The organism is Roseibium sp. MMSF_3247 (genome assembly GCF_030733765.1).
In the GTDB taxonomy this organism is placed as follows: Bacteria; Pseudomonadota; Alphaproteobacteria; order Rhizobiales; family Stappiaceae; genus Roseibium.
In genome coordinates this window covers 57,672-115,342 of sequence record NZ_JASHII010000001.1, presented here as the reverse complement: position 1 = coordinate 115,342, position 57,671 = coordinate 57,672, and the positions used below count along the sequence as shown (strand labels likewise).

Here is a 57,671-nt window from a genome sequence, read left to right as displayed (position 1 = left end):
TGAAGCAGAGGGTTTCAGCGCTAGGGCTGGAAGACCAAATCGAATTGCCGGGGTTTTCATCTGATCGTGAGGCCATACTCGCAGAAATGCGAGATGCCGATCTTTTCGTCTATTGCCATAAGACACAGGAGTCGCCCCGATGCCTGATTGAGGCGCTCGTCTCCGGGTGCCCGATCGTCGGTTATCAATCGTCTTATTCGGATCACCTTGTGAGCCAGAACGGCGGCGGCGTCGGTACGCCGCTCAATGATCCGGCTGCATTGAGTGCGACAATCCAAGATCTACATGAAAACCGAAGCAAGCTGGCGCAGCTGATCAAGGCAGCCGCAGCCGACGGATCACGGTTTGATGAACAAACCCTCTATGCCCACAGGGCAGACCTCATTCGAGAGTATGCTTAATGACACGCTTCCAGTTGGTCCTTGCTATCGCCTGCGGTCTATTCGTGATTGCGATTGCTGCCGTTGCGATCATGTTCCTCTCCAGAGGACAAGAACTCACGACAACCGGCTTTTCATCCCTGCCTGAAGACGGTGAGACACCAGCCGTGCAAAAGATCTTCATTTCCGGTCACAGCCTGACCGATCGCCCTATGCCGGAAATGCTGGCGGCAATTGCCGAGAGTTCCGGGCAACCGATCACTTGGAACATGCAGCATATCGGCGGATCCTCGATCAAACAGCGCAGCCATGGACCAGACGGCCAGTCGCCCTGGTCCGGATACGGTGACGGCACGGATAAGGACGGTGCCCCTATCAATGTCCGGGACGAGCTTTCGCCCAGTTCTGCAAATGAAATCGAGCCCTATGATGTACTCCTGATCACCGAACAACACCGTCTGCTCGATTCTCTTTTGTGGCAGGAAACCCCTAGGTTTCTCCGCGCCTACCAGGATGTGTTTCATGCTCACAATCCGAACGGGCAAAGCTATTTCTACGCGCCCTGGCTTGATGTTGCGAACCTTGAAAACCCATCTTCATGGATCGCTTATGAACGCGAGGCCTGGCCAATCTGGCAGTGCGCAATTGCAACCGTAAACGTAGGGCTCGCAAAGGACGGCCGAGACGACAGGATCATGCTGGTCCCGGCTTCGCTGGCATTGGCCGACCTGGTGGACCAGCTGGTCTCTACACCAGGTGGACTAGCGGGTTTCAAGGACATGTCCGGGCAGGAAGTCCTTGCCGCATTGTTCAGTGACAGTGTCCACCTGACACCTTTGGGCAACTCGTTCATGGCTGCGGTTGTTTACGGCACACTTTCGGGAAATCCCATACCGCAGACAGAATTTGCAAACCTGCCCGGTGACCAGGCTGCAACCCTTCAGGACGTTGCCGATCGCTTCTTAACGGAATATCGCGCCCAGATGCCGACCTTCGGCGAGAACTGCACGGAGAAGGTGCCGGCCTCCTTCAAGATCGCCTATCCGGCTTATACCGAAGAAATGTCGAGACAAGGTGGAACCGGCTTTTTAAGTGCCCGGCTCCAGCGTCTTAAAGAAACTCTGAGCTACTTCCGGAAGCTATAGACCGAGCCTATGCAAACCAGGAAACGTCAGTCCGCAACGACTTCCTGCCGCTGGGAGCCGAGGCCCTCGATGCCGAGTTCCACAACGTCACCGGCTTTCAGATAGCGCGGCGGTTTCATGCCCATGCCGACACCCGGAGGGGTCCCTGTGGAAATGATGTCGCCCGGATGCAGCGTCATGAACCGGCTGAGATAGGAGACGAGATACGCCACGGAATAGACCATCGTCCGGGTCGACCCGTCCTGAAGCTTCTCGCCATTCACCGTCAGCCACATGTTCAAATCTTGCGGGTCAGCGACCTCGTCACGGGTGACCAGCCACGGCCCGACCGGACCAAAACTGTCGCAGGACTTGCCCTTCGTCCATTGGCCTGACCGCTCAATCTGATAGCTGCGTTCCGAGATATCATTGGCCACCGTATACCCGGCCACATGGTACATGGCGTCCGCGTCATTGACATATTTCGCGGTCTTTCCGATCACGACAGCCAGTTCAGCTTCCCAGTCCGTCTTTTCGCTTCCGCGCGGCAATAGTGTCGGGTCGTTCGGACCACAGATCGCACTCGTTGCCTTCATGAAGATGATCGGTTCCGGCGGCACATCCATACCGGCTTCTTCCGCGTGGTCTGCATAATTCAAACCGATACAGATGAACTTGCCTATTCCGGCAACACAGGGGCCAAGTCGCGTTCCAGGCGTGACTTCCGGAAGCTTTTCAACGTCAATGCCGCGAAGGGCCGAAAAACCGGCATCGGACAAAACCGCACCCGCGATATCCGGAACAATGCCCGTGAGATCGCGGATCTTGCCGTCCTTATCCAGAAGACCGGGTTTTTCGGCGCCTGGGGACCCATGCCGCAACAACTTCATTCCTATAACTCCCGTCGCCCAACAGCCTATTTAGTTTGCCCAAGTGATTGCACGTTCAAGCGCAGCCGAAAAGTGCAGTAGTGCCAAAAAGGATCTGCATCCGGCACACAAAAAAGGCTCCAGGTTTCCCTGAAGCCTCATTGAGTTTAAGCGCATTAGGAACTCAAGCGCCAGGAACCTTCATGGCGGAAAAGTCGATCATGATGTTCTCCTGATAGGCTTTCCGCTCGCAAAGCCGATCATAATAGGCTTTTAGTTGCGGCAGATCCGCACGATCGAAATCCAGCTCGTAGTACCGGTACAAAAGGCCGCCAACCTGGTAGTCGACGAGATTGAGTGCATCACCGCCGAAAAACGGACCTTTGATGTTTGCCTCGAAGATAGCCATCGCCTGCTTCAGAGCCGCTTCTGCCTGAGCAACCGCAGCCCCGTTGCGGTCTTCCGCAGTCACCCGGACCATCTGGATAAAGATCGTTGGGATCAACGGCACATAGATGTGCTGACGGGACATGTCGGCCCATTTTTCGATCTGCGCGGCCGCCATCGGGTCGCTCGGATGTCCGCCAAAGCGTCTCATCAGATAACGCAGGATGGTGACGGCTTCCGAAATCGCCTGACCATCTTCTTCCAGAACCGGCACAAGACCCAACGGGTTCATCCCCAAGAACTCTGGGGTGTCCGTGCCGCCAAACGGGCCCCCGACATCAAGGCGTTCATACTCGACACCCAGCTCGTCCAGGCACCAGATCACGGGCTGCACATTGGCCGAGGTCTTGCGGCCATGGATCTTGATCATTTTCAACTGTCTCCCAAACTGGATGTCGCTTTTTGTTGCGGCTGGATAATGCCCGGTCATGCGCATTGAGCCAATGGCTTCAAAATTCGAATTGCAGCACAATTCGTCCTGCATGGCCGCCGCTGGAACCCACGTTGTCCCAGCGGCTACCGCAACTATCGTTTCGGGATGATGTTATGCTCCGGACCAAACGGGAAGCCGGTGATGTTCTCCGCACCATCTTCCGTCACGATCAGGATGTTATGCTCACGATATCCACCCGCACCCGGCTCTCCTTCCGGGATCATGATCATAGGCTCCATGGAGACAACCATTCCGGGTTCCAAGACGGTATCGACGTCTTCCCGCAACTCAACCGAAGCCTCACGGCCATAGTAGTGGCTCAAGACCCCGAATGAGTGGCCATATCCAAAACTACGATATTTCAGAAGATCGTGACTGCGGTAGATGTCATTCAGCTCCGCCGCGATGTCGCGGCAGCGCGCACCCGGTTTGATGAGCTTCAGGCCTTCACGGTGAACGTGACAGTTCACTTCCCAAAGCTTCAAATGGTCATCAGAGGCATGCTCGCAGAACAGCGTGCGCTCCAAAGCCGTGTAGTAGCCGAAAATCATCGGGAAACAGTTCAGGCTCAAGATGTCGCCGGCTTCCACCACCTTGTTGGTCACCGGGTTATGTGCGCCGTCCGTGTTGATACCGGACTGGAACCAGGTCCACGTGTCCATCAGCTCGACAAACGGGAAGGATTTTGCGATTTCGCGGATCATGGCATTTGTGGATGCGATCGCGACCTCGTGCTCGGTAACGCCCGCTTGAACGGCATCGACGAGCGCCGCGCCGCCCACGTCACAGATTCGGGCACCTTCGCGGATCAATACATGCTCTTCCGCGCTTTTGATAGTTCGCTGGGTCATTGCATCCACTGCAATGTCGACCAGCTCGACCCCCGGCAAAGCCGCCTCAAGTTGCTTCAATAAATCCAGAGAGACGTGATCGAACTCGATGCCGACACGCTTCACAGAGGCATTGGGCAAGCAAAGCAACGACTGGATGGCGTAGAAATAATTGTCCCGGCACCAGTCTGTGTAAATCACGGTGTCACCATGGGTCCGGCGCCATGGCTGGCCGCCGTCGATCCCGGCAGCAATCGTGGTTGCCTTGTCCTGAGTGACCAGGAATCCGTATTTCCGGCCGAAGTAGCAATACAGGAAGCCCGAGTAATAGCAGATGTTGTGATATGAGGTGAACAGACAGGCGTCGATCCCCCGGTCTACCATCAAGGTCCTGAGCTGAGCCTGCCGGCGGTCCATCTCCTGCGGCGAAAATGGCGAGAATGCCTTTTCGCCATTGTTCATTTCATAAATCCGGATCATGTCGTCGCTCATAGCGTCCTCCTGTGCGTCACCACCAAAAAGAGCCTTTCAAAAAGAAAACGGGCCGGCTTCTGAAAAGAAGCCGGCCCGCCAGGCCCAAACCCAAATTGTCTTGCTGCCGGGACGGTTTTCCGTCCACCCGGTGACTGGCGTTCCGCCACCGGTCTTTTAGAAACAGCTCGGTTATTTCCTACTGCGCAAACGTGCGCATGTCATGTTCAAAACCGTCACAGGCTGCGCAAATCCGGACAGATGGCGCATGGTCTCTTAGCCCGGAGTTAGGCCTCTCAAGCGTTCCGACCGGCGCCGCAACAGTTCCAGAACTGTCAGAAGCGCAATTGAAATCGCCACCATGAGCGAAGCGACCGCCAAAATCGTTGGTGAGATCTGTTCGCGCAAACCGGTGAACATTTGCCAGGGTAAAGTCTGCTGGCTGGCAGATCCGAGAAACAAGACCACCACCACTTCATCAAAGGACGTGATGAACGCAAACAAGGCTCCAGACACGACACCTGGAATGATCAGCGGCATCTGTACCTTGAAGAAGGTCGTAACCGGATCTGCTCCCATGCTTGCCGCTGCGCGGACGAGGCTTTTGTCGAACCCGACCAGTGTTGCCGTCACCGTGATGATCACGAAAGGGGTGCCAAGAGCCGCGTGTGCCAGCACGACCCCCCAGTAGGTGCCTTGCAGACCAATACGGGAATAGAAGAAGTACATGCCTGCGGCCGAGATGATCAACGGCACGATCATCGGCGAGATAAGGACCGCCATAATTGCCGACTTATACGGTACATGACTTTGAGACAGACCGATCGCTGCAAGCGTCCCCAGGAACGTCGCAAGGATTGTTGCGGCCGGAGCAATCATCACCGAGTTGCGCAGGGCCTGCTGCCAGTCCGGGTTGGTGAAGAAGTCGTGGTAGTGCTTCAAAGAATACCCGGCCGGATCAAGAGCCAGCATCTCTGGCGTGAACGTGAAAAAGTCCTGTGCGTTGAAGCTCAAAGGCACGATCACCATGATCGGAAAGATCAGGAAGAAAAAGATCAATCCGCAAATGACCCGGAAGCTGTAATGCCAGGTCCTTTGAAGCGGGGAGGCGTATGGAGGTAAAGCGCTCATATTCGTCACCCCAGCTTCACGTTGTCGATGCCTACGATACGATCATAGACCATAAAGAGGAGCAGCACCGCGACGAGCAACAAAGTGCCGAGTGCTGCGGCAAGACCCCAGTTCAACGAACTGGAAATGTGGAACGCAATCCGGTTGGAGATAAAGATACCGGATGTGCCGCCGACCAATTCTGGCGTGATGTAGTAACCGATCGACAGAATGAACACGAGAATCGCGCCAGCTCCGATGCCTGGGATCGATTGCGGGAAATAGACCCGCCAGAAAGCAGTCCAGTCATTCGCACCAAGGCTCTTGGCCGCGCGCACATAGGATGGCGAAATCGTCTTCATCACCGAATAAAGCGGCAGGATCATAAAGGGCAGCAGGATATGCGTCATGGCGATGATTGTGCCCGTCTGGTTGTTGATCATCACCAATCTGTTTGCATCCCCTATTATCCCTATCCAGACAAGGAAATCGTTGATCACCCCTTGCTGCTGTAGAAGCACTTTCCAGGCAGACGTCCGAACGAGAAGCGATGTCCAGAACGGCAACAAGACCAGAATTAGAAGCAGGTTGGAGTACCTGAGTGGCAAGGCTGCCAGCAAGAACGCGATCGGATACCCCAATAGCAGGCACGACACCGTAATCATGATCGAAAGCAGCAACGTACGATAGAACAGATAGAGGTAAATCCGTTCATCTTCCGGCTTCAACTCAACACCGGTTGGTGTCAACTGCGCATCAGCCGCAGACAGGAAATAGCCGGATGTAAATTTGGGGGCGAATGTCTTGATGACGGCCCAGTTTTCAGCGCTTCCCCAGTCATCATCCGCGTCGATGAACAACTCTTTGATGCTGACTGTTTCAAAGTTTGGCGCGGCAGCTGCCGCTTGGCCAACGAGTGTCGCCGTTTCTCCGGAAAACGCAGATGCAGCACCCGGGTTTGCGATCAGGTCCTGATATAGTGCCTTATAGACAGGGACCCAGGGATCTTCCGCCATCGGGCTGTCGCTGTCTTCTGTCTGGATGAAGCGGGCGAATGCGCCGTAAAGATCTGCTGTTACCGGCAAGGCATTGCGGGCCGCGTCCGACACCACAAAAGCAGGTTCCGGGCCAGATGGATTTGCTGCCCAGGTTTCTTGCGCTGAAATCCACTCAGGCGTTCCAAACATGGTCGCCCAGGTCACTGGCTCTTTCCAGGCTGCATTCAGGTCGATCAGCTGATCGGCGTAAACTTCTCCGAAATCGTCGACCCGCCGTCCAGTCCGCCTGAACATGGACGAAAGACCCGTCTGTTCATAGTTGAGGCGGGTTCCAAGCTGCGTATGACGCTTGTTTTCTACGGCAATAATCAGATCGTACAGGAGCGCATTGTAGACGTCTTCGCCGGGTGCTTGTCCCGATGCCTCATCCCACTCCTCCAGCGCGACCACTGTCCGCGGCAGTGTCTCGGAAACGATCTCGTTTTCGACAGACCGGAACAACATATCGATGATCGGCGCGACGAAGGTGATCAGGACAAAGATCAAGAGGGGCGCGATCAATAGAAATGACCGCAGCTTTTCCCGCCGAAGCGCGCGCGCAAGCGCGGCTTTTAACGGTTTTCCGTCTTGCGTCGTCAACACCTGGTCAGAGGTGGTATCGCTCATGCAAACTGACTTCCGTGAAAAGAAAAGAAGAACGGACGGGGCGTACCCCGTCCGCAGGCCTCAAAAGGCCAATTATTGTGCGAGCCAGGCCTGGAACTTTGCGTCCAGGTCATCGCGGTAATCCGCCCACCACTCATAGTTATAGAGGAAGGTGTTTTTGGCGTTTTCCGGATCGGTCGGCATGTGCGGAGCCATGTCGATACCCAGCGATGCGTGCTGACCAACCAGCGGTGCGGACGACTTACGTGCCGGACCGTAGGAGATGTATTTTGCCTGGTCGGCGAGACGCTGCGTATCGGTCGCGAACTTGACGAAGTCCTTGACACGCGCCAGGCGCTCTTCAGACAGACCGGTCGGGATGATCCAACCGTCAAGGTCGAACACCTGAGCGTCCCAGAGCATTTTCACCGGCTGCTTCTGCTCTTCGATCAGAGCAAAGAGACGGCCGTTGTAGGTAGAACCGATGACGACTTCGCTGTCAGCCAGAAGCTGCGGGGTTTCCGCACCAGCAGACCACCAGACAACGTTGTCCTTGATGGAATCAAGCTTGGCGAATGCACGGTCCTGACCTTCTTCTGTCTCCAGAACGTCATAGACGTCTTCCTTGGCAACACCGTCACACAGGAGTGCCCACTCCATGTTGTTGATCGGGCGCTTTTCGAGCGACCGCTTGCCCGGGAAAGCTTCGAGATCGAACACATCACAGATGTCATCCGGCTCCTTACCACCCCAGTCGGCTACGTCAGAGCGATAGCCAAAGGTCGTTGAGTAAACGATCTGCGGGATGAAGCACTCGGAGACGAGAAGGTCGCCGAAGTCATCAGATGCAGAGGTGCCGTCCGGTGCCGCCGCAAGGTCGGTGTCCGGATCGATTTCCATTGCAAGGCCTTCGTCGCACAGACGGATGGCGTCAGATGCAACAACGTCTACGAGGTCCCAGGTGATGTTCCCGGCTTCGTTCATCGCGCGCAGCTTGGCAACAGCTTCTGCAGACGACTCGTCCCAAATGACATTCACTTCCGGATGCATTGCTACATAAGGATCAGCATAAGCAGCCTTTTGGGATGCTTGATAAGCACCGCCCCAGGATACCAGCGTCATGTCTTCCGCAGTTGCTGCGCCACCGGCCATAGCCAGGGCAGTTCCTGCAAGAACCAAAGTCTTGAGCTTCATGTTTGGTAGCTCCCTCTTTTAGGATTGAACGGTTTTCTTCCGTCGATCTCGCTAGCGGCCGAACACCGGCCGCCCTGCGACTTTAGACAACAGCGTCGAGCGCTTTACAGTCATTCAACGCCCAGCCCACAGGGACTGTTTCGCCGACATGCAGCTTGCGCTTCTCTCCGCGGTTGCGAACTTTTACAATGAACTCATCATTGCCAGCCACGTTCATGCGAACGCGGATGTGGTCACCGAGATAAATGAGTTCTTCGATCCGGCCATTGACAATATTGTCCATGCTGTCGTGGGTGTCGAACTCGACACGCTCAGGACGAAGCGACAATGTGGTCTTGTCGCCAACAGAGCTTACATTCACTCGGTCGGCTTTAAGTTGCGTTCCGTCACCAAGCTCCACACGGCACTCTTCGCCCTGAATATCGATGACCTTGCCATTGAGTTTGTTGTTCTCGCCAATGAACTGCGCCACGAAAGAGTTTTGCGGATCTTCGTAAAGATCATCCGGCGTGGATAGTTGCTGAATGACGCCATCATTGAACACGGCGACGCGGTCCGACATGGTCAACGCTTCCGTCTGATCATGCGTCACATAAACAACAGTCACGCCGAGATTTTCATGGATGTGCTTGATCTCGTACTGCATCTGCTCGCGCAACTGCTTATCGAGCGCGCCGAGCGGCTCATCCATCAAAACGAGTTCCGGGTCGAACACCAATGCACGGGCAACGGCCACACGCTGCTGCTGACCACCGGAAAGTTGTGCTGGGCGCCGGTTTCCGAAGCTGCCAAGCTCCACCATATCGAGAGCGCGCTGAACCTTTTCTTCCTGCTCCGCTTTGCTGACCTTGCGGACCTGAAGCGGAAAGGCAAGGTTTTCAGACACTGTCATGTGCGGGAACAAGGCGTAGTTCTGAAAGACCATACCGATCCCGCGCTTGTGCGGCGGGACATTGTTGATCGGCCGATCGTTAAGATAGATTTCGCCGTGCGTTGCCGGTTCGAATCCTGCCAGCATCATCAGGCAGGTGGTTTTGCCAGACCCGGACGGACCAAGCATGGTCAGAAATTCGCCCGGCGGGATATCCAGATTGAGATTTTTTACGACAAGGCTTTCGCCGTCATAGCTTTTTTGAACGCTGTCATACTTAACAGCAGCGCCCCGATTATTCGCCATTTTGTCCCCAAGTCTGGTTTGTTTGTTTTTATCAGCCTCAGCGATTTCCGACCGCACCCCTCCGTGCCGCCTACCTTCGTTTCAGCTGCGAGCGGTAGCAAAACAAAAATCAAAGCCCTTTGAAAGGGGGGGGCATCAAAAAAAACTAATATTTTTTAATCACATGCTGATTGAATATTTTGCAGCGCGAAACAACTTCGGCAGAATTGCTGAGCCAAGCAATGATCAAAAAACACCTATTGTCCAACTGCATTTCCAGCGATCTAGAACGCTCTAAGGATCCATTAGCGGCAGAAAGACCAAACGTTTATGTGCGCATTCAAAACATACTAGATCGATTTAAATTTGCGGCAATGCACAACAACATTGCCTGCCCCTGTTCCGGCTGTGTGATCGTCTTTATTCAGGTGAACTGATGTTCAGCACGGTCAACCCAGCTGATCTCCAGCCTAGCTCTTTCGGCCGCTGACACCCCTGTGCAAGTCTTTGAAACTCCGCTAAGTTCAGCTTCCATACATGGGGATTGAAGTGCCACAAAGCGCCGGACAGCAACCTGACTATTTGACGACCCGCGAGGTCGCCGACCTGTTGCGGGTCAAAGAGCGCAAGGTCTATGACCTTGCAGCTGCCGATGAGATCCCGCACCGGCGCATCACGGGCAAACTCCTGTTTCCGGCTTCCGAAATCCGCGCCTGGATCGAAGGTTCTGGATCACTTGCACCGGAAGATCGGCCTGCGGTGATCACAGGGTCTCATGATCCGTTGCTCGACTGGGCCATCAGAGATTCCGGCTGCGGTCTTGCCACGCTGTTCAATGGCAGCCGGGAGGGTCTTGCCTGTTTTGGCGATCACCGCGCTGCCCTGTCCGGCCTGCATATACCTGAAGAAACAGGTTGGAACATCGGCTCCGCCTCCAAACTCGGCGTTACAGATGCTGTACTCATCGGCTGGGCCATCCGCAAACGCGGGCTTTTGGTCTCAAGCGACGCGGCTTATGACATTCATTCGGTTGCCGATCTCAAAGGCAAGCGCGTTGTGCGCCGTCAACCGGGCGCCGGTGCAGCGGCCCTTTTTTCAAGGCTTCTGGAAGCGGCCGGATTGAGCGAAGAGGATCTTCGGGCTTTTAGCGGATATGCCTACACCGAGAGTGAGGCGGCCGGGGCTGTTGCCAGCGGGGATGCGGACGCAGCACTTGGCGTTGAAGCCATGGCCAAACAGTACAAACTCGGATTTGTCCCGCTAACCGATGAACACTTTGATCTTTTGATCGACCGGAAGTCCTACTTCACTGATCCCGTTCAGCGGCTTTTGAACTTCACCCGGACGCAGCAGTTTCAGGACAAAGCCGCCAATATGGGCGGCTATGACCTCTCTCCGCTGGGCCGCGTCCGCTGGCTTTCTCTTTGAACGCAACAGACAGATTTTTATGACCGATATTCGCCCTCATGAAGTGTTCGTCCCGACCACGCCGCCCGAAGATGCCCAGCTGCGCTATATCGGGCGGATCCACACGCCCTGGGTGGAGCGCAAGGAGTGTCCGCGGCGCGGCGATCCAGAAAACGGGCCGGATTGCCGGATCGAGGTGTTTGAACCCTGGGTCCCGGCCCTGAAAAACATCGAGACCTTCGACAGCATCGAGGTGCTGTACTGGCTCGACCGTGCGCGGCGGGATCTGGTCATCCAGAATCCGGCACATTCCGGGGATGTTCGTGGGACCTTTGCGCTGCGTTCGCCCAACCGGCCCAACCCCATTGGCACCTCTCTGGTCAAACTGATCTCCGTCAACGGTCCGTTGCTGACCGTGCGCGGGCTCGACTGCCTCAACGGCACTCCTCTGATCGATCTGAAACCCGATCGGTGCGCCTTCACGGACAAACCGCGGTCCGGCGCGTAGTTCAAACGCGCTTACCCCGTTGGGTGGCTTGACAGACGTTCGTCAAGATTGCCAATGCTTGTCGCAACAATCATACGGGAGAAGCTCAATGGATACGCCGGTGCAATCCGCAGCCAGCAAAGTGAACGACGTGGTTTCCGTCGAAAAACTCGGCAATGTTGCGCTTGTCGCGCTCAACAATCCTCCGGTCAACGCTGCTTCCCATGCCTTGCGTCAGGGCATCCATCAAGCTGTTTCAGACTTGCAGAAAGATCCCGGGATCGAGGCCATTGGCCTCTACGGCGAAGGCCGCACCTTCATTGCAGGCGCGGATATCCGTGAGTTCGGCAAGCCCCCGCAGGACCCTTGGTTGCCGGACCTGTGTAACTTTCTTGAAAACTCGGAAACACCCATCGCTTGCATCATTCATGGCACGGCTCTCGGCGGCGGCCTGGAAGTTGCCATGAGCTGCCATGCGCGCATTGCAGTCCCCAGCGCCAAGGTCGGGCTCCCGGAAGTGACACTTGGCATTCTGCCGGGCGCGGGCGGCACTCAGCGCGCACCACGCCTTGCCGGAGTTGCTGCTTCTTTGGACATGATTACCAGCGGCAAGCCGATTTCGGCGCAAAAGGCTCTGGAGACCGGGCTGGTCGACACCATAGAAGACGGCGCGCCTCGCGATCTTGCGCTCAAAGCGGCGCAGGCCCTTGCAGACGGCACGTTGAGCCATCGCAAGACCGGCGAATTGGCGACGGTTGCCGATCCGGACGCCATTGAGGCCTACCGGCAGAAACTGCAAAAAACCCAACCGCTTTTGTTCTCACCGCACAAGTGCGTGGATGCGGTCGAGGCCAGCACACTGCCGTTGACTGAAGGGCTTCTAAAAGAGCGCAGCCTATTCCAGGACTGCATGGAAAGCCCGCAGCGCGCTGGTCTGATTCACGCCTTCTTTGCCGAGCGGGCCGTCTCGAAAATCCCGGAAGCCAACGAACCGCCCCGCCAGGTCTCAAAGATCGGCGTGATCGGCGGTGGCACGATGGGCTCCGGCATTGCGACCGCGTGCCTCCTGGCCGGGTTCAATGTTACCCTGACCGAACGCGACCAGGGCGGACTCGACCGGGGCCTGGCGACAATTGCCAAGAACCTCGAAGGCGCCGTTAAACGCGGCAAACTCGCGGCCGACAGACGCGATCAGATCCTCTCCGGCAATCTGTCCTCCGCGGTCGAATTGGGTGCCTTGTCAGAAGCCGATCTCATCATTGAGGCCGTGTTCGAAGAGATGGATGTGAAGCGCAGCATCTTCACCGAGCTCGACAAGGTGGCAAAGCCCGGCGCGGTGCTTGCCTCCAACACCTCCTACCTCGACATCAACGAAATCGCTTCCGTGACGAGCCGTCCGCAGGATGTGATTGGCCTGCATTTCTTCTCGCCGGCCCATGTCATGCGGCTTCTGGAAGTGGTCGTCGCCGACAAGACCGCGCCAGACGCGGTGGCGACCGGCTTTGCCCTTGCCAAAAAACTGAAAAAAGTCGCTGTCCGGGCCGGGGTCTGCGATGGCTTCATCGGCAACCGTATTCTCTCCTTCTACAAGAAGGCTGCGGATTACATGATGATGGACGGTGCTTCTCCAGAAGAAGTCGATACGGCCATGACCGATTTCGGGTTCGCTATGGGCCCTTATCAGGTTTACGACCTCGCCGGTCTCGATATCAGCTGGGCGACCAACAAGCGCCGCGCGGCCACCCGGCCAGCGGAAGAGCGCTACATCCCGATCCTCGACCGGATCTGCGAACAGGGCTGGTTTGGCCGCAAGACCGGCAAGGGCTTTTACATCTACGACGAGACTGGTGCCCGCCCGAACCCGGATGCCCTCAAAATCATTGATGAAGAACGGGCCAAGGCCGGGATCACACCGCGCAAGTTCACGGCAGAAGAGATCGTCAGCCGGTTCATGACCGCGATGATTTCCGAGGCAATCCGCGTTCTTGAAGACGGCATCGCGCTCCGGCCAATCGACATTGATGCGGTGTATCTCTTCGGCTACGGCTTCCCACGGTTCCGTGGCGGGCCAATGCACACGGCGGACCAGATCGGCGCAGCGGAACTCGTCAAACGCATCGAAGCCTTTGCTGAGGAAGACAGCTACTACTGGCAGGTTCCGGCTCTCCTGCGCCAAATGGCCGAGACCGGCGGCACATTTGCTGAAAGGAACAACGGCTAGTCCTAAACAGCGGTCAAGCCGCCGTCGACCGGAATGGCCTGACCGTGGACGGCCGTGTTGTTCGGGTCCGCGAGCCACAGCACCGCCGAGATGACTTCGTCAGACCGGATGACACGGCCCATCGGGCTGCGTTTGGTAAAAGCCGCATCGATCTCGCTGGCCGGCCTGTTCTGGCTTTCCGCCAAGGCTTCGGAAAAGTTCTGGTACATCGCGGTTTGCGCAAAGGACGGGCAGACCGCGTTGATCCTGACACCACTGCGCCCCGTCTCGTCCGCGGCCGAGCGGGTCAGGCCGACAACAGCATGTTTTGAAGCCGCATAGGCCGACAACATTCCGGCCCCAACAAGCCCGGCGGCTGAGGCCATGTTGATGATGGCACCGCGCCCGGCCTTGGCCATGACCGGGATCTGGTACTTCATGCCCAAAAAGACACCGCGCACATTCACCGCAAACATCCGGTCGAGATCCTCGACTGCGAGCTGGGTCAACGGTTTGAGATCGTGACAAACACCGGCGTTGTTGAGAGCAATATCAAGGGAGCCGAAACGCTTCAGGATTTGGTCAATATGCGCTTTGGTCTGGTCTTCATTGCCGACATCATAGGCTTCAATCAGAACATCTGCGCCCGTATCCTGAAGCTCGGCACGGATGCGTTCCAGCCCGCTCTCATCCCGGTCCGACAGAGCCAACCGCGCACCGAGCGCTGCAAATCTGCGGGCAGCTTCGGCACCAAAGCCACCAGCGGCCCCGGTGATCATGACCGTTTGGCCTGAAAAACGCTGATCAGCCATGCTGGATGGCCTCCAGGCCGCCCTTGGCAAAACCCGGTACCGCCTTGCCGAGTCTCAACCCCTGCTCCGGATTTGAGGCATTGCCGTCAAGCGCACGTTTTTTGACGCCTTGCAGGATCGCGCCCATCCGGAAGAAGCAGAACGCCAGATAAAACCCGAAATCCGGAATGCCGGAGATCCCCATACGCTTACAATAGGCCCCCACAAAAGCCTGATCCTCGGGAATGCCCAGCTCCTTGCGGTCAACGCCTGCAAGACCCCGGCCCTCGGCTCCCGGCGGACAGCGCCATTGCATGATGAGGGCTGCGAGATCCGCAAACGGATGGCCGAGTGTCGACAGCTCCCAGTCGAGCACCGCGACACACTCCGGACTATCTTTCGCGAACAGCATGTTGTCGATCCGGTAATCGCCGTGCACCAGCGTGCGCCGGCCATCGTCTTCCGGAATGTTCTGGTCAAGCCATGCAATCAGCTCGTCCATGTCCGCAATCGTCCCGGTTTCGCTCGCCCGGTACTGTTTAGTCCAGCGATCGATTTGGCGGCGGTAGTAGTTCCCGGCCGGGCCATAATCGGCCAGGCCAGCCGCCTCCAAATCAACGGAGTGGATGGCGGCGAGCACCCGGTTCATTTCGTCGTAGATTGCCGACCGGGTGACGGTATCGACGTCCAGGATCCGAGGATCATCAAAGTTCCGCCCTTCGACCAGATCCATGATGTAAAAGGCCGAGCCAATCACATCGTCGTCCTCACACAGAACATGCATCCGGGCGACCGGAACATCAGTTGCTGCGAGGGCCTTTTGAACCCGGAACTCCCGGTCAACGGCGTGTGCGGATTTCAAAAGCACACCCGGCGGTTTGCGCCGCAACACGTAAGCGCCGGAGGGTGCAGAAAGCCGGAACGTCGGGTTCGATTGACCGCGGTTGAACTTTTCTGCCGTCAACGGCCCTTCGAACCCCGTCAGGTTTTGCTCCAGCCAGGATGCCAGTCGCTCAAGATCCAGTGCCGCAGTGGTCATCAAACGAACCTCACCCGGCGTTGGTGTATTTGCGAAGCTCAACACGGGCGACCTGGCGCCGATGGACCGCGTCCGGCCCGTCGGCAAAGCGCAGGGTCCTCAAATGCGCCCACATGCTGGCCAGCGGGAAGTCCTGACTGATCCCGGCGGCCCCATGGACCTGCATCGCTTCGTCGACCACTTTCAGCGCCATCAGCGGTGCGATGACCTTGATCTTGCTGATCCAGGGCTGCGCTGCACGGGTGCCTTGCGTATCCATCATCCACGCAGCCTTTAGACAGAGCAGGCGCGCCATTTCAATTTCCATGCGCGCATTGGCGATGATGTCGTGGTTGGCCCCGAGATCCGCGAGTTTTTTGCCAAACGCTTCCCGGCTCAGCGCCCGCTTGCACAGGAGTTCGAGCGCCCGCTCCGCCTGGCCGATCGCCCGCATGCAGTGGTGGATCCGGCCCGGGCCGAGACGTCCTTGCGCCACTTCAAAGCCCCGCCCCTGACCCAGAACGAGATCAGCTTCCGGAACGCGCACATTGGTGAAGCGGATGTGCATATGGCCGTGCGGTGCATCATCAGTATTAAAGACATGCATCGGCCGCAGGACTTCCAGTCCATCAGCATCAGCCGGGATCAGGAACATGGAATGGCGGCTGTGCTTATGTGCGTCCGGGTCGGTGCGCGCCATTACAATATAAAGCTTGCAGCGGCTATCTCCTGCCCCGCTTGCCCACCATTTCTCACCGTTGAGCACCCATTCATCGCCGTCTTTCACGGCAGACAAAGCAATGTTGGTGGCATCCGAAGATGCTTCGTCCGGCTCCGTCATGAGGTACGCAGAGCGGATATCGCCGTTCAGAAGCGGTTTCAGCCAAAGATCTTTGTGTGCCTGCGTGCCATAGCGCTCCAGAACCTCCATGTTGCCGGTGTCCGGGGCATTGCAGTTGAAGACTTCGGCGGCAATGCCGACCTTGCCCATTTCCTCGGCAAGATAGGCGTATTCAACGGTGGTCAGGCCAAAGCCGCGCTCGCTGTCGGTCAACCAGAAATTCCAGAGCCCGCGTTCCTTGGCCTTGGCCTTCAACCCTTCCAGAATTTCGATCTGCCGGTCGGTGTGCAAGAACCGATCGCCGGAGGGGTGTTTTCCGACTTCCTCATGGTATTCGGCATCCAGCGGCGCGATTTCGGTTTCCACCATGCGACGCACCTGCTCAATCAGCGGGCGCACCCGGTCCGTTACTCCAAGATCCATAACCTATCCCTCAACAAATCTCGGCGCGCATCCGGGAGATGGCCGCCTTGTATTCCTGTTCCAAACGATTGACGACCTCGGCAGCCGGACCAACCGATTTCACCGCATTGATCCCTTGGCCGGCGCCCCAAATGTCGCGCCAGGCTTTCGGTAAATCATCGCCATCCGGCAGGATTGACGGCTTCCAGTCCGTCGGCAGATTGTCCGGGTCGAGGCCTTCCTTGGTGATTGATGACCTAAGGTATGTGGCTGGATGGCCGGTAAAAACAGCTGTTGTGATGACATCTTCCGCACCGCCTGCGACCATCATGTCCTTGTAGACATCGGCTGCATCCGCCTCATGCGTTGCAACGAACGGTGAGCCGACATAGCCGAAGTCTGCGCCGAGAACTCGCGCGGCCAGCAGCGCCTCACCGGTTGAAACCGCACCACCGGCAAGGACCGGGCCGTCGAACCACTCCCGGATTTCACGGATCAAGGCAAATGGCGATTGCGGTCCGCCATGGCCACCAGCGCCAGCGCACACGGCAATAAGACCGTCGGCCCCCTTTTCGATCGCCTTTTTGGCGTAGGTGTTGTTGATCACGTCATGAAGTGCGATGCCGCCACAGGAATGCGCAGCTTCATTGACATCCACCCGCGCGCCCATCGAGGTGATCCAGATCGGCACTTTCCAGCGGACACAGATTTCCATGTCACGTTCCAGGCGCTCATTGGTCTTGCGCACGATCTGGTTGACCGCAAAGGGCGCTGCAGGATTGTCCGGATTGGCCTGATTATGGCGGTCGAGTTCCTCGGTGATTTCCTGAAGCCAAGCTTCAAGCATGACCGGCCCGCCGTCTTCATCTCGTGCGTTGAGCGCCGGGAAACTCCCAATTACACCCGCTTTGCACTGGGCAATCACCAGCTTCGGGCAGGACACGATAAAGAGCGGCGCCGCGACGACCGGCAGCCGCAAATTCTGCAGAGCCTTTGGCAGCTTGCGTTTTTTAAGCATTTCGCCTCCCAACAAATGCCTCCCCAACTCGCACGGCTTAAAGTGCGCCAGTCTCCAGATAGAACCGGTTGAGCCAATCCGCCGACAGGGCCGGACGGCTCTCGCCCTCGATCTCCACGGTCGAGGCCCAGGTGATATCCAGTTCGCCAGGCTTTACCGCTCTGACGTCTTTCAAGACAAACCGGCCCCGGATGCGGGATCCGGACTTCACTGGGCTCAAGAACCGGACCCGGTCAAATCCATAATTGATCCCCATGGTCATACCCCTGATTTTGGGCTGCGCCTCGAGGCCCATGGCGGACAAAAGAGACAGGGTTAGAAAGCCATGCGCGATCGTTCCGCCAAAGGGTGTCCTGGCAGCAGCCGCCGGGTCGACATGAATGTATTGATGATCCCTGGTGACATCCGCGAAGGCATCGATCATGGCCTGATCGATGAGATGCCACGATGACACGCCGACGTCCTTGCCGACGAGACCGCTCAAGGCCTCGACAGGCAGGTCAGTGTCATCCAGATCCGGGATCAACTATAGGCCTCCTGAAACAGGTCCGGACCGGTTTCCACATTGATGCCGCCGCTGACCGGAATGATCGCTCCGGTGATGTAGCCGCCGCCTGCCCCGCAGAGAAACTGCAGGATCGCTGCGATGTCTTCAGGTTTGCCAACACGGCCAAGTGGCACTTGCGCCCCCACCCGGCTGCGGGTGTCTTCGTCTGCAGTTGCAAAAGCCGTCATCTTGCTGACAAACGGTCCGGGAGCCAGAGCGTTGACGGTGATCCGCTTGTCCGCAAGTTCCTTAGCCAGGATCCGGGTCAAGTGATGAACAGCTGCCTTAGATGCGGCATAGCTGTAGGCCCGGTCGCCATGCGGGGTTTCGCCCATCACCGAGCCGACATTAACCACCCGCGCGGGATCATCATCTGAGGCTGACGCTTCCAGCATCGGCAGCAGGCTTTGGGTCAGATGGAAGAGGCCGGTCACGTTCAGGCGCATTACCCGGTCCCAGGCTTCATAGGGGAATTGGCCGAGCGACATGCCCCAACTGGTCCCGGCATTGTTCATCAGAATGTCGAGTTTTTCCGTGCGCTTACCAATTTCAGACGTGAGTGCCGCAATACCGTCCTCGGTCGCGACATCCCCGCCGAACCCTTCCACCTTGCCGGAATAGCCCAGCGCATTGAGATCCTCGGCTGCCCGAAGGCAAGCCTCCTCCTTGCGACTGGCAATGAGGACGCGTGCGCCAGCCGCGCAGAGGCCCTCAGCGGCCATGCGGCCGATGCCGGTTGCCCCACCTGTGACAAGGGCTGTCTTGCCAGCGAGAGCGAACAGTTTTTCCGGGGTCATGCTGCGCCTTCTGCGAAGTTTTTGCGGAGGGTGAGTTTGGATACTTTGCCGGTCGCCGTCAGCGGGAGCGCATCGACATAAACGACGTCATCCGGCAACTGCCATTTGGCAAAATGCTCGCCCAGCATCTCAAGAAGTTCGTCCTTTGGCGGCGGCGCATCGTCGTCTTTCGATTGAATGATTAGGAGCGGGCGCTCGTCCCACTTTGGATGCGGCACGGCAATCACGGCGCAATTGGCAACGCCGGAATGGGACATGACGATGTTTTCCAGATCGAGCGAGCTGATCCATTCCCCGCCGGACTTGATAAGGTCCTTCGACCGGTCGGTGATAACCAGAAAACCGTCGGATGTAATCGCAGCGATATCCCCGGTGCAGAACCAGCCTTCTTCGTCAAACACCAGTTTTGAGGCTTCCGGGTTCTCAAAATAGCCCGACGTAATCGAGTTCCCGCGCACATAGAGATGACCCGGCGTCTTGCCGTCATGCGGCAGGCGGTTGCCCTCATCGTCGACAATTTTGAGATCGACACCAAAAACCCGGCGTCCCTGGGATTGTTTTCGGTCAATCCGGTCCTTCATGTTCCAGTCGTCCATGCGCGGCGGCAGATTGCCTTGCGTACCGAGCGGGCTCATTTCGGTCATGCCCCAAGCGTGGCAGACATTGACACCCTGCTTTTCAAACCCCTCGATCAGGGAGCGCGGCGCGGCAGACCCGCCGACGACGATATCGCCAAGGCCATCAGGCAGCCGGCCACGCTGGTTGATTTCATTCATGAGACCGAGCCAGACCGTCGGAACGCCCCAAGCGGAAAACACCTTCTCGCGCTCCATCAGATCGTAGAGGGATTTGCCGTCCAGCGCGCCGCCCGGGAAGATCATGCTGGCGCCGGACAGCGGCGCAGAATAGGGCAGCCCCCAGGCATTGACATGAAACAGTGGGACAACCGGCAGAATACGGCTGCCTTCCTGTAGAACCTTCGGGAGAGTTACGCACAAACTGTAGGCGTGCAGGACCGTGGACCGGTGGGAATACGAAGTCCCTTTTGGATTGCCCGTTGTGCCGGAGGTGTAGCAAAGGCCAGCGGCCGTCTCTTCCGGGAAGTCCGGCCAATTCATGTGATCCGGCTGACCATCCAGGATCTCTTCATAGCAGAGAACACCCTCCAGTGATGTTTCCGGCATATGCGCCCGGTCGGTCATGATGACGACACGCAGATCGGCAGGCAGGTGTTCGCGCAGCTTCTCTATGATCGGGACAAAGGTGAGATCAACAAAAAGCAAACGGTCCTTCGCGTGATTGATGATGTAGATCATCTGCTCTGCGGAGAGCCGCGGGTTGATCGTATGGCAGACCGCCCCAATCCCGGAGATACCGTAATACAGCTCAAAATGGCGGTATCCGTTCCAGGCAAGGGTCGCGATGCGATCCCCGACTTCGATCCCCAGCCCCTGCAGGCCATGCGCCAGTTGGGCAATACGTTTAGCCGTTTCACCGTATGTGGTCCGGTGAATATCACCTTCGGTTCGTACGGAAACGATTTCGCTGTCCGGAAAGGTATCAGCAGCAAAAGTGATGAGGTCCGCAATTTTCAGCGGACGATGCATCATCTGTCCCTTCATGTGTTTCCTCCCAAAAACACCAAAGTTGATTTCATGCGATCATAGGCAGGTTTTTCAGACCAAGACAAACTTCTCATTGAGAAAAATGACCTTCCGCAACTGCAGCTTAGCTCTTTGCCGTATGTCCTCTTATCTGGAGCACGCCCTCTTGAACTCTTGGCCTGACTTGCGCCGAATATCTGCCCGAACGGCTGTCAATTGCATCGGTGCTTGATCGCCTCACATCCATCATTAAGGCCGATCATTCCGCACCGCACTTCTACTAAGGACCGTATTGATTTTCACAAAAAGCCCGCTAACGGTTCGCTAGCGTATCATCTCAATTCGCGCCGGATGGGTCTCGATTTCCAGTTTGGAAGCGTGCAGCGGCTCACCATCGAGGTTCACCTGGACCTGGTTATCTGCCTCGATCCTCAGCGACTTCACTTTGCGCATGATGGCAATGTCCGGAATACGTTCCGGGTCCCCCTCAAGCACGATGGACAGGAACTCTGTCACCCGGTTTCGATCCGGCATCGGCAGAATGGTGAGGTCAAGAAATCCGTCATCCAGTTCGGCTGTTGGGCATAACCTGATCCCGCCGCCGGCGCGGCGGCCATTACCGATGGCAAGCGCCATGAACGCGCCCTCCCACGAAAACCCATCGGTTTCGATACGGCCTTCGCAGGCGGCAAGCTCTGAAAACCGATTGATCCCGGTGAAGAGATAGGCGGCCCCGCCCAACAACTTCTTCAGGTTCGGATCCGTTTCCGCGGTCACCCTCGTCCCAAATCCGCCGGTCGCCATGTTCACGAAGACACGGCCATTCACAGTTCCAATGTCCGTTGGCTTGGGTTTGCCTCTTGCGGCAAAGCGGAAGGATGAGACGATGTCCGATGGGTCCAGCCGGATGTGATGGGCGAAGTCGTTGGCGGTTCCGAGCGGCAAAACCGCGAACGCAAACGGGGGCTTTTCCTCCGCCTCAAGTCCATCGAGAACACCGTCCACCACAGCATGAATTGTTCCGTCGCCGCCGCCGCTCACCAGAACATCGATCTTCTTGTCCTGATGCTCTTTCAGAGCCTCGAGAGCAAACCGCTCGGTATCTCCGGCCTCATAAGTCACGCGCACAGAGACTTCGTGACCCATGTTCCGAACCGCATCTACAGCAGCACGGACATCGGCCCGGCCTGCGGATTTACCGTTTAGAATCAGACGCAGGTGACGTTTGCTCAAAAGACCCTCCAATACAGTTGGCCAAGCTTACCCCGGCAACATGGTCTCCCGGTCGGTTCTCGCCGATCGGGCTTCTTCGGCCAGCCACTTGCGGAAAGCTGCAACAACCGGCCGCATCGTCCGACCTTCCGGATAAACAAAGAAGTAAGCTGTTTCGTGCTCCGGCGGAACATCAAACAAACGCACAAGGCGCCCGGACGCAAGCTCCTGCTCGATGAAGAAGCGGGGTATGAGTGCGGCACCGGCGTTGTGGATCGCAGCTTCCGTGATCATGACGAACTGTTCGAACCGGGCGCCCTGGAAAGCCGTGTCCGTTTCCACGCCAGCACTTTCAAACCAGTGCCGCCAGGCCAGCGGCCGGGTCGCCAATTGCAAACGCGGCACCCGCTTCAAATCCTCCGGTACACGGATATTGTGCCGATCCCGAAAAACGCGAGAGGCGACCGGGATGACTTCCTCATCGAACAGATGTTCGGCGATCGCACCTGCCCAGACCGGATCGCCATGATGAATGGCCCCATCGAACGGTTCTTCGTCAAAATCGAAAGGCTGCAGCCGAACGCTCAAGTTCAGACCGGCATCCGGGTACCGGCGGATAAAGTCGGCAATTCGCGGCGCCAGCCAACGAGTGCCGAATGTCGGCAAGACTGCGAGGTTGAGCACATCGGCACTGCCTGCAAACGACATCACTTGCCGCGTGGCGAGGGTCATTTGTTCCAAAGCGCCCCGGATATCGTGAAGGTAAAGCCGTCCGGCATCAGTCAGAACGATCCTCTGACGTACCCGGCGGAACAGCTCCACACCCAGCCGGTCTTCGAGCTGACGCACCTGTTTGGAGACAGCGCCTTGGGTCAGGTGCAACTCTTCCGCTGCACGGGTAAAGCTGAGATGGCGGGCCGCACACTCAAACGCGATGAGGGTGTCCGCGGGCGGCACAAATGCCCGTTTCATACCTTGCGAATTTCCTAGTTCATTCCATTTTGTAATGAATGATGGAGGAGAATTCGCTTTTCTGCAAACACAAATCAGGCAACTCTGTCTGAAACAGAATGATCTGCCTTGAACAAGGCGCCTTGAAACGATTGCGGCCAGCACCTGATTGGCCCGGGAGATCTGTTATGAATGCACCGGCAAATGTGAAATCAGCCCCAGCTGGCGGCGGCGTTTTCGACTGGCAAGACCCATTCCGTCTTCGCGATCAGCTGAAAGAGGACGAGCAGCTGATCATGGACACGGCCCGCTCCTACGCTCAGGAAAAGCTGCTGCCGCGGGTCATCGAGGCTTATCGCGAAGAAAAGACCGATCGCGAAATCTTCAACGAAATGGGTGAACTCGGCCTGCTGGGCGTTACCCTGCCGGAAGAATATGGCGGGGCAGGCGCCTCTTATGTCGCTTACGGTCTGGTTGCCCGGGAAGTTGAACGCGTTGACAGTGGCTACCGCTCCATGATGAGCGTTCAGTCTTCCCTGGTCATGTACCCGATCTACGCTTACGGATCTGAAGAGCAGCGGAACAAGTATCTGCCGAAACTCGCCAGCGGCGAATATGTCGGCTGTTTCGGCCTGACGGAACCGGATGCAGGGTCTGATCCGGCCGGCATGCGCACGCGCGCTGAAAAGATCGACGGCGGCTACAAGCTGACCGGCTCCAAGATGTGGATCTCCAACTCGCCGATCGCGGACGTTTTCGTAGTTTGGGCAAAATCGGAAGCTCATGACGGCGCAATTCGCGGCTTCGTCCTGGAAAAAGGCATGAAAGGCCTGAGTGCCCCGAAAGTCGGCGGCAAGCTTTCGCTGCGCGCTTCCATCACCGGCGAGATCGTCATGGACAACGTGGAAGTCGGTGAAGATGCGCTGCTGCCCAATGTATCCGGCTTGAAAGGCCCGTTTGGCTGCCTCAACCGGGCCCGCTACGGCATTTCCTGGGGCGCGATGGGTGCCGCTGAAGATTGCTGGACCCGCGCACGCCAATATGGTCTCGACCGCGAACAGTTCGGCCGTCCGCTAGCACAAACCCAACTCTTCCAGAAGAAACTGGCCGACATGCAGACCGAAATTGCTCTTGGCCTTCAGGCCGCGCTTCGCGTCGGCCAGCTTTTCGACGCCGGTCAGATGGCTCCGGAAATGATTTCCATCGTTAAGCGCAACAACTGCGGCAAGGCCTTGGACATCGCCCGCCAGGCCCGCGACATGCATGGCGGCAACGGGATTTCCGAGGAATACCATGTCATGCGCCACGCCCAGAACCTAGAAACGGTCAACACTTATGAGGGCACGCATGATGTTCATGCGCTGATCCTTGGCCGCGCCCAGACCGGCTTGCAAGCATTTTTCTAAGAATTGAATTTTGAGGCGGGCCGTTTGGCCCGCTTCCTTCTTCTGGGGGCTATATGGCGCACCAAACCGCGGATGTCGTGATCCTTGGCGGAGCCGTCATGGGCTCTTCCGTTGCCTGTCATCTTGCCCAGCGCGAGGACTTTTCAGGACGCATTATTGTTGTTGAGGCAGATCCCTCATATGAGATCTGCGCCTCTGCGCGCTCCGCGGCGTCCATTCGCCAGCAATTCTCCAGCGCGATTAACATCGAGATCTCGCTCTATGGCATAAAGTTTCTCCGGGAGATCGGTGCCCAGCTCGCGGTTGAGAGCGACCGCCCGGCGATTGACCTTCACGAGGGCGGGTATCTCTTTCTGGCAACGCCGGACAAGCAGCCCATCCTCCAGGAAAACCACCAACTGCAGCAGCAGCTGGGCGCAGACATCGAATACTATGATGCTGACGGCCTTGTAGCGAAATTTCCATGGCTCAATACAGGTGATCTGACTGCAGGGTGTCACGGCCTCTCGGGAGAAGGCTGGTTCGACGGCTACGGCTTGATGCAGGCCTTCCGCAAGAAAGCCAGGTCTCTCGGCGTGGATTACTTTTCCGGAAAAGCAGCAATTGAGAGAGAGACCGGCGGACACTGGTCTGTGCGCCTCCCGGATGGGACCACCATCTCAACGCCGCTTGTCGTGAATTGCGCCGGTGCCTCTGGCGGCGCGGACCTATGTCGGCAAGCCGGTATTGAGGTGCCGATCGTTCCGAAAAAACGCTGCGTTTTCACATTTGAATGCCGGGATGAACTTACGAACTTCCCGCTTCTCATCGACCCGACAGGGACCTATGTCCGCCCGGAGGGTACGGGCTTTATCTGTGGGTCCGCGCCGCCCGAGAATCAGGACCCGGACGCGACTGACTTCGATGTCGACTACGGACTTTTTGAAGAGCATATCTGGCCCGTTCTCGCCAACCGGGTGCCCGCCTTTGAAGCGATCAAACCGGGTGCCGCCTGGGCCGGCACCTATGACATGAACCTCTTTGATCACAATGCGTTTTTGGGCGGTGTTGCAGGCGTTGACGGGTTCTATATGGCGCTGGGTTTCTCCGGCCATGGCCTGCAGCAATCGCCTGCTGTTGGCCGCGGGCTGTCTGAGCTGATTGCTACGGGCACCTATCAGACGCTGGATCTCACACCGCTGGCGTTCGATCGCCTGGCCGCCGATCGTCCGATTGTCGAGAAAAACGTCGTCTGAGATCTTCTCCCTGCGGACAATCAGCTTCTATTCGGCAACCTGGAGCATTGTGGGTGGCTGGCCAGGGCGTTCGCCTGCGGGCCCGTGGGTGTCATTGGCTGCTTCGCCTTCCGTCGGAGGGCTTACAGTTTCCTCCTGTTCTTGAGCAGCCGACGGATGGCTTGGATAAGACTGACTGTTCTCCATGCGCGCCCAGTCAATGGCCCGCGAGAAGGTGTCCTCAAGCAAGTTCCCCAAGCGCTGCACCCGGCTCTTGTCTGGCTCGAAGGGCGGGGATTCGTGGCGTAAATAGGCTCTCTGAGCAATCAAAAGCGACAAGGCGTGAAGGCCGCGCTCCGGCCGGCCATAGGTCCGCGTCAAATGACCGCCTTTCATAAGCTCATCGACACCGACCGTGTATCCCTGCTGGCTTTTGAAGGAACCGACAACCAGGTTCAGCAAATCGGGATCGCAAGCCGTCCCTTCTGCGCTGCCAATACTGATGACCGGCAAGCCTTTGTCCGTCACGCCCTTGATATGAGACCGCATTGATTGGCAATCGATCACGATCACCTTGCGGTGCATCCTGGACAGCCTGGACACCTGCTGCTGCACAGCTTTTTCGAATGGCCTTGCAAACAAAAGGACCCGTTGTTCGACTTCGGTTGCTCCCGGCTCCTCTCCATCCAAATAGATGCGCTTGCCGTCGAGGGTGGTCACCGGACAAAGCGCAGTCTTCGGGTCTTCGGAAGCGCTCAGAGGAGTTTCCAAATCGCGATCAAGGTCAATGACATAACGGGAGATGGTTGAGCTGACAATTGTTGCATTGAGATCGGAGGATAACCGCAGGACGTCCTCAAGACGCCAGGACAAGTCCGTCTGCAACCGACCAGTCGCATTCAGCCGTTTTCCGATCACTGCCGGCACATCTGTACCGGTGTGCGGCAAACACAAAACGAGAGGGCTGGCCCCCTCTTCGACCACAATCATACTGCACCGCCCAGTTGACGATCTCGTCCAGAGACCAGCTTGTATAATTTCCTTTACGGAAACAAGACAGATTCCGAAGAAACAGCCCCTGAATTTGTCTTACGAAGCAATCACAGCCCCTCCGGCAAATGAACATTGGCACCTGCGCGACCAAAATAGCCACAAAAGGCTCGACTTTCATCTCCTTCATTCATCATCTGGCTCTTTTTTGCCCTCAACTTGCATCTATGCTTCTAATGGAGCAAGAAACATGCACCCTTGACCGAAGGCCTCTGGCGCGCAATTGTGAATACTGACCCGCCCGGCCCGTCCGGCCGCACACATTTCAGCTCATTCGGGGCTTAGCCCCTGTATTTTAAAAGGATGCCGCCATGCCGCTGCGATATGGCAAGGAATTTTTGATGATTCCGGGACCGACCAATGTCCCTGAAGAAGTCTTGAGGGCCATGCATCGGCCAGCGATCGACATCTATGAAGGCCCCTTGCTGGAAACCACAGACGCTTGCCTTTCCGGCCTGAAGCAGCTTTTCCGGACAGAGGGCAAGACATACATTTACGCGGCCAACGGACATGGCGCCTGGGATGCCGCCCTCTCCAACACACTCAACCGCGGTGACAAGATCCTGGCGCTTCACTCCGGTTTATTTGCAGCCGGTTGGGGCGAGGCTTCAAAACTCCTGGATCTGAATGTCGAGGTTCTGCCCGGGACTTGGCGTACAGCGGTCAATCCGGACCAGCTGGAGGCGCGCCTGAAGGAGGATACCGGTCACGAGATCAAGGCAATCCTCGTTGTCCAGGTTGATACAGCCTCCGGGGTCTGGAATGACATTCAGGCTCTGCGAAGAGCGATTGATGCCGCCAAGCACCCTGCTCTTTTCATGGTCGACACCATCGCATCGCTCGGATGTATTCCGTTCGAAATGGATGAATGGGGGATCGACGTCGCCTTGACCGGATCTCAGAAAGGATTGATGTCACCGCCAGGCCTTTCCTTTGTCGCCGCCGGGCCAAAGGCAGACAAGGCACACGAAACCGCCAACTTGCGGACCAATTATTTTGACTGGACCTTCCGACAAGGCCCTGTTCATTACCAGAAATACTGTGGCACGCCGCCGGAGCACCTGCTGTTCGGGTTCCGGAAAGCGCTCGATCTTGTATTCGACGAGGGCCTTGAGCAGGTTTGGAACCGCCATACGCTCCTGGCTGATGCGACCAGGGCGGCCGTAAGCCAGTGGGCCAAAGGCGGTGTTTTGGAATTCAATATCGAAGATCCGCGCCACCGCTCCGACAGTGTCACGGTGGTTCGGCTCAAGGATACAGATCCCGAACCACTGCGCGACTTCACCAAGGAAGTTTGCGGCGTCACCATCGGAGGGACAATTGGAGAGCTTTCTAATGAAGGCATCCGGATTGCCCATATGGGTCACGTGAACGCTGTCATGACGCTCGGTACGCTGTCCGCGATCGAGCTCGGTCTTGCGAAGCTTGGCATCGCGCATGAACCGGGCGGCGTTCAGGCCGCGATCGACACTCTTGCCGAGGCTCTTTAGAGCGCCCCGCAACAATCCAGGCTCGGGCTCCAAGCGAGCCCGGCCAAAACTACAGCACTTCTTCCAGACGGTCGCAGATGGTCTTCAAAACCTTGACCCGCGCGTGTTTTTTGTTTTCTGCAGAAACCAACGTCCACGGTGCATAGTGGGTTGAAGTTCGGTCGACCATATCGCCGGCGGCAATGGCGTACTGGTCCCATTTAAGACGGTTACGCCAATCCTCGTCAGTGATCTTGTGCTGCTTGTATACGGTCTCCTCGCGGGCCTTGAACCGCCGGAGCTGTTCTTCTTCTGAAATGGCCAGCCAGAATTTGCACACAGTGTATCCGAAGTCCGTGAGTTCCTGCTCGAACTCGTTGATCTCGTTGTAAGCGCGCAGCCAGTCATCGTGACCGGCAAAACCCTCGACACGCTCAACAAGAACCCGCTCGTACCAAGACCGGTCAAAAATCGCGAAGTGTCCTTTTCGCGGTACGCGGCGCCAAAACCGCCAAAGATAAGGGCGTGCCTTTTCTTCATCGGTTGGCGCCGAAATCGAATGCACCTTGTAGATCCGCGGGTCTAGCGGCCGGATCAAACGCCGGATGGCCCCGCCTTTGCCAGCCGCATCATTGCCTTGGAAAACAAGGACAACACCGGTCTTCGACATCGACTTGCGGTCCGAGAGTTCGGAGAGCCGGTCCTGATACTTTTTTCTGAGCTCTTCGTATTCGGTCTTCTCCAGTGTCTCGGTCAAATCGATTGCGTCGACCGCGGTTTCCCGCTTCAGTCCACCCACCACAGGCGGCGCTGCGACCGAGGTGGGCTCGCCATCCTCAAGCTTGAGCTGCATGGATCTTGCGACTGTCTGCCCAAGAGCTACGTCGCGGTACTCCGGATCTTGCGAGGGGATCACAAACCAGGGGGCAAACCCCATACTGGTTTCCAGGATAATCTTCTCACCGGTTTCACTGGCTTTCTTATGGTGCTTCAAGGCCGCCCAGTCTGCCAGGACATGCCGGCCGGCATTTTTCTTTTCGATCTTCTTCAAGCGTTCCTTTTGAACATCCTTGGGAAGGACGAACCAGAACTTGAGGATGAGAACGTCTTCGTTCGCCAGCATCTCCTCAAAACGCCGGATCCGAACCAGGCCCTTCTCGAAAGCATCCTCGTCGATCTTTTTGTAAATGCGGTCGCGCAACAGGGACTGATACCAGCTGCCGAAAACAATCGCAGTTTCTCCCTTGGCCGGCAAATCCCGCCAATAGCGCCACAAGGGCGGGCGCAGTCGGGCCTCATCCATGGGTTCGCCATAAGCGTTGCACACGAGATGCCGTGCATCCATCCAGCCATAAAGCCGGGCAACCGCCTCGCCCTTGCCCGCCCCATCAAGGCCATCAACCAGGATGAGTGTGGAAAATTGCTGCTTCTCGATCACCGGAAGCTGCGCCGCCAACAGCGCCTCGCGAAGTTCCGGTTCAAGTTTCTTGAAGGACTTTTTGGTCATTTTTTGCGGCATGCGGGCAGATTCGAACATTGCGTCCTCCGGTCACGAACCATGAAGCCACATTGTGAAACAGCAAACTTGAAAAAACCACTCCGTCGCTGAAGACGGGCATAATGCGGCAAGGGAAACTGCATTTTCCCTGTTGGAGGATGCGATCAGCACATATATGAAACCCTGCCCGCATCCGAATTTCATGGAGCCGGGTTATAACAGTGCCAGCACCTTCTTAGAGACCGCCGGATTTCCGTGACAGACTTCCTTGATCCCATCCTGCATTTCATCGCCGAAAACCCGTCGCTGGCCGGGTTGATCTGCTTTTTGGCCGCCATGGGCGAGGCATTGTTCCTGATCGGATTGTTTGTTCCCACCACTGTTGTTTTGGTGGGCGCCGGCACCCTTGTTGGCCTGGGCAAGCTTGATCTGATGCCGCTGCTCATCTGGACGACACTTGGCGCAACCGCGGGAGATGCGATCTCCTACTGGATTGGCTGGGCGTTCAAAGACAAGATCAAAAGCATGTGGCCGCTGAACAAGTACCGCAATGTGGTCGAAAGCGGCGAGGAGTTCTTCAAACAACATGGTGGCAAAAGCGTCTTTATCGGCCGCTTCGTTCCAGGTGTGAAATCCGTGGTTCCAGGCATTGCCGGCATGGCCGGTATGAATTTCACCCGGTTTTCGGTGGTCAATTTCACCTCTGCCATTGCATGGAGCGTGGCGCACATTGCGCCGGGCGTTATTGCCGGGTCAGCGCTTCATGCGATCGGTCAGATCAGCGGCCGCCTTGCGCTGGTTCTGGGCGCGCTTCTGCTGGTGATCTTCCTGGCGGTCATGCTGGGGCGGTGGTTGATCCTCATTATTCTGCCCCTGTTTCCAAACGCGCACGCGGCAATCGCCCGTTGGTTTGCCCGGCGGCCTGACCGGATCTCGCAATGGATTGGACGCAACTTCGATCCGGCTCACCCCCGCTCTGCGGGAATGCTGGCCTCGACGGTGCTTATCCTCATCACGATGCCGGCTTTCTTCTGGCTGATTGGTGAAGTCGCTCCAAACGAACCGATGGTTCGCGCGGACCTTGCCATTCTGAACCTCTTTGACAGCCTCAGAACGCCCGTCGGCGACAAGATCATGGTCTTCATGACCACACTGGGGGACGGCATCGTCGTGACTGCGATTGCACTTGCCGTGGCATCCTATCTGTTCTTCCGAAAGGCCTGGCGCCGCGGCATCGGGTTTGTCATCGCGATTGCCGGCACGGCCATTTTCGTGCCGTTGCTGAAATTGATGCTGCACCGCTCCCGGCCCATGGAGCTTTACACAGGAGCCGACTCTTTCAGCTTTCCGAGCGGCCATGCAACGCTCAACACCGTCCTGTTCGGTATCTGTGCAGTTCTGATTGCCCATGACCGCAGTCGCTGGGTAAAAGCGGGTATTTTCACAGTCACTGTCGCCTATGTCATCACCATCGGGTTCTCGCGGATCTATCTTGGTGCGCACTGGATGTCGGATGTATTGGCCGGGCTCTTGTTCGGGACGGCCATCGTGTCCGCCTTCGCCTTCGTTTTCGGCCCGATCCACAACGAGAAAATCGGGCGTTTGACCCTCACAGCGATTGTTTGCGGCATGCTTGCCGGGTTCGGTGGCTGGCATGTGGCCCGCTCCTTCGATGCTGGGCTGGTCACTTACGCGCCGCAAATTCACAAAGAGATCATCCAGGCGCGCGACTGGAGAGGTGGAACCTGGCAAAGCCTACCGGCACACCGGATCGGAATTGACGGGGAAACCGAAGAACCGCTCGTCATTCAATACGCAGGTCCGCTCCAAGCTTTTGCTGACATTGCTGCGAAAGACGGCTGGGTGCATCCGCCAAAGTGGTCACTGTCGACAGCAGGCGGCTTTGTGGAAGGCGAAACGCCGCCAGATTCTCTGCCGATTCTACCGCGCAGCCAGAACGGCCGCCAACCGGACCTGGTCCTGATCCGCAACGATGCCGATGGCGCGGAGGGCGGACGCTGGGTCATGCGTTTGTGGCCCAGCCGATACGAAGTTCTCGAAGGCGGGACACTGGAACCCCTTTATCTTGGCAGCGTCGTCCACGAGGACATTCTGAGGCCAATGGGTGAGTTCTCCGGCCCTAAAATGGACCGGGAGCTTCCCGGTATTGAAGTCAATCCGGCCCGTCTCATACCGGGTGCCGAGACCCGGCAGCGCACGAACCTTTCGCATGTTGTGCTGGCACGTCTGCCCGAACCTCCCGGCCTTTCAACTCCGGCTGCAGACTGAGTTATTGCGCCCGGTAGGCCAAAGGCCAGGTTTTGGGTTCAGGCGCATTGCCGTCACAGTCGATCTTCTCCCGATACTCGAGAAGTTCCAACTCAAGGACTTCGCCCGGCCCATCGATCAGGCGAAACACCTGATAGACGCCGCAGTCTCCCGCGCCCCGGCCAAATTCGGTGGTTTCAATGTGGCCGGACGATCCCAACACCTTGGCATTCATCGCTGAATAGTTCTGATTGCCCTCCAATCCGGGGGGATTTGGCAAGGTCAACAATTCGCCCCAGTCTTGCGGCGGGTTCTGAGTTACTGCAAAGACACCGGAACCCTGATAGGCACCTTGAAAGCAGGGGATTTGCCACATCAGATAATAGTCATTGATCACGTAACGCGCGCCCGACCAGGCAAACTGGCCATCGATGTCGCAGGCATCGCTCGCGTAATCGCGCATTTGCTGGCGCAAAACAGCCGGGATTTCGGACATATCTGCCAAGTATCGCTCGTAACCGATCGGAATACCTGCAGGCAAGTCCGGGCTGGCCGAGGCTGTCTGTGGTTGCGATGCGGTTTTCGGGCAACCGCTGACCCCTTTGGCATTTGCTGTGAAAGGCAGTTTGCCCTTCTGGATGACAGTGACCTTGGCTTTGTCGAAATAAAAGGCGTCATTTCGGAACGTGACGTCGAGAAGTTCGATCTGGACTTTTATTTCCCGATCATCGCTTGCAAACAGATATTGAGTGCCATGGCCTTCGATGGGTTCGCCGCCATAGACGAGCTCGTTTACGCTGTAGAACTTGTCTCCGATCTCCACCAATCCCGGTCCGGTAAAACCATCGCTCTCCTGATTGGCATGGAACAGATACGCATAATCGTTTGTCTCAGGGTCGCGGTTCTGCTGCCAGAACGACAAATGACACGGAGAAATTCCACCGACAATTTCGTCTTTGCCGAATAGTTTCAACGGCAGTTTGTAGGCATCCTCATCTGCATAGGCTTGCACCGGCTGAAGACACGCGCACGTGGAAAACACCAATACGGCCAACAAGTTTTGCGTTTTCATAGCCCCTCCGGCACTCAGGTTTCATTTGACCATGCCGGATTTTCCAGCCTTTGGCCAGCACGCGCTTTCCCTAAGGAAACTCTGGGCAGGCACTTAATTCCCCGCTTGCATCTTTTGTCTTATATTCATATATTCGAAAATAACGTAATGAGGATCCCCATGACCGAATTCACACCCCTACTCAGCTTCTCAGGCGGCCTGCTGATCGGACTTGCCGCCGTCGCCTTGATGGCTGTTCATGGCCGCATTGCCGGGATCAATGGCATTGTCGGCGGGCTGCTGAGCCTGAACATCAATTCCGACTGGGCGTGGCGCGCAGCCTTTATCGCCGGCATGGTCACAAGCCCGCTGGTTCTGCTTGGCGCTACCGGGCAACTGCCAGAAATCAGCATCCCATCTTCGCCTGCGCTTTTGCTTGCCGGAGGGTTCTTGACCGGTGTCGGGACCACGCTCGGCTCGGGCTGCACAAGCGGACACGGCGTTTGCGGAATGTCCCGCCTGTCCGCCCGCTCTATCGTTGCGACCATGACCTTCATGGCAACCGGCGCTGTGACCGTTTTCCTCATCCGTCACGTGTTTGGAGGTTAATCATGATCCGGCTTCTTTCAGCATTCGCGATTGGCCTTGTTTTCGGGACAGGCATTTTGATTTCCGGGATGGGCAATCCGGCCAAGGTTCTGAACTTTTTCGATGTTGCGGGGACGTGGGATCCGAGCCTGGCCTTCGTCATGGGCGGTGCCCTAACGGTTGCCGCAATTGGATACCGGCTCGCTTTCCGCATGAACTCTCCGGTCCTGGCCGCCGAGTTTTCGCTGCCGACAAAAACAGATCTGGATATGAAACTGATCGGCGGATCGGCTATCTTCGGCATAGGTTGGGGCATGAGCGGCTTCTGCCCGGGCGGACTGGTTCCGGTCCTCGGCCTTGGACTGAGCGGTCCATTGCTGACAGGTGCAGCGATTGTCGCAGGGATTTTGGTGGCGCGCTGGATCACAACACTGGGTTCACGCCCCAGTCCGGCCCAAGCCTGAGAATAGAACTGGCGAAGCCAGACAACGGGAGACACACAATGAGTTCCTCGAACTATCCGGTCGATATGGCCATTATTCCAGAGGTCAAAGCGTTTTTTGATCCGGCCACAAACACGATCAGCTATGTGGTCAAGGATCCGGCTTCAAACGCCTGCGCGGTCGTCGACAGTGTGATGGACATCGACTACGCGGCCGGCCGCATCACATATGACCATGCCGATGAAATCATCGCCTACATTCAGGATAAAGACCTGGATCTTGAATGGCTGATTGAAACGCATGTTCATGCCGATCACCTGTCCGGCGCGCCGTACATTCAGGAAAAGCTGGGCGGCAAGCTCGGCATCGGTGAACAGATTACAGTTGTTCAGGAAACCTTCGGCAAGGTTTTCAACGAGGGCACCGAATTCCAGCGTGACGGCAGCCAGTTCGATCGCCTGTTCAAGGATGGCGACACGTATCAGATCGGCGAAATGACCGCCTTTGCCATGTATACACCCGGCCACACACCGGCCTGCATGGTGCATGTCATGGGCGATGCGGCGTTTGCAGGCGACACCTTGTTCATGCCGGATGGCGGATCTGCGCGCGCAGACTTTCCGGGCGGGGACGCCGGTACACTCTATGATTCCATTCAGAAGGTTCTCGCCCTTCCGGACGACATGCGCCTATTCATGTGCCACGATTACGGCCCGAACGGCCGAGACATCGCCTGGGAAACCACGGTGGGCGATGAAAAAGCGCACAACATTCACGTCGGCGGCGGCAAGACACGGGAAGAGTTCGTCCGTTTCCGGACCGAGCGTGACGCCCAGCTGGATATGCCAAAGCTCATCATTCCGTCCCTTCAAGTGAACATGCGCGCCGGAAAATTGCCGCCCGCTGATGAGAGCGGAAAAACATTCCTGAAAGTGCCGGTTAACGGGCTCTGATTGACAATAACGGGAGGCGGCAGCCATGCAGGTGGCATCCATCGACAAGCAGATTTCGGTTTGCCCGCAGATTATGCCGGAGGACGTGCCGGACATTGCACAGCAAGGGTTCCGGTCAATCATCTGCAACCGGCCGGATGGAGAAGCCGCCGACCAGCCGACATTTGAGGAAATCGAGGCTGCGGCCAAGAAATTCGGCCTTGAAGTCCGGTACCAGCCGATTACGGCCGGCAAGGTGCAGGATGAAGATGCCGATGCCTTCGGCGCGCATCTGGCCTTGCTGCCAAAACCGGTTCTTGCCTACTGCCGAACCGGGACCCGCTCGGCAACGCTTTGGTCTCTGTCTCAGGCCAATACCTTGCCGGTCGCTGGTATTCTGATAAAAACCAAAGCCGCTGGTTACGACATGGCAGGTGTTGTCCGCCGGATCGCAAATGGCGGTCGGACACCGACGGAAACTGCGGAAGATGCCCGTTTTGATGTCGTCATCGTCGGCGGAGGAGCTGCAGGGATATCGGTTGCGTCCAGCCTGCTGTCCCGGGACGATGATCTCGATATCGCCGTGATCGACCCGGCCGATGTGCATTACTACCAGCCGGGCTGGACCATGGTCGGTGGCGGCATTTTTGATGCCTCCGACACGGCTAAAACCATGGCTTCGCTGATCCCCGCAGGCGTTCACTGGCTGAAATCTGCCGTGGCAGCATTTGAACCGAAGGACAACGCTGTCATTCTGGATGGTTGCCGCGTGGTGAAATACGACCGGCTTGTGGTCTGCCCGGGGTTGAAACTGGATTGGCACGGCATTGAAGGTCTCGTCGACACGCTCGGCAAAAACGGCGTGACATCCAACTACCGGTATGACCTTGCGCCCTACACCTGGAAACTGGTGCAGGAGATGACGTCAGGCCGGGCCGTGTTCACCCAGCCGCCAATGCCGATCAAGTGTGCGGGCGCCCCTCAAAAGGCGATGTACCTTTCAGGGGACCACTGGACCAAATCAAGGCGCATCGAAAACATCGACATCCAGTTCATGAATGCTGGCGGGGTCCTCTTTGGCGTAAAGGACTATGTCCCCGCCCTCATGGACTATGTCGAGCGCTACGATGCGACCCTAAATTTCTTCCACAATCTGATCTCGATCGATGGCCCCGCCAGGAAAGCCCGGTTTGAGATCAAAGAACCTGGGACGGATCCGCTTCAGGTCGATGTTGAGTTCGACATGATCCATGTAACGCCACCGCAGACGGCACCGGACTTTATTCGCGTCTCGCCGCTGGCCGATGCTGCCGGCTGGGTCGACGTGGATCAGGCGACCTTACGTCACAAGACCTATGACAACATCTGGTCGCTTGGCGATGTGATGAACGCGCCCAATGCGAAGACCGCGGCAGCAGCGCGCAAGCAGGCACCCGTGGTGGCGGAAAACATAATCTCAGACATCAACGGTCACAGCGCAACGGCGCAATACGACGGCTATGGTTCCTGTCCTCTCACCGTCGAGCGCGGAAAGATTGTTCTTGCAGAATTCGGCTATGGCGGAACGCTGTTGCCGAGCTTCCCGCGTTGGCTGGTGGACGGGACCAAGCCAACGCGGACCGCGTGGCTTTTGAAGGAACGGATTCTCCCTCCGATTTATTGGCGCGCAATGCTGCGCGGTAAGGAGTGGATGGCCAGACCGGAAAAAGTCACGGCAGCCTAACCAAAAGAGCCTTCCAACAAGGCTTGCCCCTAACTCTCTTTCGAGCCGGGAAACCGGCTCGATTTCTTTATGCAGTCTTCCCGGCGATGTCGCATGACCACGCCAGAGTTCTTGATACCATCAGGCAGAAAATGAGCGGATTGAAGCGTTACTTCCCCATCCTTGAATGGGGCAAAACCTACGACAAGACGACAGCAACCAGCGATCTGGTCGCTGCGGTCATTGTCACCATCATGCTCATTCCACAATCGCTTGCCTACGCCTTGCTGGCAGGACTGCCGCCGGAAGTCGGACTTTATGCATCGATCGCGCCGCTGGTGGCCTATGCCGTATTCGGCACCAGCAGGGCGCTCGCCGTGGGTCCGGTTGCCGTTGTTTCTCTGATGACGGCATCTGCCGTCGGTCAATTCGCGGCTCAAGGGACCCCCGAATATCTCGGCGCTGCGATTGCCCTTGCCTTCATTTCCGGATTGATGCTGGTCATTATGGGTCTTTTCCAGCTCGGGTTCCTGGCAAATCTTTTGAGCCACCCGGTGATCTCCGGTTTCATCACTGCGTCAGGGCTTTTGATTGCCTCCAGCCAGTTGAAACATATCCTGGGTGTTCCAGCCCACGGTCATACACTTTACGAGATCCTGCTTTCGATCGCTGCACATCTCGATGAAGTGAACTGGATCACACTTATCATTGGCGCTGGCGCGACCGCGTTCCTGTTCTGGGTGCGCAAGGGTCTGAAAAGACTGCTGCTCGGCCTCGGTTTCAAACCGTTTCTCGCCGATATTCTAACCAAGGCCGGTCCCGTCGCGGCGGTCGCTGTGACGACACTCGCCTCGGCAGTGTTCTCCCTTGGCGACAAGGGCGTCCGGATCGTCGGTGATATCCCATCCGGCCTGCCCATGCCGCAATTGCCCAGTTTCGACAGCGAGTTGTGGCTGGCGCTTGCTGGCCCAGCGCTTTTGATATCCGTGATCGGCTTTGTGGAATCCGTGTCCGTCGCACAGACCCTCGCGGCCAAGAAACGCCAAAGGATCGAACCGGATCAGGAACTCATTGGTCTTGGAACATCGAACATCGCCTCCGCGCTGTCGGGCGGTTATCCGGTCACCGGAGGTTTTGCGCGGTCTGTGGTCAATTTCGATGCGGGTGCAGCCACGCCGGCGGCCGGCGCCTATACCGCCGTCGGCATTGCGCTCGCCACGCTTTTCTTAACACCGCTCCTCACCCATCTCCCGCAGGCGACATTGGCCGCGACGATCATTGTTGCCGTGCTGTCGCTGGTCGATTTCGGCGCCGTAAAGCGGACATTCGCCTACTCGAAAAGCGATTTCACTGCGATGGCCGCGACCATCCTGATCACGCTGTTTTTCGGCGTGGAACAGGGCGTGGTCGCCGGGGTCGGGCTGTCCATCGCGCTTTATCTTTACCGCAACAGCCGACCGCATATGGCCATTGTTGGCGTGGTGCCCGGCACAGAGCATTTCCGCAATATCGATCGGCACAAGGTCGTGACTGGAGAACGGGTCCTGACCTTACGGGTCGATGAAAGCCTGTTCTTTGCCAACAGCCGGTTCCTGGAAGACAAAATATACGCTCTGGTCGCGGACCGGCCGAATATCGAGCACGTTGTGCTGATGTGCCCGGCGGTGAATGAAATTGACGCCAGCGCGCTCGAAAGTCTTGAAGAAATCAATCACCGGCTGTCCGATTCCGGCGTTTCCTTTCATCTGTCCGAGGTCAAGGGGCCTGTGATGGACCGGCTGAAACGGACGGATTTCCTTGATCATCTAACGGGCCAAGTGTTCCTCAGCCAGTATGATGCGCTGGTCACACTGGATCCTCTGACGGCGCATATTTCAGAATCGCGCACTCCAAAGAAGGCCGCCCGGTCCGATGTTTGGGCCGGACCGGAAATCTGAACCAGGTTTCTTCGATTTTGGCCGATCAGTCGTCGTTATTCTGGGCCGACTGAAGGACGGGCTGAATGGCTTCACAGAACCGGAAATGCACAGGAGCCCGCTCGCCCTCCTGCACGATGAGGCCATTGGTGCCACGCGGCTGTACGGTTACCAGTTCGATCGCCTCACCGCCATCATTCAAGAGGCAATTGATCGCCGCCCGCTGGGTGAACTGCTTGTCCTTTTCAGCCCCATAGACCTGACAAATGCGGCTCGGCGTTTCCAAAAGCCCGCGATAAATCGCAATGGCAGCGCCGGGGTCATTTCGGTCGATCCGGGGCGCAGGACAATTGCTTAAATCACGCACCCAGATGCCTTGCGCGAAATCTGCAAATCTCAGGTCCAGGGTCTTGCCCTTAAGAAGCGGTGCAGAGCGTGGAACAGACCTTTTGAGATCGCCCTTGCCAGCCATGGCTGGCGCGGCTGCCACAGCTGCGGCAGCACAAAAACACGCAGCGATCACCCAACGGTTCATAACCACTTTCCCTCCTTAAGAGCTGTTCCTCCGTCCGCGCAGCTCCCTTCGCAAGCATGATGGAGACAGTTTTCGTTTGCCACGTCAACTTCTGCGATTCCGCTGCTTGCATTTTTCGAACATAAATGGAACAAAAGTGGAATGAAAACCGATATTCGTTCAGAAGGCCGCCGAATAGAGCTCGATGATCCGCTCGCGGACGGGCGGCAATCGGAAACAGCACTGAAGGTATGGCGCGGCGCGGCGCGGCTGATGCGGCAACGCAAGTTTGCCTGCGCTGCGGAAGTCACGTTGGCTTCCGCACGCCGGGCAGACCTTTTGGCCCTTGGCCCGAAACACGAACTTTGGATTATCGAAGTGAAATCGTCGGTGGCCGACTTTCGCGCCGACCACAAATGGCCGGACTATCGTCAACACTGCGACCGGTTCTTCTTCGCTACCCATCCAGATGTTCCGTTGGATATTTTTCCTGAAGAAGCTGGTCTTATCGTCTCTGATGGATACGGCGCAGAGATCTTGCGCGATGCACCCGAACACAAGGTTGCTGCTGCAACTCGAAAAGCCGTCACGTTGCGTTTTGCCCAGCATACGGCACACAGGCTGCACGCTCTTGTCGATCCGGAGGTCCGCCACCTGAACGACGGACTTTAGGCTAGCCCTACAAATCCAGCATTCTGTTGCCACGTATAACTCCGGAAACAAATAACCTGGGTACCCGTGTTAGAACCAATCCACATCGCCTGGTTCAAGAAAGATCTGCGTGTTTTCGATCACGCGCCGCTGAAGCGTGCGAGCCTGCAGGGCCCTGTTCTGCCGCTTTACGTTATAGAGCCGGACCTGTGGCGCCTACCGGACATGTCGGCCCGCCACTATGCATTTTTGTCTGAATCGTTGCAGGAGCTGAACCAGGAGCTTTCGCGCCTTGGACAGCCCTTGATGCTTCGCACCGGCTCGGTGACAGATGTGCTGACGTCCCTTTCCCAGCGCTATCGGATCGCCGGTCTCTGGTCCCACGAAGAAACTGGCAACGGCTGGACGTTTCAACGGGATAGGGAGGTTGCTGCGTGGTGCCGGGCCAATGCTGTCCCCTGGACAGAGTGCCGCCAGACAGGCGTCATCCGGCGGCTGAAGTCTCGCAATGGCTGGGCCGGACAATGGGACCGGTTTATGGCGGAGCAACCGATTGATCCACCCGAACTCAAACCCCTTTCCGGCTTGTCTTCAGATCCGCTGCCAAAAGCCTCTGACCTCGGACTTGACGCGGATCCCTGCCCGGATCGGCAGGTTGGGGGTCGCGTGGCCGCCCTGGAAACCCTGGAAAGTTTCCTCTTTGCCCGAGGGAAACCCTACCGTGCGGCCATGGCGACGCCGGTGAAGGCATTTGAAGCCTGCTCACGCATGTCGCCTTACCTCACCTTCGGAACAGTCTCCATGCGGGAAGTGGCGCAGGCGACATGGGCGCGGCAAGCTGAGTTAAAGCAGGCGGATTTCAAAGGCCGCAGCACATGGCAGGGAGCAATGCACTCCTTTTCAGGCCGTTTGCACTGGCACTGCCATTTCATGCAGAAGCTTGAGGACGAGCCGCGCCTCGAATTTAAAAACCTGCATCGCGCCTATGACGGCTTGCGGCCTTCAACGCCAGACGCGGAGCGGCTTCAAGCCTGGCAACGCGGTGAGACCGGACTGCCCTTTGTCGATGCATGCATGCGTGCGCTGACCGCGACCGGTTGGATGAATTTCAGAATGCGCGCCATGCTGACAGCAGTTGCGAGCTATCACCTGTGGCTCGACTGGCGCCAACCCGGCCTGCATCTGGCACGCCTCTTCACCGACTATGAACCGGGCATTCACTGGTCCCAGATCCAGATGCAATCCGGCACCACCGGGATCAACACAATTCGGATCTACAATCCGGTGAAACAGGGCAAGGATCAGGATCCGGACGGTGTGTTCGTCAAACGCTGGATCCCGGAACTCAAAGACATCGATCCGGCCCATATCCATGAACCCTGGAAAGCGGAAAACGCCGGCAAGGTCCTCGGCAGGACCTATCCCTTCCCCGTTGTCGATTATCTGTCGGCTGCCAAGGAGGCACGGGACAAGGTCTGGGCCGTGCGCAAGGGTCAAGCATTTCGATCGGAAGCCTCCGGGATCCAGACCAAGCATGGCAGCCGCAAGAGCGGGATCCCGATGCGCGGGCAGGAAAAACCCCGCCGCCGCGCCCGGAAAGCCGCTGCCCATCCGGATCAGGCCGATCTTTTTGGGGACGCGACATGAAAATGCGCCGCAAAAGCGATCTGCCACAGAAAATCTGCGCGGCCTGCGGGCGGCCATTTGCCTGGCGCAAGAAATGGGCGCGGGACTGGGAAGAGGTGAAGTACTGTTCCGAGCGCTGCAAACGCGACCGGAAGAAAATGTGACACTCATTCCCTGAACGCGTCCCCGGCCTTGGGCCGGGGACGCTATGGTTTTGGTCCCGGCGCAAGGCCGGTACGTAAACGTCTGGAAACTCAGACAAAAAGATTCGCGAGGCTCTCCAGATATTCCTGTTTGCCGGACACAGGTTGCGGCTCAAGATCCCGGGCGTGTACCCGTTCGGCAAGCGCTTCAAGAGAGCTCCCGCCCTTCAGAACTTCCTGGTTCTCCGGCTTCTTCCACCCCGCATAGCGATCCTCGACAAAACCTTTCATACGGCCATCTTCGATCATGGCCGCAGCCGCCTTGAGGCCACGCGCGATAGCGTCCGCCGAGCCAACATGTGCCTGGATCAGATCAACCGGGTCGAGGGATTGACGCCGTAATTTGGCGTCAAAATTTGTACCGCCGGTCGTGAAGCCACCCGCCATCAGGATCTCATAATAGGCCAGCGCCAGCTCCGGCACATTCATGCCGAAATGATCGGTGTCCCAACCGCACTGGTAATCGTTCCGGTTCATGTCAACGGACCCGAAAATACCCAGTGAGCGGGCCATATGCAGCTCATGCTCGAACGAATGGCCGGCAAGGATTGCGTGGCCCTGTTCGATATTCATCTTGACCTCATTTTCAAGGCCATAAGCTTTCAGGAAGCCGTAAACGGTTGCAACATCATAGTCGTACTGGTGCTTGGAGGGCTCTTGCGGTTTGGGTTCGATCAGGATCGCGCCCTTGAAACCGATCTTGTGCTTGTATTCGACCACCATATTGAGGAAGCGGCCAAGCTGGTCCAATTCCTGTTTGATGTTTGTGTTCAGCAGGGTCTCATACCCCTCGCGCCCGCCCCATAGAACATAGTTCGCGCCACCCAGGCGTTGAGTGACATCCATGGCGTTTTTCACCTGGGCTGCCGCATAGGCAAAGACATCCGGGTTCGGATTGGTCGCAGCCCCGGACATGTAACGGCGGTTGGAGAACATGTTGGCTGTTCCCCAAAGAAGTTTCACGCCGGTCTCGGCCATCTTCGTTTCAAAGATGTCGGCAATCGCATTCACATTGGCATTGCTTTCCGCCAGCGTCTTGCCTTCCGGCGCAATGTCGCGGTCATGGAAGGTGAAAAACGGCATTCCGAGGATCTGGAACATCTCAAAGGACACATCGGCCTTGAGCTTTGCCTGTTCCATTGGGTCGCCGCCAGCTGCCATCCAGGTGCGGTTGAAGGTCTCGCCACCAAAAGGATCAGAGCCCGGCCAGCAGAAATTGTGCCAGTAACACACGGCCAGCCGCAGGTGATCTTCCATCCGTTTTCCAAAGACGACTTCGTCCTTGTTGTAGTGGCGGTAGGTCAGCGGATCGCGGCTGTCGGGTCCGGCGAATTGGATTGGCTGCAGATCGCCAAAAAATCCAGTGCTCATGAAAGTATCTCCTTAAAAACCGGCCTGCTTGAATGCCGGATACAGTTTTTGCCAGCGCTGATAAGCATCGGCATAAGCGGGAATAAGGGTTGGGTTGGGATCAATGGTTGTTCGAAGCGCGGGCTTGCTGAAGACACCCTCGGTGGAACCGAGAGCCGCAGCTTGACCCAGGCGCGCAGCCCCAAGAGAGGCCCCGAAGTCGCCGTCGATTGGGACATCAATCGGCACTTCCAAGAGGCTCGCGATGATCTCCAGCCAGACCTCAGATCTGGACCCGCCGCCAACAGCCAGCAGACGGTCAACTTTCGTGCCGGCAGCGGTCAACGCAACGAGGCAGTCTTTCAAGGCAAAGGCCACCCCATCCAAAACGGCATGGGTCAGCTCAGCATCGCCCGTCTCGTGGGAAATCCCGGCGAACCCTGCCCGGATCGCCACGTCATTGTGGGGCGTCCGCTCGCCGCCGAGATACGGAAGGAAAGACACATCTGACGGCCCAGCCGCGCTCCCAAGCGCCGCCGTCAACTCCCCCGGGGTTTTCTTCAGCCGGCTTGCCAGCCAGTTGAGACTGTCGGTCGCCGACAGGATCACGCCCATCTGGTGCCAGGTGTTTGGCACGGCATGACAAAAGGCATGGACAGCATTTTCCACATTGGGCGAGAAGCGATCATTGGTGACAAAAAGCACCCCGGACGTGCCAAGCGAGACAAACCCGGAGCCCGGCTCCACCGCTCCGACCCCGCAGGCGGATGCGGCGTTGTCGCCACCGCCGCCGGCAACAACCGGAGCCTTGTCAAATCCCCAGCGGGCACACAAATCCGGCGTCACTTCACCTGAGACGTCCGACCCTTCCACGAGGCGCGGCATGTTTTGGCGGGTTAAACCTGTGGCGGCCAGGAGATCGTCGCTCCAGTCACGTTTGGCAACGTCCATCCAGAGTGTTCCGGCGCTGTCGGACATGTCCCCTGCATAGATCCCGGTGAGTTTAAAACGCACATAGTCCTTGGGCAGCAGAACCATGGCCGTCTTTACAAAGACTTCCGGCTCGTTCTCACGCACCCACTGCAACTTTGGGGCCGTGAAACCCGGCATCGCTCGGTTGCCGCCAAGGCTCAGGAACTTCGGTTCTACCGCTTCAAGATCCGCACATTGTTTTGCGGACCGCCCGTCATTCCACAAGATGCAAGGCCTCAAGGGCTTGCCGTCTGCATCCAGCAGCGTCGCCCCATGCATGTGACCGGACAATCCGATGCCTCTCACGACGGCCATCTTTGAAGGCACTTGCAGCTTCAAACTGTCGAGGACCGTTTCGCAGGCGGTCCACCAGCTCTCCGGATCCTGTTCGGACCAGCCTGGGTGCGGACGCTCGACTGTCAACTCCGCCGTTGCGGACGCCACAAGGACTTGATTTTCATCGAGCAAGATCGCTTTGACCGAACTGGTACCAATATCAAGGCCAATAAACATGAGGTGCGTTCCTCATTTTGGTTTCAAAAGAATGCCGAAACCTCAACCTTGAGGCCCGGCATTGGCAAATCGTCCGAACTGACCCAAACAATGATTGCGGTCAATTCGAGGGATGGCCCGCACCATGGCGCGGGCCAAAAAGTCTATCCGACGACCGTGTCGTCAACAATCGCGCCAGGTCCAGGTGTCGCACCGGGAGGGCACTTGCCCAGGATGATCATGCCGAGGACATCATCATCGGTGACATCACCAGTCTTGGCTGTCCCGACCAGCTGACCGTTCTTCATGACGGCAATCCGGTCACATAGCTGAAAGACATCGTGGATGTCGTGGCTGATCAGGAAGATACCGAGGCCCTGCTTCTTCAGCTCCTGAATGAGCTCGGCCACCATCTGGGTTTCATGCACCCCGAGCGCCGCCGTCGGCTCATCCATGATCAGGATCTTGGCGTTGAAGTAGACGGCCCGGGCAATCGCAACGGACTGACGTTGACCACCAGACAAGGCTTTCACCGGCGCATGGAACTTTTTGAAGTTCGGGTTGAGACGGCCCATGATCTTGCGGGTTTCCGCCTCCATGGCATCGTCGTCGACGAACCCGAGTGGCGACGTCAGCTCCCGGCCTAGAAACAGGTTCGACGCGGCATCGAGATTGTCTGCCAGCGCAAGCGTCTGGTAGATGGTCTCAATGTTTTGAGCCCGCGCATCACGCGGCGAATGAATATGGACTTCATTGCCATTGATGCGGATCTCACCGCTGTCGGCCTTGTAGGCCCCGGACAGGATTTTGATCAGTGTCGACTTGCCGGCACCATTGTGGCCCAGAAGACCGACCACTTCACCGGGAAAAAGATCAACGGAGACATGGTCCACTGCGCGCACCCCGCCAAAGGAGATGCACATGTCTTTCATTTCTACGAGAGGGGCGGTCATTGTTACTCTCCCGTGCGCTTGCGGTAGATGATGTCGACCAGAACGGCGAGCACAAGCACCGTACCGACAACAATATTCTGAAGCGGGGCATCGACACCAACCATCGCCATGCCCGATTGCAGTGACTGCATGATCAAGGCACCGAGAATTGCGCCGTAGATCGTACCGACACCACCGGCCAGCGCCGTTCCGCCGATAACCGCGGCCGCAATGACGCGAAGTTCGTCAAGCGTGCCGATATCGTTGGTGGAGAACCCAAGGCGGGCTGCGGCAACGGCTGCAGCGAGAGCACTGAGGCCGCCCATGATGGCAAACACTTTGACCGTCAGGAACCGTGTGTTGATGCCGGAGAGTTCCGCTGCATCCGGATTGCCGCCGGTCGCAAAGATGTAGCGGCCGAGCCGCGTGCGGCGCGCAACAACAGTCATGACCACAGCCACAACAATCAGAAGAACGACGGAATACGGAATGCCATAGCCCATGGTCAGGCCTTCCGGCAGTGTTTCTCCAGATGCCTCAAACATACGACGCAACCGGGCTTTCGGAATGTCGTAAGCGTTCAGGATTGCAACAAACCCGAGAATGGCAGCGGTCGTGATTACGCCCATGGTGACTTCCGCCCAGACCGGTTTGACCGGGAACCCATGCGAGGACTTGCGGCGGCGCGAAGCGATCTGAAGCCAGAGGGCGGCCGCAACGGCCAGAATGCCGAAGATCCAGGACCCGGTTTCGCCCATTGTCCCGCCGATACCACCGATCATCGTGAAGGTGTCGTCGAGCGGCCCGATCGTTTGACCGGAGGTAATGAACCAGGCAACGTTCCGCCAGACGAGAAGCCCGCCAAGGGTGACGATAAAGGCCGGAATGCCTAGGTAGCCGATCATCCAGCCCTGGAAACCGCCGATGATCACCCCGACGGCAACACCGGACAGGATGGCCAACACCCAAATTACCGGGTGTCCGAGCCCCATGAATTGCGGCAAGATATCCGTCTGGACCACTGCCATCACGGCCGCCACGGTGGCAAGCACCGAGCCAACCGACAAGTCGATGTGGCGTGTGACGATGACGAAGACCATGCCTGTTGCCATGATCGCAACGGAGACGGTCTGGATCGTCAGGTTGAAGATGTTGCGCGGGGTCAGGAACCGGCCTTCGGTGAACACATTGAACACTAGGCACAGCACGATGAACGCGCCAATCATGCCCAAAAGGCGCGTATCCAGCTGCAACGCGGTAAAGAAGTTTCGTGCCGTCGGGCTCTTAGAGCCGGACAGTGCCGTATCGGACATTGCGGTTACTCCTGCTTGGAGACCATTTGCTTTTTCAAAAGCCGGGTGGCCAGCCCATGGGGACTGACCTTTCCGGCGCCCCGATCATGCGGTCCGGGCTCATAGCCCGGACCGTTTCGTTATTTTTCTTAGTTACAAGGAGCCGGGCCGTTTTCGACGCCCTGGCACAGATCGTCCTTGGAGATCCAGCCGGCATCAACAACAGCAGTCAGGTTGTCCTTGGTGATCGGCATCGGAGCCAGGAACTTCGCAGTCAGCTCGGTGCCGCCTGGTGAAGTCCAGCTGCTTGCGCCGTCCACCGAAGACATCTCACCGCCGTTGGCGAGCGCAACGGCGATTTCACCGGCTGCCTTGCCAAGATCCCGTGCATCTTTCCAAACAGACACGGTCTGCGTACCGCGCGCAACGCGGTTCAGGGCAGCATGATCGCCATCCTGACCGGAAACCGGTGTGCCTTCCATGCCTTGTGCGGTCAAAGCAGCAACTGCGCCACCAGCGGTACCGTCGTTGGACGCGACCACCGCATCAACGTTGTTGTCGTTGGCGGTCAGAATCTGCTCCATGTTGCGCTGAGCGTTCGCCGGCAACCAGCCATCAGTGTAGGCTTCACCAACAATCTTGATGTCACCGCTGTCAATTGCTGCCTGAAGAACTTCCTGCTGACCACCGCGCAGGAAGTCTGCGTTCGGATCGGTCGGGGAGCCCTTGATCATCACGTAGTTGCCCTTCGGCTGCACCGCCAGAACGGCAGCTGCCTGCATACGGCCAACTTCAACGTTGTCGAAGGTCAGGTAAAATGCCCGCGGATCCTCGATCAAACGGTCGTAACCGACAACCGGAATGCCTTCATCAGCTGCAGCCTGAACCGCCGGGCCAATTGCCTGTGCGTCCTGGGCGAGGATGATCAAAGCGTTTGCGCCCTGCGCGATCAATGCCTCAACGTCGGAGAGCTGCTTGGCAGATGAGCTCTGAGCGTCAGCGGAGATGTATTTCGCGCCCGCAGCGTCCAGCGCGGACTTGATCGCGGCTTCATCAGTTTTCCAACGCTCTTCCTGGAAATTGGACCAGCTGACACCGACCACGATGTCTTCAGCGTGGGCAGCGGTCAGAGCAGTTGCGGACACAAGGGCGCCCGCCAGCAATGTGGTGAACTTGCGCATCGTTATCATTCCTCCCATCGGTGCCGCATGATGTCGAAGCGCAGCACCTGAAACACGTTTGTTTGTGGCCGGACCGGATCCGGTAAAAAATGGGACAGCCTTATTGTTATTTTTTTTGGACCCCGAAAAAAAGTTGCTCTAAAGCGCGGCTCCTGTCAACATGGTTTTGCGAAACTTTGACTTCGAAGAGAGGACTTCGAAGAAAAAATCGCCAAAAAGCCCGGAAAACGCGGCGTAAGAAAATGATTTGGGAGCGAGCGCAAACATCATGACACGCAAGGCGGACCGGGATCAGATCCGGCGGCAGAATAGAAGCATTGTTCTACAGGCACTTCGGCGGAATGGTCCAACAGCCCGGATTGATCTGGGCAAAATAACACGGCTGAGCCCAGCCACCGTCACAGCAATCACCTCTGATCTGCTCGATCAGAAACTGATCATCAGCGTGGAGAGCGATGAACCGAAATCGCATCAGGCCCGTGGGCGTCCGCGAACGCTTTTGCGGCTCAATCCTGAAGCCGCCTACACGGTCTGTATCCGCCTCTCCGTGAACACGATGGATCTCTCGCTCGTTGATTTTGCCGGCACAATCGCAGCGAGCTTGAGAACGCAGTACGACAGCGCCACCGCCGATGCAGACAGTTTTCCTCCGGTCCTGATTGCTGCCATCCGCCAATTCATTGCAGATGCTGGCATCTCCGAGGCGCAAGTCCAGGAAATTGGTGTGGCAGCACAAGGCGTTGTGGAAACCGAAGCGGGCCTGGTCGCCTGGAGCCCGGCATTTTCGGGCCGCAAGATACCGGTGGTTGCCCCCTTGCATCAGGCCTTTGGCGCAGACTGCTATATTTCCAACGATACCAATATGATCACCGAGGCCCTGCACTGGTCGGATCCGGAGCGCTACAGCGGGACGTTCACGGTGATCATGCTCGATTATGGCGTTGGTATGGGCCTTTACCTCGACAACCATTTGTTTTCCGGTGCCAGCGGCACAGCTGCGGAATTCGGGCATGCCAATCACATTCCGGACGGCGCTTTGTGCCGTTGCGGAAAGAAAGGGTGCCTTGAAGCCTATCTTTCCGATTATGCGCTGGTGCGATCCGCATCACAGCTGCCCGAAGATACCGAACCGGCGGATATTAAGGCGGGCGTCGAAGGTCTTGAAAAACTGATTGAAACTGCGGACGCAGGCGATGAAAACGCCCGAAAGGCATTTCACCAGGCAGGGCGCGTTCTCGGATACGGGCTCGCCAGAGTGATTGCTCTGATCGACCCGAAACGCATCGTGCTGACAGGCGCTGCGATGCGGGCCTACACGTTCATGGAAAAAGGCGTGTGGGAAGGCTTGAAAGATGCGCTTGTCGAGGACTTGCGCAACAACTTCACACTTGATGTGATGCCTTGGAACGAAGACTTCATCAGGACAGGTCTGGTGGCCCAATCGATGGAACGGCTCGATATGGATTTTCTGGGAGCGCAAGTGAAAGCGCCGAGGCGGGAAGCTTCATGACCCGGCGCAATTTTCTCCTGATCGGCATTGCGGCTCTGGCGGCTTTCCCCGTACACGGGCTCGCTGATGAAACGCTGCCCCCGTGGAGCGAACGAACCATCCTGGAAGATGTGGATCTGAACGCTCTGGCGAAGTCCGGAAAAGATCCAATACCTGTGCTGCAGCCGCTTGGCGAAACGCTTTTCGAAGCAAAGTTCACCAGCCTCGACGGAGCCGGCCGGCCGGATGCCACCGGTGCCATCGTGCCAACGAAAGTCCGGCGGCAGTCTCATTTGACTTTTCAGCGGCTGGCTGGTCCGGACGCCAACGCTTGCGCTTCTTGCCATAATGAACCGGTCATGGGCGGTGCAGGATCCTTTGCCGTCAATGTCTTCGTGTCCGAAGGTTTTGAAAGTGCAGACTTCGACACGATCGACCCGCAGTTTTCGAACGAGCGCAACACCAACGCCTTGCAGGGCGCGGGCCTGATCGAGTTGCTCGCCCGGGAAATGACAACAGATCTACGCGCCCAGCGCAGCGCAGTCCTTCAAGACGCCAGGACAACCGGATCCACTGCTACCACGGACCTAGAGACCAAAGGAATTTCGTTTGGGCGCCTCACCGCACATCCGGACGGAACTCTCGATGTGTCTGAATTGGACGGAATCGACGACGATCTAACTCTCCGGCCCTTCGGTCAAAAAGGTGTCTTTGCGTCGCTGCGCCAATTCACCGTCAATGCGATGAATGATCATCACGGCATTCAGGCTGATGAACGATTCGGTGCCCGCTGGACCGGGACAGATGATTTCGATGCAGACGGGTTCGCCCACGAATTCAGCGATGGGCAAATCTCGGCCCTTGTTGCCTGGCAGGCAACCCTGCCACCGCCTGGCAGAAAACAGGACATGCCGGAAATCTGGGAAAAAGCCGCTGCACGAGGTGAACTAATCTTTGACGAGATCGGCTGCACCTCCTGCCATGTCCCGGCCTTGCCACTCGACAGTCTTGTCTTTCAAGATCCTGGTCCATTCGACACAGCAGGCACCTTGCGTCAAAGCGATGTGGACCAGCCGCTCGCCCTCGATCTTGCAACACTGGAGTGGGTGAAAACCCTGCCAAGGGATGACAGCGGGCGCGTTCTGGTCCCGCTCTTCGGCGACCTGAAACGCCACAAGATCGCTGACCCGGCCAATGACACACTCGGCAACGAGCTCCTGGCGCAGCGGTTTGTGGCACGGGATGTCTTCATCACGGCGGAACTCTGGGGGATCGGAAGCACGGCCCCTTATGGGCATCGCGGCGACCTGACGACCTTGAACGAGGTGATCCTTGCGCATGGCGGGGACGCCTCCGATAGCCGCAAGGCCTATGCCAGTCTCGATGAAGGTGGCCGCCAGTCCATCATCGCCTTCCTGCGCAGTCTGGAGATCTCCCAATGATTTTTAGACGGTCCAGACTGCTAGTCTGCATAGCAGGCATTTGTACGGGTCTAACAAGCGCGGCCTTGGCAAACGGTCAGACCTCGCTCGCCCCTATCCCCTCTTTTGTCGAAGAAGCCGCAAATGCTGGCATTACGCACACCTACGACGGGGCCTGGGAGTATTTCGTCGGCGGCGGGGTTGCAATTTTTGACTGCAACGGCGACCGCCGTCCCGACATGTTTCTGGCGGGCGGCAAAAACCCGGCCAAGCTTTACCGCAACCAAAGCCTCACGGGCGGAAAACTCAATTTCGAAACGATTTCGAATTACGGGCCAAACGACAAGCAGCTCTCCAAGGTGCTCGGCGCCTATCCGCTGGATGTCGATAACGATGACATTCTTGATCTTGTTCTCTTGAGACTGGGTGAAAACCTGATCCTGAAAGGCACGGGCGACTGCACCTTCGACGTTGCAAACCGCGCGCTCGGCTTCGACGGTGGACGGGAATGGACAACAGCCTTTTCGGCAACCTTTGAGGACGGCAACGCCTATCCGACCCTTGCCTTCGGGAACTATGTCGATCGTTCCGCGCCCGGCTCGCCCTGGGGGACATGCCACGACAACTTTCTGTTCCGGCCGGAAGTATCTGCGGACGGCGGCGTCAGCTACCCGGAGCCGATCCGCTTGTCACCCGGATATTGCAGCCTCTCGATCTTGTTTACAGACTGGAACCGTTCGGGCGAGCCGTCCCTGCGCGTTTCCAATGACCGGCATTACTATCGCGGCGGCCAGGAACAGCTCTGGGCTGTTCCGCCGGGCAGGCCGCCACGCCCTTACCGCAAGACGGACGGTTGGCAGCATTTGAAAATCTGGGGAATGGGCATCGCCTCCATCGATCTAAATGTCGATGGCTTCCCGGAATATGCGCTAACCAGCATGGGCGACACCAAGCTTCAACAACTGGATGACGAGGCGGACGAAACCGTCCCCGTCTACCAGGACATCGCCTTTGATCTTGGTGTGACAGCACACCGTCCATACACCGGCGATGATTTGAAGCCTTCAACCGGCTGGCATTCGGAGTTCCAGGACGTCAACAATGACGGGCTCTGGGATCTCTTTATCGCCAAGGGCAATGTCGAGGCGATGCCCGACTTTGCCGCGTTCGACCCAGACAACCTCCTGCTGGGCCAATGGAACGGCAAGTTCTCCGAGACCGGAAAAGTCTCTGGCATCGCGCTTGACCGGCGTGGCCGGGGAGCGGGTCTTGCAGATTTCAACTCCGACGGTCTTTTAGATCTCGTGGTGGTGAACCGGTCCGCGCCGGTCAGCCTGTTCCGCAATGCCGGGGCTGGCTCCACTGATAAGCCTCGCCCGCTCGGCAACTGGCTCTCAATTGACGTCCGCCAGCCCGGCACGACGAATAGCCGCGCCGTCGGCGCAAAAATAAGCGTTAAAACGGGCAATCGAACCGTCGTCAAAGACATAGAAGTCGGTGCGGGGCATGCCTCCGGACAACTCGGATTTGTTCATTTTGGCCTCGGCGTTGCCGAACGGGCAAATGTGCGAATCAAATGGCCGGACGGCGATTGGAGCCACAGTTACCGCGTTTTCGCGAACTCCCACGTCATCATAGACCGGGGCGCGGAAAGGGCACGCTTCTGGTATCCGGAGTGAACCTCGTTTAGCGGGCCGGGCGGCGCCGTCGGTAGAGTATACGGTTCATGCTCTCAACATGGCGCTCCGGCTGAAACCCGACCTTCTGCAACAGTTTCTGGGATGCTACATTTTCCAGGTGCGCAAACGCCGACACCAGAGGCAATTCAATCTTGATGTCGGCGACCTCAAGCGCTGCCAACGACAGTTCCACGCCGTATCCCTGGCCCCAAACTTTGGGATGAAAGAAAAACGCGAGCTCCGGCCCCCATCCGGGGTCGAACGGATCATCATACAGTCCACCCCAACCGATAATTTCCGGCTCTCCCTTTACCCGGAATGTCCAAGGAGCAAATCCGTCCCGCCGGCGGCGCCACTCATGGACCGCAATCCGCTTTCGGCATGACGCCAGATCCTTGTCGATTTGGGTGAATTGCATTGCCCACGGATCCCCAAGAAAACCGTAGAACTCAGGTACCTCGGAAAGTCTGGGTCTCGTGAGCAGCAATCGGTCAGTCTCGACATTCCCGCTCAAGGGTATTTTCCTCTCACCATGACTCCACCTGACCGCCATGCGGTGTGTTTTTCGATCCGCAAAACTGCCGCAAATCGGCATATCTGATTGAAAACACTCCAGCCGAACCGGCTTGTTTGGCACTATTTTGCCCTATGGCGCAAATTTAATCACGCCCAAAATATAAACTAAACCACTGATGTTTCAGTAATATTATTGCTGAGTTTTTGCCTCCAGTTTTTAATTGTTCTAAAAATATTTGACTAACTGTTCAAATTTTTGCCCAATACCCCAACGAGCAGCCTCAAAAGAACGAAGGATGCCGTTCCCAAAAACGATCGCCAACCTTCCGGAGATCTTCATGACCCAGACCAAAGCCGGCCCCGATATTGCCGCCGGACGCTTGCCTCAGGAAGCTTACGCTGAAAACTTCAGCGATCTGCATCCGCTGCTGGAACCGCACGAGGCACAGGTCGAGGCAGACCGGTGCTACTTCTGTTACGACGCACCTTGCATGCAAGCGTGCCCGACCAGCATCGACATTCCGCAATTCATCCGCCAGATCTCAACGGGCAATCCGACCGGATCGGCGAAGACCATTTTTGACCAGAACATTCTCGGCGGCATGTGCGCCCGGGTTTGCCCAACGGAAACCTTGTGCGAACAGGTGTGTGTGCGCGAAGTCGCAGAAGGCAAGCCGGTTCAGATCGGTCAGCTCCAGCGCTATGCCACTGATCACTACATGGCCGAAAATGAAACGCAGCCGTATCAACGGGCGGCCAGCACTGGCAAAAAAGTTGCCGTGGTCGGCGCCGGCCCGGCTGGTCTTGCCTGTGCGCACCGCCTCGCCATGCACGGTCATGATGTGACCCTGTTCGACGCGCGCGAAAAGGCAGGCGGTCTGAACGAATTTGGAATTGCATCCTACAAATCCGTCGACAATTTTGCGGCCCGTGAAGTCGAGTTTGTTCTCTCGATCGGCGGCATCGAACTCAAGACCGGCTCCCGCCTTGGCGACAATCTGGACCTCGCCGATCTGCGCGCGTCCTACGATGCCGTGTTCCTCGGCATTGGCCTCGGCGGCGTGAACGCGCTTGGCCTTGACGGTGAAGACAAGGGCGGCTCTCTGGATGCTGTCGACTACATCGCCAACCTGCGCCAGGCTGACGATCTTGGAAAACTTCCTGTTGGCCGGCGGGTGGTCGTTATCGGCGGCGGCATGACCGCGGTCGATATCGCAGTTCAGACCAAGCTGCTCGGTGCCGATGATGTCACCATTGCCTATCGGCGCGGTCAGGATCGCATGAACGCATCCGAATATGAGCAACACCTTGCGCAGACCAATGGCGTCAAGATCATGACTTGGGCACAGCCCAAGGCACTTGTGGCTGCAAACGGCTCGGTTACGGGGATTGAACTGGAACGGACACAGGATCAAGATGGATCCCTAGCCGGAACCGGTGAAATCGTAACACTCGAAGCTGATATGGTCTTCAAGGCCATCGGCCAGACACTGGTGGATACGGATCTCGGTGGCGCCCTGACCCTCGATAAGGGCCGGATTGTGGTGGACGCGGACCGCAAGACCAGCCTCGATGATGTGTGGGCGGGCGGCGACTGCGTTGCTGGCGGCGAAGACCTTACGGTCGCAGCCGTCGAAGACGGTAAGATCGCCGCAGAAGCCATCAACGCCGCGCTGAGCGCCTGAACGGCCGAGGGAGAAACACATGGCTGATCTGACGACAAATTTTATCGGCATCAAGTCGCCGAACCCGTTCTGGCTGGCCTCCGCGCCACCGACGGACAAGGAATACAACGTTGTCCGCGCCTTCAAGGCAGGCTGGGGCGGCGTTGTCTGGAAAACGCTTGGCGATGGCGACCCGGTCGTCAACGTCAACGGGCCGCGCTACGGAGCCATTCACGGCAAGGACCGGCAACTGATCGGGCTCAACAACATCGAGCTGATCACCGACCGCCCACTGGAGGTCAACCTTCGGGAGATCAAACAGGTCAAACGTGATTGGCCAGACCGTGCGCTGGTTGTGTCGCTGATGGTTCCCTGCGAAGAGCAGAACTGGATCGATATCCTCAAGGCAGTTGAAGACACCGAGGCAGACGGTGTGGAACTCAACTTCGGCTGTCCGCACGGCATGAGCGAACGCGGCATGGGATCCGCTGTAGGTCAGGTGCCGGAATACATCGAGATGGTCACGCGGTGGGTGAAAAAGCACTCCCGCATGCCCTGTATCGTCAAGCTGACGCCGAACATCACCGACATCCGTAAACCGGCGCAGGCCGCAAAAGCGGGCGGTGCGGACGCGGTTTCCCTGATCAACACGATCAACTCCATCGTTAGCGTCGATCTAGATGCCATGTCACCGGCCCCCATGGTCGACGGCAAGGGCGCTCATGGCGGTTATTGCGGCCCGGCCGTGAAACCGATTGCGCTCAACATGGTGGCCGAAATCGCCCGCGACCCGGAAACACACGGCCTGCCGATTTCCGGCATTGGCGGCGTGACCACTTGGCGCGATGCGGCGGAGTTCATGGCGCTTGGTGCCGGGTCCGTGCAGGTCTGTACAGCCGCTATGACCTACGGCTTCAAGGTGGTTGAGGACATGATTGAGGGCCTCAGCGACTGGATGGATGAAAAGGGCTATACGTCGGTTGATCAGGTCGTCGGCCGGGCGGTTCCGAACGCCTCAGACTGGCAGCATCTGAACCTCAACTACATTGCCAAGGCGAAGATCGACCAGGATCTCTGCATCCAGTGCGGCCGTTGCCACATTGCTTGTGAGGACACGTCCCACCAGGCAATCACCAACATGGTGGATGGCGCGCGCAAGTTCGAGGTGATCGACGAGGAATGCGTCGGCTGTAACCTTTGCGTCAACGTTTGCCCGGTTGAGAACTGCATCACCATGGAGCAGATGGCCCCCGGCACCATTGATCCGCGCACCAACAAGGTGGTCGAGGAGAAATACGCCAACTGGACAACCCATCCGAACAACCCGATGGCGGTGCCCGAAGCTGCGGAATAACTCCGACTACAGTGTCAGAAAATCAACGCAGGCAAGGCTTCCTTGCCTGCGTTTTTGTTACCGCTTGCCGTAATAAAGCCCGACGACATGTTCCGCTTCGGCGAAGAACAACCAGCGCGAGGCAAACGTTCCGATTAGGAAGGCAATTCCTGCAACAGCGACAACCGACAGGCTGGCAGGCAACAGGGCGATCAGTACGATCGGCAGCACGCAATTGAGCGCAAATGCGATGATCCGCAGCTTCTGCGCATGCTTCCGGCCAACCGTGAACACCATCTCCTTCAGAAGATAATTCGTGCCGGTATGAGGCGGCTCAAACAGGCGCACCTTGCCGCGCTCGCCAAGTCCGGTCGCGGTCTCCATCGTGTGTCCGCGTTCGGAAAAACGGCGGTCTCCGAAGATCCAGTAAAGGCTCTGAACCAACCCGGCAATTGCAAGCAGTAGAACGGCGCCGAAACCCTGTCCGGCGAGGATAGCGCCACCCGCCAGGGATAGGGACACAAGATGCAAAGGTGTCAGCCAATGGTTCCAACGCGGCACGGTGGCGAGCTGCGCATAGATCATCGCGGTGGCATACACTGTTGCAACACAAAGCAATGCACCAGTCACGCCAATCGGCGCCAGCGTTATGTCGAAGAAAACGGCTGCAAAGCCGTGAATCCCCATGAAGACAAGCGCAAGCACGGACAGCCAGGCCTCACGCGACAGCCAGCTTGATCGCCACTGGGTGAAGGCCAGAAGACTGCGCTGCGGATTGCCAAGGTGAAAGGTTGCCGAAAGCAGCCCGCCGACTGCGAGCGCAAAGCCGATCAGATAAGCGAAAAACGCTGTCCAGCCGGTGACCGCCGGAAGACCAAGACCCAGCCAGGCCAGGAATCCGAATCCGAGCCCGGACAACACCGTGAAAATGATGACTGAGGGAGCAGGATGCATCAGAGCGCCTCCAATGCTTTGTCGAGCCAGCGCAAAAAGCCCTTTGGCGTTTCGGCAACTGGCTGCATCGTGTCCGAACCGGCCGATACTTCCGCGAGCTTATCCTTCGGTCGCGGGGGAAGATACTTGTTCACCGGCTTGGTTCCCTGTTCGGGCATCAAATCGAACCCACCGCGCTCGGCAACAAGGCGGGACACATCGCTGTCCGGATCGCCGAGATCCCCGAAATGCCGGGCGCCAGCGGGACAGGTTCTGACACAGGCCGGCACTCGGTCCACTTCTTCCAGGTTCTCGTTGTAGATCCGATCAACGCAAAGGGTGCATTTCTTCATCACACCTTCGGCCTGATCGAGTTCCCGGGCCCCATAAGGACACGCCCAGGCACACAGGCCACAGCCAATGCAGGCATCTTCATTGACCAGAACAATCCCATCTTCACGGCGTTTGTAGCTTGCGCCGGTCGGGCATACGGTGACGCACGGCGCATCATCGCAATGCAGGCACGACTTCGGAAAATGGATCGTCTGCGCTGCCCCATTCTCCGGTTGAACCTCGAAGGAATGGATGCGGTTGAGGAAAGACCCGACCGGGTCCTTGCCGTAAGCATCCATGTCACTCAGAGGTGCGCCATAGTTTTCCGTATTCCAACCCTTGCACGCGGTCACGCAGGCATGACAGCCGACGCAGGTGTCGAGATCGATAACGAGACCGAGCTTCTTGTCTGTGGTTTCCGGCAACTGGGTCATGAGCGCACCTGCTGTCGAACGGTATTCGGGCCTGTTCCAACCGGGGACTTGATGGGATCAAAAGCCGGTTGGCTTTCCGGGGGCGGCTCCGCACGCTCGATCCGTACCCGCAGATCGAACCAGGCAGCTTGTCCGGTAATCGGATCGGAGTTTGACCACCTGAGGCCATCGCCTTTAGGCGGCAACA

At 57.5% G+C, this 57,671-nt stretch carries 51 protein-coding genes (2 of these 51 cut by a window edge); 22 read left to right on the top strand and 29 right to left on the bottom strand.

Features of this window, described 5'->3' with window-relative positions:
• Both RBB44_RS00490 and RBB44_RS00485 read left to right on the top strand, forming a co-directional pair.
• Positions 1–401 carry the end of a glycosyltransferase gene (locus RBB44_RS00490; RefSeq protein ID WP_306147971.1) on the top strand. 844 nt of this gene lie to the left of the window's left edge, so 401 of the gene's 1,245 nt are visible here — the last part of the coding sequence; its start codon lies off the left edge, out of view; its stop codon occupies positions 399–401.
• Positions 401–1,525, top strand: coding sequence for a hypothetical protein (locus RBB44_RS00485; protein ID WP_306147970.1), 1,125 nt, complete (start codon positions 401–403; stop codon positions 1,523–1,525). The genes RBB44_RS00490 and RBB44_RS00485 overlap by 1 nt, the downstream gene beginning before the upstream one ends.
• A gap of 26 nt (positions 1,526–1,551) precedes the next feature.
• Here the strand turns inward: RBB44_RS00485 and RBB44_RS00480 are convergent, their stop codons facing one another.
• From RBB44_RS00480 to RBB44_RS00450, 7 genes are all read right to left on the bottom strand, one after another.
• Positions 1,552–2,394, bottom strand: coding sequence for a fumarylacetoacetate hydrolase family protein (locus RBB44_RS00480; protein WP_306147969.1), 843 nt, complete (start codon positions 2,392–2,394; stop codon positions 1,552–1,554).
• A 163-nt stretch (positions 2,395–2,557) separates the two neighbouring features.
• A complete protein-coding gene (locus RBB44_RS00475) occupies positions 2,558–3,190 on the bottom strand; it encodes a glutathione S-transferase family protein (protein WP_306147967.1) in 633 nt (210 codons plus the stop codon).
• Positions 3,191–3,345: 155 nt separating this feature from the next.
• Entirely contained in the window at positions 3,346–4,575 is a 1,230-nt protein-coding gene (locus tag RBB44_RS00470; protein ID WP_306147966.1) for a M24 family metallopeptidase, read from the bottom strand.
• Between the two features lie 255 nt (positions 4,576–4,830).
• Positions 4,831–5,685, bottom strand: a complete 855-nt coding sequence (locus RBB44_RS00465; protein ID WP_209172030.1) for an ABC transporter permease — start codon at positions 5,683–5,685, stop codon at positions 4,831–4,833.
• Positions 5,686–5,690: 5 nt separating this feature from the next.
• Positions 5,691–7,328 carry an ABC transporter permease gene (locus RBB44_RS00460; protein ID WP_306147965.1) on the bottom strand — a complete coding sequence of 546 codons (1,638 nt, stop codon included), beginning with the start codon at positions 7,326–7,328 and terminating at the stop codon, positions 5,691–5,693.
• 72 nt (positions 7,329–7,400) lie between these two features.
• On the bottom strand, positions 7,401–8,501 hold the full coding sequence (locus RBB44_RS00455; protein ID WP_306147964.1) for an extracellular solute-binding protein: 1,101 nt from the start codon (positions 8,499–8,501) through the stop codon (positions 7,401–7,403).
• A gap of 82 nt (positions 8,502–8,583) precedes the next feature.
• On the bottom strand, positions 8,584–9,678 hold the full coding sequence (locus RBB44_RS00450) for an ABC transporter ATP-binding protein (RefSeq protein WP_306147963.1): 1,095 nt from the start codon (positions 9,676–9,678) through the stop codon (positions 8,584–8,586).
• Positions 9,679–10,206: 528 nt separating this feature from the next.
• Between RBB44_RS00450 and RBB44_RS00445 the strand changes: the two genes are divergently transcribed.
• From RBB44_RS00445 to RBB44_RS00435, 3 genes are all read left to right on the top strand, one after another.
• On the top strand, positions 10,207–11,085 hold the full coding sequence (locus RBB44_RS00445) for a helix-turn-helix transcriptional regulator (RefSeq protein ID WP_306147962.1): 879 nt from the start codon (positions 10,207–10,209) through the stop codon (positions 11,083–11,085).
• Positions 11,086–11,104: 19 nt separating this feature from the next.
• Positions 11,105–11,572, top strand: a complete 468-nt coding sequence (gene tsaA / locus RBB44_RS00440) for a tRNA (N6-threonylcarbamoyladenosine(37)-N6)-methyltransferase TrmO (protein WP_306147961.1) — start codon at positions 11,105–11,107, stop codon at positions 11,570–11,572.
• Between the two features lie 88 nt (positions 11,573–11,660).
• Entirely contained in the window at positions 11,661–13,772 is a 2,112-nt protein-coding gene (locus RBB44_RS00435) for a 3-hydroxyacyl-CoA dehydrogenase NAD-binding domain-containing protein (protein ID WP_306147960.1), read from the top strand.
• A gap of 2 nt (positions 13,773–13,774) precedes the next feature.
• On the opposite strand, the gene RBB44_RS00430 is transcribed toward RBB44_RS00435, so the two are convergent.
• The 9 genes from RBB44_RS00430 to RBB44_RS00390 all read right to left on the bottom strand — a co-directional run bounded on the left by RBB44_RS00430 (position 13,775) and on the right by RBB44_RS00390 (position 22,953).
• Positions 13,775–14,563 carry an SDR family NAD(P)-dependent oxidoreductase gene (locus RBB44_RS00430; protein ID WP_306147959.1) on the bottom strand — a complete coding sequence of 263 codons (789 nt, stop codon included), beginning with the start codon at positions 14,561–14,563 and terminating at the stop codon, positions 13,775–13,777.
• Entirely contained in the window at positions 14,556–15,581 is a 1,026-nt protein-coding gene (locus tag RBB44_RS00425) for a phosphotransferase family protein (RefSeq protein ID WP_306147958.1), read from the bottom strand. The genes RBB44_RS00430 and RBB44_RS00425 overlap by 8 nt, the downstream gene beginning before the upstream one ends.
• Positions 15,582–15,591: 10 nt before the next feature.
• The gene (locus RBB44_RS00420; protein WP_306147957.1) at positions 15,592–16,824 is read right to left on the bottom strand and encodes an acyl-CoA dehydrogenase family protein; all 1,233 of its coding nucleotides are present in this window, start codon (positions 16,822–16,824) and stop codon (positions 15,592–15,594) included.
• A gap of 10 nt (positions 16,825–16,834) precedes the next feature.
• On the bottom strand, positions 16,835–17,821 hold the full coding sequence (locus tag RBB44_RS00415; RefSeq protein ID WP_306147956.1) for a nitronate monooxygenase family protein: 987 nt from the start codon (positions 17,819–17,821) through the stop codon (positions 16,835–16,837).
• A 37-nt stretch (positions 17,822–17,858) separates the two neighbouring features.
• The gene (locus RBB44_RS00410) at positions 17,859–18,347 is read right to left on the bottom strand and encodes a MaoC family dehydratase (protein WP_306147955.1); all 489 of its coding nucleotides are present in this window, start codon (positions 18,345–18,347) and stop codon (positions 17,859–17,861) included.
• Entirely contained in the window at positions 18,344–19,165 is an 822-nt protein-coding gene (locus RBB44_RS00405) for an SDR family oxidoreductase (RefSeq protein ID WP_306147954.1), read from the bottom strand. Before RBB44_RS00405 ends, RBB44_RS00410 begins: the two co-directional genes overlap by 4 nt.
• Positions 19,162–20,787 (bottom strand): long-chain fatty acid--CoA ligase, encoded by a 1,626-nt coding sequence (locus tag RBB44_RS00400; protein WP_306147953.1) that lies wholly within the window; start codon positions 20,785–20,787, stop codon positions 19,162–19,164. Before RBB44_RS00400 ends, RBB44_RS00405 begins: the two co-directional genes overlap by 4 nt.
• A gap of 306 nt (positions 20,788–21,093) precedes the next feature.
• Positions 21,094–22,002 (bottom strand): lipid kinase YegS, encoded by a 909-nt coding sequence (yegS, locus tag RBB44_RS00395; protein WP_306147952.1) that lies wholly within the window; start codon positions 22,000–22,002, stop codon positions 21,094–21,096.
• Between the two features lie 27 nt (positions 22,003–22,029).
• The gene (locus RBB44_RS00390) at positions 22,030–22,953 is read right to left on the bottom strand and encodes a LysR substrate-binding domain-containing protein (RefSeq protein ID WP_306147951.1); all 924 of its coding nucleotides are present in this window, start codon (positions 22,951–22,953) and stop codon (positions 22,030–22,032) included.
• A gap of 167 nt (positions 22,954–23,120) precedes the next feature.
• On the opposite strand from RBB44_RS00390, the gene RBB44_RS00385 reads away from it, so the two are divergent.
• Both RBB44_RS00385 and RBB44_RS00380 read left to right on the top strand, forming a co-directional pair.
• Positions 23,121–24,338 (top strand): acyl-CoA dehydrogenase, encoded by a 1,218-nt coding sequence (locus tag RBB44_RS00385; RefSeq protein ID WP_306147950.1) that lies wholly within the window; start codon positions 23,121–23,123, stop codon positions 24,336–24,338.
• A gap of 53 nt (positions 24,339–24,391) precedes the next feature.
• Positions 24,392–25,573: an FAD-binding oxidoreductase gene (locus RBB44_RS00380; protein WP_306147949.1), complete on the top strand. Its 1,182-nt coding sequence runs from the start codon at positions 24,392–24,394 to the stop codon at positions 25,571–25,573.
• A 27-nt stretch (positions 25,574–25,600) separates the two neighbouring features.
• Here RBB44_RS00380 and RBB44_RS00375 read toward each other — a convergent pair whose 3' ends face one another.
• The gene (locus RBB44_RS00375; protein ID WP_306147948.1) at positions 25,601–26,542 is read right to left on the bottom strand and encodes an N-formylglutamate amidohydrolase; all 942 of its coding nucleotides are present in this window, start codon (positions 26,540–26,542) and stop codon (positions 25,601–25,603) included.
• Positions 26,543–26,913: 371 nt separating this feature from the next.
• On the opposite strand from RBB44_RS00375, the gene RBB44_RS00370 reads away from it, so the two are divergent.
• On the top strand, positions 26,914–28,092 hold the full coding sequence (locus tag RBB44_RS00370) for an alanine--glyoxylate aminotransferase family protein (RefSeq protein ID WP_306147947.1): 1,179 nt from the start codon (positions 26,914–26,916) through the stop codon (positions 28,090–28,092).
• 49 nt (positions 28,093–28,141) lie between these two features.
• Here RBB44_RS00370 and pap read toward each other — a convergent pair whose 3' ends face one another.
• Positions 28,142–29,608 (bottom strand): polyphosphate:AMP phosphotransferase, encoded by a 1,467-nt coding sequence (gene pap, locus RBB44_RS00365; protein WP_306147946.1) that lies wholly within the window; start codon positions 29,606–29,608, stop codon positions 28,142–28,144.
• A gap of 216 nt (positions 29,609–29,824) precedes the next feature.
• Here pap and RBB44_RS00360 point away from each other — a divergent pair, with 216 nt between their 5' ends.
• Positions 29,825–31,858 carry a bifunctional DedA family/phosphatase PAP2 family protein gene (locus tag RBB44_RS00360; RefSeq protein ID WP_306147945.1) on the top strand — a complete coding sequence of 678 codons (2,034 nt, stop codon included), beginning with the start codon at positions 29,825–29,827 and terminating at the stop codon, positions 31,856–31,858.
• A 1-nt stretch (position 31,859) separates the two neighbouring features.
• Here the strand turns inward: RBB44_RS00360 and RBB44_RS00355 are convergent, their stop codons facing one another.
• Positions 31,860–32,909 (bottom strand): DUF1176 domain-containing protein, encoded by a 1,050-nt coding sequence (locus RBB44_RS00355; protein ID WP_306147944.1) that lies wholly within the window; start codon positions 32,907–32,909, stop codon positions 31,860–31,862.
• A gap of 159 nt (positions 32,910–33,068) precedes the next feature.
• On the opposite strand from RBB44_RS00355, the gene RBB44_RS00350 reads away from it, so the two are divergent.
• From RBB44_RS00350 to RBB44_RS00330, 5 genes are all read left to right on the top strand, one after another.
• Positions 33,069–33,497, top strand: coding sequence for a YeeE/YedE family protein (locus RBB44_RS00350; RefSeq protein WP_306147943.1), 429 nt, complete (start codon positions 33,069–33,071; stop codon positions 33,495–33,497).
• Between the two features lie 2 nt (positions 33,498–33,499).
• The gene (locus tag RBB44_RS00345; protein WP_133949434.1) at positions 33,500–33,940 is read left to right on the top strand and encodes a DUF6691 family protein; all 441 of its coding nucleotides are present in this window, start codon (positions 33,500–33,502) and stop codon (positions 33,938–33,940) included.
• 38 nt (positions 33,941–33,978) lie between these two features.
• The gene (locus RBB44_RS00340) at positions 33,979–34,872 is read left to right on the top strand and encodes an MBL fold metallo-hydrolase (RefSeq protein ID WP_306147942.1); all 894 of its coding nucleotides are present in this window, start codon (positions 33,979–33,981) and stop codon (positions 34,870–34,872) included.
• 25 nt (positions 34,873–34,897) lie between these two features.
• Positions 34,898–36,574: a bifunctional protein tyrosine phosphatase family protein/NAD(P)/FAD-dependent oxidoreductase gene (locus tag RBB44_RS00335; protein ID WP_306147941.1), complete on the top strand. Its 1,677-nt coding sequence runs from the start codon at positions 34,898–34,900 to the stop codon at positions 36,572–36,574.
• 131 nt (positions 36,575–36,705) lie between these two features.
• The gene (locus RBB44_RS00330) at positions 36,706–38,490 is read left to right on the top strand and encodes a SulP family inorganic anion transporter (protein WP_306147940.1); all 1,785 of its coding nucleotides are present in this window, start codon (positions 36,706–36,708) and stop codon (positions 38,488–38,490) included.
• Between the two features lie 25 nt (positions 38,491–38,515).
• Here RBB44_RS00330 and RBB44_RS00325 read toward each other — a convergent pair whose 3' ends face one another.
• Positions 38,516–39,004 (bottom strand): hypothetical protein, encoded by a 489-nt coding sequence (locus RBB44_RS00325; protein WP_306147939.1) that lies wholly within the window; start codon positions 39,002–39,004, stop codon positions 38,516–38,518.
• Positions 39,005–39,145: 141 nt separating this feature from the next.
• On the opposite strand from RBB44_RS00325, the gene RBB44_RS00320 reads away from it, so the two are divergent.
• The 3 genes from RBB44_RS00320 (at position 39,146) to RBB44_RS00310 (ending at position 41,424) form a co-directional block, all read left to right on the top strand.
• On the top strand, positions 39,146–39,655 hold the full coding sequence (locus RBB44_RS00320; RefSeq protein ID WP_306147938.1) for an MmcB family DNA repair protein: 510 nt from the start codon (positions 39,146–39,148) through the stop codon (positions 39,653–39,655).
• A gap of 66 nt (positions 39,656–39,721) precedes the next feature.
• On the top strand, positions 39,722–41,281 hold the full coding sequence (locus RBB44_RS00315; RefSeq protein ID WP_306147937.1) for a deoxyribodipyrimidine photo-lyase: 1,560 nt from the start codon (positions 39,722–39,724) through the stop codon (positions 41,279–41,281).
• Positions 41,278–41,424 carry a DUF2256 domain-containing protein gene (locus tag RBB44_RS00310; protein ID WP_306147936.1) on the top strand — a complete coding sequence of 49 codons (147 nt, stop codon included), beginning with the start codon at positions 41,278–41,280 and terminating at the stop codon, positions 41,422–41,424. The genes RBB44_RS00315 and RBB44_RS00310 overlap by 4 nt, the downstream gene beginning before the upstream one ends.
• 90 nt (positions 41,425–41,514) lie before the next feature.
• On the opposite strand, the gene xylA is transcribed toward RBB44_RS00310, so the two are convergent.
• From xylA to xylF, 5 genes are all read right to left on the bottom strand, one after another.
• Positions 41,515–42,834: a xylose isomerase gene (gene xylA, locus RBB44_RS00305; RefSeq protein WP_306147935.1), complete on the bottom strand. Its 1,320-nt coding sequence runs from the start codon at positions 42,832–42,834 to the stop codon at positions 41,515–41,517.
• Between the two features lie 12 nt (positions 42,835–42,846).
• Positions 42,847–44,298, bottom strand: a complete 1,452-nt coding sequence (gene xylB, locus RBB44_RS00300) for a xylulokinase (RefSeq protein WP_306147934.1) — start codon at positions 44,296–44,298, stop codon at positions 42,847–42,849.
• A gap of 143 nt (positions 44,299–44,441) precedes the next feature.
• Positions 44,442–45,209: an ATP-binding cassette domain-containing protein gene (locus RBB44_RS00295; RefSeq protein ID WP_008197073.1), complete on the bottom strand. Its 768-nt coding sequence runs from the start codon at positions 45,207–45,209 to the stop codon at positions 44,442–44,444.
• A 23-nt stretch (positions 45,210–45,232) separates the two neighbouring features.
• Positions 45,233–46,522 (bottom strand): sugar ABC transporter permease, encoded by a 1,290-nt coding sequence (locus tag RBB44_RS00290; RefSeq protein ID WP_209180837.1) that lies wholly within the window; start codon positions 46,520–46,522, stop codon positions 45,233–45,235.
• A 128-nt stretch (positions 46,523–46,650) separates the two neighbouring features.
• Entirely contained in the window at positions 46,651–47,682 is a 1,032-nt protein-coding gene (gene xylF / locus RBB44_RS00285) for a D-xylose ABC transporter substrate-binding protein (protein WP_055673696.1), read from the bottom strand.
• A gap of 268 nt (positions 47,683–47,950) precedes the next feature.
• Here xylF and RBB44_RS00280 point away from each other — a divergent pair, with 268 nt between their 5' ends.
• From RBB44_RS00280 to RBB44_RS00270, 3 genes are read left to right on the top strand one after another with little or no spacing between them, the layout of a single operon-like run.
• Complete coding sequence (locus RBB44_RS00280; RefSeq protein ID WP_306147933.1) at positions 47,951–49,192, top strand: ROK family protein; 1,242 nt, start codon at positions 47,951–47,953, stop codon at positions 49,190–49,192.
• Complete coding sequence (locus tag RBB44_RS00275) at positions 49,189–50,613, top strand: di-heme oxidoredictase family protein (protein ID WP_306147932.1); 1,425 nt, start codon at positions 49,189–49,191, stop codon at positions 50,611–50,613. The genes RBB44_RS00280 and RBB44_RS00275 overlap by 4 nt, the downstream gene beginning before the upstream one ends.
• Positions 50,610–52,271: a CRTAC1 family protein gene (locus RBB44_RS00270; RefSeq protein WP_306147931.1), complete on the top strand. Its 1,662-nt coding sequence runs from the start codon at positions 50,610–50,612 to the stop codon at positions 52,269–52,271. The genes RBB44_RS00275 and RBB44_RS00270 overlap by 4 nt, the downstream gene beginning before the upstream one ends.
• 7 nt (positions 52,272–52,278) lie before the next feature.
• Here RBB44_RS00270 and RBB44_RS00265 read toward each other — a convergent pair whose 3' ends face one another.
• Complete coding sequence (locus RBB44_RS00265) at positions 52,279–52,824, bottom strand: GNAT family N-acetyltransferase (protein WP_306147930.1); 546 nt, start codon at positions 52,822–52,824, stop codon at positions 52,279–52,281.
• 301 nt (positions 52,825–53,125) lie between these two features.
• Here RBB44_RS00265 and RBB44_RS00260 point away from each other — a divergent pair, with 301 nt between their 5' ends.
• Both RBB44_RS00260 and preA read left to right on the top strand, forming a co-directional pair.
• Positions 53,126–54,472, top strand: a complete 1,347-nt coding sequence (locus RBB44_RS00260) for an NAD(P)-dependent oxidoreductase (protein WP_306147929.1) — start codon at positions 53,126–53,128, stop codon at positions 54,470–54,472.
• Positions 54,473–54,491: 19 nt separating this feature from the next.
• Positions 54,492–55,805 carry an NAD-dependent dihydropyrimidine dehydrogenase subunit PreA gene (preA, locus tag RBB44_RS00255; RefSeq protein ID WP_133949467.1) on the top strand — a complete coding sequence of 438 codons (1,314 nt, stop codon included), beginning with the start codon at positions 54,492–54,494 and terminating at the stop codon, positions 55,803–55,805.
• A gap of 57 nt (positions 55,806–55,862) precedes the next feature.
• Here preA and RBB44_RS00250 read toward each other — a convergent pair whose 3' ends face one another.
• The 3 genes in view from RBB44_RS00250 to RBB44_RS00240 are tightly spaced (each overlapping or abutting the next) and all read right to left on the bottom strand, a layout consistent with a single transcriptional unit that may run on beyond the window.
• Positions 55,863–56,738, bottom strand: coding sequence for a DmsC/YnfH family molybdoenzyme membrane anchor subunit (locus tag RBB44_RS00250; protein WP_306147928.1), 876 nt, complete (start codon positions 56,736–56,738; stop codon positions 55,863–55,865).
• Entirely contained in the window at positions 56,738–57,484 is a 747-nt protein-coding gene (locus tag RBB44_RS00245; protein WP_306147927.1) for a 4Fe-4S dicluster domain-containing protein, read from the bottom strand. The genes RBB44_RS00250 and RBB44_RS00245 overlap by 1 nt, the downstream gene beginning before the upstream one ends.
• Positions 57,481–57,671, bottom strand: the 3' portion of a protein-coding gene (locus RBB44_RS00240; RefSeq protein WP_306148334.1) for a molybdopterin oxidoreductase family protein. Its footprint extends 2,614 nt past the window's final position; only the last 191 of its 2,805 coding nucleotides appear in the window; the start codon falls outside the window, past its right edge — the gene reads right to left on this strand; its stop codon occupies positions 57,481–57,483. The genes RBB44_RS00245 and RBB44_RS00240 overlap by 4 nt, the downstream gene beginning before the upstream one ends.

Excerpts from the sequence above, each read along its gene's own strand:
- xylF (WP_055673696.1), bottom strand. The coding sequence starts at position 47,682 with ATGCGCAAGTTCACCACATTGCTGGCGGGCGCCCTTGTGTCCGCAACT.
- xylA (WP_306147935.1), bottom strand. The coding sequence starts at position 42,834 with ATGAGCACTGGATTTTTTGGCGATCTGCAGCCAATCCAATTCGCCGGA.
- RBB44_RS00475 (WP_306147967.1), bottom strand. The coding sequence starts at position 3,190 with ATGATCAAGATCCATGGCCGCAAGACCTCGGCCAATGTGCAGCCCGTG.
- RBB44_RS00380 (WP_306147949.1), top strand. The coding sequence starts at position 24,392 with ATGGCGCACCAAACCGCGGATGTCGTGATCCTTGGCGGAGCCGTCATG.
- pap (WP_306147946.1), bottom strand. The coding sequence starts at position 29,608 with ATGTTCGAATCTGCCCGCATGCCGCAAAAAATGACCAAAAAGTCCTTC.
- RBB44_RS00350 (WP_306147943.1), top strand. The coding sequence starts at position 33,069 with ATGACCGAATTCACACCCCTACTCAGCTTCTCAGGCGGCCTGCTGATC.
- RBB44_RS00470 (WP_306147966.1), bottom strand. The coding sequence starts at position 4,575 with ATGAGCGACGACATGATCCGGATTTATGAAATGAACAATGGCGAAAAG.
- RBB44_RS00460 (WP_306147965.1), bottom strand. The coding sequence starts at position 7,328 with ATGAGCGATACCACCTCTGACCAGGTGTTGACGACGCAAGACGGAAAA.
- RBB44_RS00245 (WP_306147927.1), bottom strand. The coding sequence starts at position 57,484 with ATGACCCAGTTGCCGGAAACCACAGACAAGAAGCTCGGTCTCGTTATC.
- tsaA (WP_306147961.1), top strand. The coding sequence starts at position 11,105 with ATGACCGATATTCGCCCTCATGAAGTGTTCGTCCCGACCACGCCGCCC.
- RBB44_RS00415 (WP_306147956.1), bottom strand. The coding sequence starts at position 17,821 with ATGCTTAAAAAACGCAAGCTGCCAAAGGCTCTGCAGAATTTGCGGCTG.
- RBB44_RS00420 (WP_306147957.1), bottom strand. The coding sequence starts at position 16,824 with ATGGATCTTGGAGTAACGGACCGGGTGCGCCCGCTGATTGAGCAGGTG.
- RBB44_RS00430 (WP_306147959.1), bottom strand. The coding sequence starts at position 14,563 with ATGGCTGATCAGCGTTTTTCAGGCCAAACGGTCATGATCACCGGGGCC.
- RBB44_RS00375 (WP_306147948.1), bottom strand. The coding sequence starts at position 26,542 with ATGATTGTGGTCGAAGAGGGGGCCAGCCCTCTCGTTTTGTGTTTGCCG.
- RBB44_RS00280 (WP_306147933.1), top strand. The coding sequence starts at position 47,951 with ATGACACGCAAGGCGGACCGGGATCAGATCCGGCGGCAGAATAGAAGC.
- RBB44_RS00385 (WP_306147950.1), top strand. The coding sequence starts at position 23,121 with ATGAATGCACCGGCAAATGTGAAATCAGCCCCAGCTGGCGGCGGCGTT.
- preA (WP_133949467.1), top strand. The coding sequence starts at position 54,492 with ATGGCTGATCTGACGACAAATTTTATCGGCATCAAGTCGCCGAACCCG.
- RBB44_RS00270 (WP_306147931.1), top strand. The coding sequence starts at position 50,610 with ATGATTTTTAGACGGTCCAGACTGCTAGTCTGCATAGCAGGCATTTGT.
- RBB44_RS00260 (WP_306147929.1), top strand. The coding sequence starts at position 53,126 with ATGACCCAGACCAAAGCCGGCCCCGATATTGCCGCCGGACGCTTGCCT.
- RBB44_RS00335 (WP_306147941.1), top strand. The coding sequence starts at position 34,898 with ATGCAGGTGGCATCCATCGACAAGCAGATTTCGGTTTGCCCGCAGATT.
- RBB44_RS00290 (WP_209180837.1), bottom strand. The coding sequence starts at position 46,522 with ATGTCCGATACGGCACTGTCCGGCTCTAAGAGCCCGACGGCACGAAAC.
- RBB44_RS00405 (WP_306147954.1), bottom strand. The coding sequence starts at position 19,165 with ATGACCCCGGAAAAACTGTTCGCTCTCGCTGGCAAGACAGCCCTTGTC.
- RBB44_RS00250 (WP_306147928.1), bottom strand. The coding sequence starts at position 56,738 with ATGCATCCTGCTCCCTCAGTCATCATTTTCACGGTGTTGTCCGGGCTC.
- RBB44_RS00310 (WP_306147936.1), top strand. The coding sequence starts at position 41,278 with ATGAAAATGCGCCGCAAAAGCGATCTGCCACAGAAAATCTGCGCGGCC.
- RBB44_RS00330 (WP_306147940.1), top strand. The coding sequence starts at position 36,706 with ATGAGCGGATTGAAGCGTTACTTCCCCATCCTTGAATGGGGCAAAACC.
- RBB44_RS00425 (WP_306147958.1), bottom strand. The coding sequence starts at position 15,581 with ATGACCACTGCGGCACTGGATCTTGAGCGACTGGCATCCTGGCTGGAG.
- xylB (WP_306147934.1), bottom strand. The coding sequence starts at position 44,298 with ATGTTTATTGGCCTTGATATTGGTACCAGTTCGGTCAAAGCGATCTTG.
- RBB44_RS00370 (WP_306147947.1), top strand. The coding sequence starts at position 26,914 with ATGCCGCTGCGATATGGCAAGGAATTTTTGATGATTCCGGGACCGACC.
- RBB44_RS00295 (WP_008197073.1), bottom strand. The coding sequence starts at position 45,209 with ATGAAAGACATGTGCATCTCCTTTGGCGGGGTGCGCGCAGTGGACCAT.
- RBB44_RS00320 (WP_306147938.1), top strand. The coding sequence starts at position 39,146 with ATGAAAACCGATATTCGTTCAGAAGGCCGCCGAATAGAGCTCGATGAT.
- RBB44_RS00480 (WP_306147969.1), bottom strand. The coding sequence starts at position 2,394 with ATGAAGTTGTTGCGGCATGGGTCCCCAGGCGCCGAAAAACCCGGTCTT.
- RBB44_RS00390 (WP_306147951.1), bottom strand. The coding sequence starts at position 22,953 with ATGAAACGGGCATTTGTGCCGCCCGCGGACACCCTCATCGCGTTTGAG.
- RBB44_RS00455 (WP_306147964.1), bottom strand. The coding sequence starts at position 8,501 with ATGAAGCTCAAGACTTTGGTTCTTGCAGGAACTGCCCTGGCTATGGCC.
- RBB44_RS00465 (WP_209172030.1), bottom strand. The coding sequence starts at position 5,685 with ATGAGCGCTTTACCTCCATACGCCTCCCCGCTTCAAAGGACCTGGCAT.
- RBB44_RS00265 (WP_306147930.1), bottom strand. The coding sequence starts at position 52,824 with ATGGCGGTCAGGTGGAGTCATGGTGAGAGGAAAATACCCTTGAGCGGG.
- RBB44_RS00400 (WP_306147953.1), bottom strand. The coding sequence starts at position 20,787 with ATGAAGGGACAGATGATGCATCGTCCGCTGAAAATTGCGGACCTCATC.
- RBB44_RS00435 (WP_306147960.1), top strand. The coding sequence starts at position 11,661 with ATGGATACGCCGGTGCAATCCGCAGCCAGCAAAGTGAACGACGTGGTT.
- RBB44_RS00450 (WP_306147963.1), bottom strand. The coding sequence starts at position 9,678 with ATGGCGAATAATCGGGGCGCTGCTGTTAAGTATGACAGCGTTCAAAAA.
- RBB44_RS00275 (WP_306147932.1), top strand. The coding sequence starts at position 49,189 with ATGACCCGGCGCAATTTTCTCCTGATCGGCATTGCGGCTCTGGCGGCT.
- RBB44_RS00485 (WP_306147970.1), top strand. The coding sequence starts at position 401 with ATGACACGCTTCCAGTTGGTCCTTGCTATCGCCTGCGGTCTATTCGTG.
- RBB44_RS00340 (WP_306147942.1), top strand. The coding sequence starts at position 33,979 with ATGAGTTCCTCGAACTATCCGGTCGATATGGCCATTATTCCAGAGGTC.
- RBB44_RS00325 (WP_306147939.1), bottom strand. The coding sequence starts at position 39,004 with ATGAACCGTTGGGTGATCGCTGCGTGTTTTTGTGCTGCCGCAGCTGTG.
- RBB44_RS00355 (WP_306147944.1), bottom strand. The coding sequence starts at position 32,909 with ATGAAAACGCAAAACTTGTTGGCCGTATTGGTGTTTTCCACGTGCGCG.
- RBB44_RS00345 (WP_133949434.1), top strand. The coding sequence starts at position 33,500 with ATGATCCGGCTTCTTTCAGCATTCGCGATTGGCCTTGTTTTCGGGACA.